Origin of the sequence: Rhodococcus sp. IEGM 1306 (genome assembly GCF_036541985.1) — a bacterium.
GTDB classification, from domain to species: Bacteria; Actinomycetota; Actinomycetes; order Mycobacteriales; family Mycobacteriaceae; genus Rhodococcus_F; species Rhodococcus_F qingshengii.
On the sequence record NZ_JAZHFF010000005.1, the window covers coordinates 1 to 55,407 of the forward strand.

Annotated in this window: 65 protein-coding genes (1 of these 65 only partly in view); 49 read left to right on the forward strand and 16 right to left on the reverse strand. The window is 61.9% G+C overall.

Annotated elements, in window-relative coordinates:
• A partial coding sequence (locus tag V3587_RS15375) for a thioesterase domain-containing protein (RefSeq protein WP_317829754.1) occupies positions 1-1,092 on the forward strand: 1,092 nt, incomplete at its 5' end.
• A gap of 157 nt (positions 1,093-1,249) precedes the next feature.
• Here the strand turns inward: V3587_RS15375 and V3587_RS15380 are convergent.
• The 5 genes from V3587_RS15380 to V3587_RS15400 form a co-directional block, all read right to left on the reverse strand.
• Complete coding sequence (locus tag V3587_RS15380; RefSeq protein ID WP_283377080.1) at positions 1,250-2,113, reverse strand: esterase/lipase family protein; 864 nt, start codon at positions 2,111-2,113, stop codon at positions 1,250-1,252.
• A gap of 129 nt (positions 2,114-2,242) precedes the next feature.
• Positions 2,243-3,256, reverse strand: coding sequence for an alpha/beta hydrolase (locus tag V3587_RS15385; protein WP_007728545.1), 1,014 nt, complete (start codon positions 3,254-3,256; stop codon positions 2,243-2,245).
• A gap of 193 nt (positions 3,257-3,449) precedes the next feature.
• Positions 3,450-4,307, reverse strand: a complete 858-nt coding sequence (locus V3587_RS15390; RefSeq protein WP_283376886.1) for an ABC transporter permease — start codon at positions 4,305-4,307, stop codon at positions 3,450-3,452.
• Positions 4,304-5,167 (reverse strand): ABC transporter permease, encoded by an 864-nt coding sequence (locus V3587_RS15395; protein ID WP_020969035.1) that lies wholly within the window; start codon positions 5,165-5,167, stop codon positions 4,304-4,306. Before V3587_RS15395 ends, V3587_RS15390 begins: the two co-directional genes overlap by 4 nt.
• Positions 5,164-6,135: a daunorubicin resistance protein DrrA family ABC transporter ATP-binding protein gene (locus V3587_RS15400; RefSeq protein WP_020969036.1), complete on the reverse strand. Its 972-nt coding sequence runs from the start codon at positions 6,133-6,135 to the stop codon at positions 5,164-5,166. Before V3587_RS15400 ends, V3587_RS15395 begins: the two co-directional genes overlap by 4 nt.
• Before the next feature lie 404 nt (positions 6,136-6,539).
• Here V3587_RS15400 and V3587_RS15405 point away from each other — a divergent pair, with 404 nt between their 5' ends.
• Positions 6,540-7,397 carry a glycosyltransferase gene (locus V3587_RS15405; RefSeq protein WP_283376887.1) on the forward strand — a complete coding sequence of 286 codons (858 nt, stop codon included), beginning with the start codon at positions 6,540-6,542 and terminating at the stop codon, positions 7,395-7,397.
• A gap of 120 nt (positions 7,398-7,517) precedes the next feature.
• On the opposite strand, the gene V3587_RS15410 is transcribed toward V3587_RS15405, so the two are convergent.
• The 5 genes from V3587_RS15410 to V3587_RS15430 form a co-directional block, all read right to left on the reverse strand.
• A complete protein-coding gene (locus V3587_RS15410; RefSeq protein WP_283376888.1) occupies positions 7,518-8,495 on the reverse strand; it encodes a diiron oxygenase in 978 nt (325 codons plus the stop codon).
• Positions 8,496-8,501: 6 nt separating this feature from the next.
• Positions 8,502-9,401 (reverse strand): prephenate dehydrogenase dimerization domain-containing protein, encoded by a 900-nt coding sequence (locus V3587_RS15415; RefSeq protein ID WP_283376889.1) that lies wholly within the window; start codon positions 9,399-9,401, stop codon positions 8,502-8,504.
• 8 nt (positions 9,402-9,409) lie between these two features.
• Positions 9,410-11,494 carry an aminodeoxychorismate synthase component I gene (gene pabB, locus V3587_RS15420; protein ID WP_283376890.1) on the reverse strand — a complete coding sequence of 695 codons (2,085 nt, stop codon included), beginning with the start codon at positions 11,492-11,494 and terminating at the stop codon, positions 9,410-9,412.
• A complete protein-coding gene (locus V3587_RS15425; protein WP_124566555.1) occupies positions 11,491-12,015 on the reverse strand; it encodes a chorismate mutase family protein in 525 nt (174 codons plus the stop codon). The genes pabB and V3587_RS15425 overlap by 4 nt, the downstream gene beginning before the upstream one ends.
• A gap of 96 nt (positions 12,016-12,111) precedes the next feature.
• A complete protein-coding gene (locus V3587_RS15430) occupies positions 12,112-12,588 on the reverse strand; it encodes a hotdog fold domain-containing protein (RefSeq protein ID WP_124566554.1) in 477 nt (158 codons plus the stop codon).
• A gap of 565 nt (positions 12,589-13,153) precedes the next feature.
• On the opposite strand from V3587_RS15430, the gene rpsJ reads away from it, so the two are divergent.
• From rpsJ to truA, 32 genes are all read left to right on the forward strand, one after another.
• Entirely contained in the window at positions 13,154-13,459 is a 306-nt protein-coding gene (rpsJ, locus tag V3587_RS15435; protein WP_003938093.1) for a 30S ribosomal protein S10, read from the forward strand.
• A gap of 17 nt (positions 13,460-13,476) precedes the next feature.
• Positions 13,477-14,133, forward strand: a complete 657-nt coding sequence (gene rplC / locus V3587_RS15440; RefSeq protein WP_003940826.1) for a 50S ribosomal protein L3 — start codon at positions 13,477-13,479, stop codon at positions 14,131-14,133.
• On the forward strand, positions 14,130-14,804 hold the full coding sequence (rplD, locus tag V3587_RS15445) for a 50S ribosomal protein L4 (protein WP_003940723.1): 675 nt from the start codon (positions 14,130-14,132) through the stop codon (positions 14,802-14,804). Before rplC ends, rplD begins: the two co-directional genes overlap by 4 nt.
• Positions 14,801-15,106 carry a 50S ribosomal protein L23 gene (gene rplW / locus V3587_RS15450; RefSeq protein WP_003940990.1) on the forward strand — a complete coding sequence of 102 codons (306 nt, stop codon included), beginning with the start codon at positions 14,801-14,803 and terminating at the stop codon, positions 15,104-15,106. The genes rplD and rplW overlap by 4 nt, the downstream gene beginning before the upstream one ends.
• A 39-nt stretch (positions 15,107-15,145) precedes the next feature.
• Positions 15,146-15,982, forward strand: a complete 837-nt coding sequence (gene rplB, locus V3587_RS15455) for a 50S ribosomal protein L2 (RefSeq protein ID WP_003940895.1) — start codon at positions 15,146-15,148, stop codon at positions 15,980-15,982.
• 13 nt (positions 15,983-15,995) lie between these two features.
• Positions 15,996-16,277, forward strand: coding sequence for a 30S ribosomal protein S19 (gene rpsS, locus V3587_RS15460; protein WP_003940820.1), 282 nt, complete (start codon positions 15,996-15,998; stop codon positions 16,275-16,277).
• Positions 16,274-16,678, forward strand: coding sequence for a 50S ribosomal protein L22 (rplV, locus tag V3587_RS15465; RefSeq protein ID WP_003940717.1), 405 nt, complete (start codon positions 16,274-16,276; stop codon positions 16,676-16,678). The genes rpsS and rplV overlap by 4 nt, the downstream gene beginning before the upstream one ends.
• Positions 16,678-17,484, forward strand: coding sequence for a 30S ribosomal protein S3 (gene rpsC / locus V3587_RS15470; protein ID WP_003941003.1), 807 nt, complete (start codon positions 16,678-16,680; stop codon positions 17,482-17,484). The genes rplV and rpsC overlap by 1 nt, the downstream gene beginning before the upstream one ends.
• A 3-nt stretch (positions 17,485-17,487) precedes the next feature.
• Entirely contained in the window at positions 17,488-17,904 is a 417-nt protein-coding gene (gene rplP / locus V3587_RS15475; RefSeq protein WP_003940899.1) for a 50S ribosomal protein L16, read from the forward strand.
• Positions 17,904-18,140, forward strand: coding sequence for a 50S ribosomal protein L29 (gene rpmC, locus V3587_RS15480; protein ID WP_003940734.1), 237 nt, complete (start codon positions 17,904-17,906; stop codon positions 18,138-18,140). Before rplP ends, rpmC begins: the two co-directional genes overlap by 1 nt.
• The gene (gene rpsQ, locus V3587_RS15485; RefSeq protein ID WP_003941020.1) at positions 18,137-18,418 is read left to right on the forward strand and encodes a 30S ribosomal protein S17; all 282 of its coding nucleotides are present in this window, start codon (positions 18,137-18,139) and stop codon (positions 18,416-18,418) included. The genes rpmC and rpsQ overlap by 4 nt, the downstream gene beginning before the upstream one ends.
• 357 nt (positions 18,419-18,775) lie before the next feature.
• Complete coding sequence (gene rplN, locus V3587_RS15490) at positions 18,776-19,144, forward strand: 50S ribosomal protein L14 (RefSeq protein ID WP_003940951.1); 369 nt, start codon at positions 18,776-18,778, stop codon at positions 19,142-19,144.
• On the forward strand, positions 19,144-19,461 hold the full coding sequence (gene rplX / locus V3587_RS15495) for a 50S ribosomal protein L24 (protein ID WP_003941019.1): 318 nt from the start codon (positions 19,144-19,146) through the stop codon (positions 19,459-19,461). The genes rplN and rplX overlap by 1 nt, the downstream gene beginning before the upstream one ends.
• 1 nt (position 19,462) lies before the next feature.
• On the forward strand, positions 19,463-20,029 hold the full coding sequence (gene rplE, locus V3587_RS15500) for a 50S ribosomal protein L5 (RefSeq protein WP_003940924.1): 567 nt from the start codon (positions 19,463-19,465) through the stop codon (positions 20,027-20,029).
• A gap of 4 nt (positions 20,030-20,033) precedes the next feature.
• Positions 20,034-20,219 carry a type Z 30S ribosomal protein S14 gene (locus tag V3587_RS15505; protein ID WP_003940698.1) on the forward strand — a complete coding sequence of 62 codons (186 nt, stop codon included), beginning with the start codon at positions 20,034-20,036 and terminating at the stop codon, positions 20,217-20,219.
• Between the two features lie 451 nt (positions 20,220-20,670).
• Positions 20,671-21,069, forward strand: a complete 399-nt coding sequence (gene rpsH, locus V3587_RS15510) for a 30S ribosomal protein S8 (RefSeq protein ID WP_003940873.1) — start codon at positions 20,671-20,673, stop codon at positions 21,067-21,069.
• Positions 21,070-21,083: 14 nt separating this feature from the next.
• On the forward strand, positions 21,084-21,623 hold the full coding sequence (rplF, locus tag V3587_RS15515; protein ID WP_003940970.1) for a 50S ribosomal protein L6: 540 nt from the start codon (positions 21,084-21,086) through the stop codon (positions 21,621-21,623).
• A 1-nt stretch (position 21,624) separates the two neighbouring features.
• Positions 21,625-22,032, forward strand: a complete 408-nt coding sequence (gene rplR / locus V3587_RS15520) for a 50S ribosomal protein L18 (protein ID WP_003940996.1) — start codon at positions 21,625-21,627, stop codon at positions 22,030-22,032.
• Positions 22,033-22,063: 31 nt separating this feature from the next.
• A complete protein-coding gene (gene rpsE, locus V3587_RS15525; protein ID WP_003940718.1) occupies positions 22,064-22,735 on the forward strand; it encodes a 30S ribosomal protein S5 in 672 nt (223 codons plus the stop codon).
• Positions 22,735-22,914: a 50S ribosomal protein L30 gene (gene rpmD, locus V3587_RS15530; RefSeq protein ID WP_003940751.1), complete on the forward strand. Its 180-nt coding sequence runs from the start codon at positions 22,735-22,737 to the stop codon at positions 22,912-22,914. The genes rpsE and rpmD overlap by 1 nt, the downstream gene beginning before the upstream one ends.
• A 2-nt stretch (positions 22,915-22,916) precedes the next feature.
• Complete coding sequence (gene rplO / locus V3587_RS15535; RefSeq protein WP_003940829.1) at positions 22,917-23,360, forward strand: 50S ribosomal protein L15; 444 nt, start codon at positions 22,917-22,919, stop codon at positions 23,358-23,360.
• A 257-nt stretch (positions 23,361-23,617) separates the two neighbouring features.
• Positions 23,618-24,937: a preprotein translocase subunit SecY gene (gene secY / locus V3587_RS15540; protein ID WP_003940773.1), complete on the forward strand. Its 1,320-nt coding sequence runs from the start codon at positions 23,618-23,620 to the stop codon at positions 24,935-24,937.
• Positions 24,934-25,479, forward strand: coding sequence for an adenylate kinase (locus V3587_RS15545; RefSeq protein WP_283376891.1), 546 nt, complete (start codon positions 24,934-24,936; stop codon positions 25,477-25,479). The genes secY and V3587_RS15545 overlap by 4 nt, the downstream gene beginning before the upstream one ends.
• Entirely contained in the window at positions 25,479-26,276 is a 798-nt protein-coding gene (gene map, locus V3587_RS15550) for a type I methionyl aminopeptidase (RefSeq protein WP_003940806.1), read from the forward strand. Before V3587_RS15545 ends, map begins: the two co-directional genes overlap by 1 nt.
• Before the next feature lie 313 nt (positions 26,277-26,589).
• Positions 26,590-26,811, forward strand: a complete 222-nt coding sequence (infA, locus tag V3587_RS15555; protein ID WP_003418601.1) for a translation initiation factor IF-1 — start codon at positions 26,590-26,592, stop codon at positions 26,809-26,811.
• A gap of 90 nt (positions 26,812-26,901) precedes the next feature.
• Positions 26,902-27,015: a 50S ribosomal protein L36 gene (gene rpmJ, locus V3587_RS15560; RefSeq protein WP_003938068.1), complete on the forward strand. Its 114-nt coding sequence runs from the start codon at positions 26,902-26,904 to the stop codon at positions 27,013-27,015.
• 250 nt (positions 27,016-27,265) lie between these two features.
• The gene (gene rpsM / locus V3587_RS15565; RefSeq protein WP_003940834.1) at positions 27,266-27,640 is read left to right on the forward strand and encodes a 30S ribosomal protein S13; all 375 of its coding nucleotides are present in this window, start codon (positions 27,266-27,268) and stop codon (positions 27,638-27,640) included.
• On the forward strand, positions 27,640-28,053 hold the full coding sequence (gene rpsK / locus V3587_RS15570) for a 30S ribosomal protein S11 (protein WP_003940683.1): 414 nt from the start codon (positions 27,640-27,642) through the stop codon (positions 28,051-28,053). Before rpsM ends, rpsK begins: the two co-directional genes overlap by 1 nt.
• 22 nt (positions 28,054-28,075) lie before the next feature.
• Positions 28,076-28,681 (forward strand): 30S ribosomal protein S4, encoded by a 606-nt coding sequence (gene rpsD, locus V3587_RS15575; protein WP_003940769.1) that lies wholly within the window; start codon positions 28,076-28,078, stop codon positions 28,679-28,681.
• Positions 28,682-28,801: 120 nt separating this feature from the next.
• Entirely contained in the window at positions 28,802-29,863 is a 1,062-nt protein-coding gene (locus tag V3587_RS15580; RefSeq protein ID WP_003941016.1) for a DNA-directed RNA polymerase subunit alpha, read from the forward strand.
• 29 nt (positions 29,864-29,892) lie between these two features.
• Positions 29,893-30,450 (forward strand): 50S ribosomal protein L17, encoded by a 558-nt coding sequence (gene rplQ, locus V3587_RS15585; protein ID WP_095968898.1) that lies wholly within the window; start codon positions 29,893-29,895, stop codon positions 30,448-30,450.
• Between the two features lie 6 nt (positions 30,451-30,456).
• Positions 30,457-31,341: a tRNA pseudouridine(38-40) synthase TruA gene (gene truA / locus V3587_RS15590; RefSeq protein WP_095968899.1), complete on the forward strand. Its 885-nt coding sequence runs from the start codon at positions 30,457-30,459 to the stop codon at positions 31,339-31,341.
• A gap of 57 nt (positions 31,342-31,398) precedes the next feature.
• Here the strand turns inward: truA and V3587_RS15595 are convergent, their stop codons facing one another.
• Positions 31,399-32,541: an acyl-CoA dehydrogenase family protein gene (locus V3587_RS15595; protein WP_095968900.1), complete on the reverse strand. Its 1,143-nt coding sequence runs from the start codon at positions 32,539-32,541 to the stop codon at positions 31,399-31,401.
• A 57-nt stretch (positions 32,542-32,598) separates the two neighbouring features.
• Between V3587_RS15595 and V3587_RS15600 the strand changes: the two genes are divergently transcribed.
• Together V3587_RS15600 and V3587_RS15605 are read left to right on the forward strand one after the other, a co-directional pair.
• Positions 32,599-33,177, forward strand: a complete 579-nt coding sequence (locus V3587_RS15600; RefSeq protein ID WP_095968901.1) for a TetR/AcrR family transcriptional regulator — start codon at positions 32,599-32,601, stop codon at positions 33,175-33,177.
• Between the two features lie 22 nt (positions 33,178-33,199).
• The gene (locus V3587_RS15605) at positions 33,200-33,757 is read left to right on the forward strand and encodes an NADPH-dependent FMN reductase (protein ID WP_124566552.1); all 558 of its coding nucleotides are present in this window, start codon (positions 33,200-33,202) and stop codon (positions 33,755-33,757) included.
• Positions 33,758-33,772: 15 nt separating this feature from the next.
• Here V3587_RS15605 and eccE read toward each other — a convergent pair whose 3' ends face one another.
• Positions 33,773-35,413, reverse strand: coding sequence for a type VII secretion protein EccE (eccE, locus tag V3587_RS15610; protein WP_283376892.1), 1,641 nt, complete (start codon positions 35,411-35,413; stop codon positions 33,773-33,775).
• A 97-nt stretch (positions 35,414-35,510) separates the two neighbouring features.
• Here eccE and eccB point away from each other — a divergent pair, with 97 nt between their 5' ends.
• A complete protein-coding gene (gene eccB, locus V3587_RS15615) occupies positions 35,511-36,977 on the forward strand; it encodes a type VII secretion protein EccB (protein ID WP_283376893.1) in 1,467 nt (488 codons plus the stop codon).
• A gap of 14 nt (positions 36,978-36,991) precedes the next feature.
• On the opposite strand, the gene mycP is transcribed toward eccB, so the two are convergent.
• Positions 36,992-38,404 (reverse strand): type VII secretion-associated serine protease mycosin, encoded by a 1,413-nt coding sequence (mycP, locus tag V3587_RS15620; protein ID WP_283376894.1) that lies wholly within the window; start codon positions 38,402-38,404, stop codon positions 36,992-36,994.
• A gap of 14 nt (positions 38,405-38,418) precedes the next feature.
• Positions 38,419-39,885 carry a type VII secretion integral membrane protein EccD gene (eccD, locus tag V3587_RS15625; protein ID WP_283376895.1) on the reverse strand — a complete coding sequence of 489 codons (1,467 nt, stop codon included), beginning with the start codon at positions 39,883-39,885 and terminating at the stop codon, positions 38,419-38,421.
• A 197-nt stretch (positions 39,886-40,082) separates the two neighbouring features.
• Here eccD and eccCa point away from each other — a divergent pair, with 197 nt between their 5' ends.
• From eccCa to V3587_RS15675, 10 genes are all read left to right on the forward strand, one after another.
• Entirely contained in the window at positions 40,083-44,126 is a 4,044-nt protein-coding gene (eccCa, locus tag V3587_RS15630; RefSeq protein ID WP_283376896.1) for a type VII secretion protein EccCa, read from the forward strand.
• Between the two features lie 53 nt (positions 44,127-44,179).
• Positions 44,180-45,622, forward strand: a complete 1,443-nt coding sequence (locus V3587_RS15635; RefSeq protein WP_283376897.1) for a type VII secretion-associated protein — start codon at positions 44,180-44,182, stop codon at positions 45,620-45,622.
• A 183-nt stretch (positions 45,623-45,805) separates the two neighbouring features.
• A complete protein-coding gene (locus V3587_RS15640; protein WP_095968907.1) occupies positions 45,806-46,111 on the forward strand; it encodes a WXG100 family type VII secretion target in 306 nt (101 codons plus the stop codon).
• An 86-nt stretch (positions 46,112-46,197) separates the two neighbouring features.
• The gene (locus V3587_RS15645) at positions 46,198-46,491 is read left to right on the forward strand and encodes a WXG100 family type VII secretion target (protein WP_003940975.1); all 294 of its coding nucleotides are present in this window, start codon (positions 46,198-46,200) and stop codon (positions 46,489-46,491) included.
• Positions 46,492-46,780: 289 nt separating this feature from the next.
• Positions 46,781-47,224, forward strand: coding sequence for a 50S ribosomal protein L13 (gene rplM, locus V3587_RS15650; protein WP_003940842.1), 444 nt, complete (start codon positions 46,781-46,783; stop codon positions 47,222-47,224).
• On the forward strand, positions 47,221-47,733 hold the full coding sequence (gene rpsI, locus V3587_RS15655; RefSeq protein WP_095968908.1) for a 30S ribosomal protein S9: 513 nt from the start codon (positions 47,221-47,223) through the stop codon (positions 47,731-47,733). The genes rplM and rpsI overlap by 4 nt, the downstream gene beginning before the upstream one ends.
• Before the next feature lie 154 nt (positions 47,734-47,887).
• Positions 47,888-49,225 carry a phosphoglucosamine mutase gene (glmM, locus tag V3587_RS15660; RefSeq protein WP_283376898.1) on the forward strand — a complete coding sequence of 446 codons (1,338 nt, stop codon included), beginning with the start codon at positions 47,888-47,890 and terminating at the stop codon, positions 49,223-49,225.
• A gap of 140 nt (positions 49,226-49,365) precedes the next feature.
• Entirely contained in the window at positions 49,366-49,671 is a 306-nt protein-coding gene (locus V3587_RS15665) for a hypothetical protein (protein ID WP_283376899.1), read from the forward strand.
• A complete protein-coding gene (locus V3587_RS15670; RefSeq protein WP_283376900.1) occupies positions 49,668-50,810 on the forward strand; it encodes a hypothetical protein in 1,143 nt (380 codons plus the stop codon). The genes V3587_RS15665 and V3587_RS15670 overlap by 4 nt, the downstream gene beginning before the upstream one ends.
• On the forward strand, positions 50,807-51,115 hold the full coding sequence (locus tag V3587_RS15675) for a hypothetical protein (protein ID WP_124566544.1): 309 nt from the start codon (positions 50,807-50,809) through the stop codon (positions 51,113-51,115). The genes V3587_RS15670 and V3587_RS15675 overlap by 4 nt, the downstream gene beginning before the upstream one ends.
• Here V3587_RS15675 and V3587_RS15680 read toward each other — a convergent pair.
• Positions 51,076-51,915: a poly(ethylene terephthalate) hydrolase family protein gene (locus V3587_RS15680; RefSeq protein ID WP_095968912.1), complete on the reverse strand. Its 840-nt coding sequence runs from the start codon at positions 51,913-51,915 to the stop codon at positions 51,076-51,078. The two genes, V3587_RS15675 and V3587_RS15680, sit on opposite strands and share 40 nt — an antisense overlap.
• Before the next feature lie 112 nt (positions 51,916-52,027).
• On the opposite strand from V3587_RS15680, the gene glmS reads away from it, so the two are divergent.
• The gene (gene glmS, locus V3587_RS15685; RefSeq protein ID WP_003940837.1) at positions 52,028-53,890 is read left to right on the forward strand and encodes a glutamine--fructose-6-phosphate transaminase (isomerizing); all 1,863 of its coding nucleotides are present in this window, start codon (positions 52,028-52,030) and stop codon (positions 53,888-53,890) included.
• A gap of 54 nt (positions 53,891-53,944) precedes the next feature.
• On the opposite strand, the gene V3587_RS15690 is transcribed toward glmS, so the two are convergent.
• Positions 53,945-54,316, reverse strand: coding sequence for a plastocyanin/azurin family copper-binding protein (locus V3587_RS15690; protein ID WP_095968914.1), 372 nt, complete (start codon positions 54,314-54,316; stop codon positions 53,945-53,947).
• 38 nt (positions 54,317-54,354) lie between these two features.
• Here V3587_RS15690 and V3587_RS15695 point away from each other — a divergent pair, with 38 nt between their 5' ends.
• Positions 54,355-55,407, forward strand: partial view of an NAD(P)H-hydrate dehydratase gene (locus tag V3587_RS15695; RefSeq protein ID WP_283376901.1) — the 5' portion only. 381 nt of this gene lie beyond the right edge of the window; the window shows 1,053 of its 1,434 coding nt (coding positions 1-1,053); its start codon is at positions 54,355-54,357; the stop codon falls past the right edge of the window.

A 55,407-nucleotide genomic window follows, 5' to 3' on the forward strand; every position in this document is an offset into this window, starting at 1 on the left:
CTCAATGCGTCGGGGAAGTTGGATCGGAAGTTGTTGCCGGAGCCGGTGTTCGAGGTTGCGGTGTTCCGGGCTCCGGTCACGGAGGTCGAGCGACTTGTTGCTTCTGTGTTCGAAGAATTGCTTGGCATTGATCGGGTCGGTCTCGATGACGATTTCTTCGAATTGGGCGGAAACTCTCTGATCGCCACGCGGTTGGCAGCGAAGTTGGGCCAAGCGATTTCGGCTGAGGTTCCGCTACGCATGCTATTCACCAGCTCGACGGTGTCGGAGATGTCCGACAAGTTGGTTGCCGGTATGCACGTTGGATTTGAACTGGATCTTGATGCGGCACTCGCTGTCACGTTGCCCTTGCGTGCGCGCGGATCTGAGCTTCCACTGTTCTGCGTGCACCCAATGGTCGGGCTGGCCTGGCCGTACGCACCTCTCGCCGCATTCGTCGACAGATCGGTGCCGCTCTACGGGTTGCAGACCCCAGCGTTGACCGAGGAGGACTTTTCCGCGACCGCACTGACCGACTACATAGATCGGTACGTGTCCGAGATCCGATCAGTGCAACAGCAGGGGCCGTACAGACTTCTGGGTTGGTCGTTCGGTGGAGTCGTCGCGCATGGAATCGCAGCAAGGCTCGAAGCCCTCGGCGAGAAGGTGAGTGCCTTGGTGATCTTGGACGGCTCGCCCTTGAGTTTGGATGATGAAGCATTTGCGGCGATGGTCCGACACGAAGTTGCTGGCTTGGGCGTCGTGATTCCGGATGACGAAGACCTCGAGAACCTGTCGATCGACTGTGCCAGTGATGTCCTCACCGCAGTGAACGGCGGAGCTATCGGGCTTAATGCCAGCGATATCAGGCGGTTGTTCTCCAGCATCGCGCGAACCTCGGCGCTGACACGTGAATACGAACCGGACACGTGCACGGGGCCAGTGCTGTTCGTGGGATCCAATGAAACTGAGGCCGATGGGGTCGAACCGTGGCGTTCACTGATCGACGGTGAGATCGATGTTCGTCAGGCCAGCGTGAACCATGTTTCGATGATGACGCCAGAGGGTCTGGAGGAGATCGGCCCGATGATTGCCGCCTCGCTGAATTCCTGACTCGATCTCGGTGGCCGTCAATCCGTGGGCCTGGCTAGGCGTCGTGCCGTCGAGCCAGACCCACGGACGTACATGAAGATACAAAAATAGGCTGGCGGCGCTGGATTTCTCCGCGCCGCCAGCCTACTTCATTCCTGCTGTTGCTTGTTTGACGTTCCTATTCGCAAGGGGGCGACCGGTACTCTGGGTCAAGCGCTGACTTGACGAGATCAAGAGTGTGAGGGTCTCTGACCAACTGTCCGTGGGACGCAGTGTTCCCGGCACAGTTATCTTGAGTCCAGACATTATGGACCACGGCGCCATCACCTGGGCTAAGGAAAGTTGCCTCGGGTGGCGTCGAGATTTCGTCGTGAGCCGAAGCGATGACGGTGTACTCGATTCCGGGTTGCGTCTCGGATTCGGCGTTGAGCGCTGTCAAGAATGGTGTGCCGCTGAGTTGTTGGACGCCAGCAGGCCCCCAAATCGCTTGGACGAGTAGATCGCCAGGGAGGCCCATCGCAGACAGCGATCGTGCATTCGCTTGAAGACCGCCGAATGTAGTTCCGTGGTTGGTCGCGCCGAGACTGATGAGCGAGTGCACTTTGTTGTTCGACGGATCTTCACGAGTTGCTCCGCCGTTGAACTTTAGATACTGGCGAGCAACGACGCCGCCCTGGGAATGACCGACGATGTCCACCTGTGTCGTACCGGTGTGAAATTTCACCGAGTCAACGAACATTGCAAGCTCCTCAGCGGAGCTTGCGATGTCGGTGATTCCCCAATGCACAGCATTGGGATTCAGAATTTCGCGCACACCGCCATAATTCAGCGCAAAGACGCAGTAGCCCAAATCAGCAAGCTGAGGCGCCACAACATCCCAGGTGTCGGTCATGCTCATCCCGGTCCCGTGTACGAGTACCACAGGACGGGGATGTTCGAGACTTGGCTTGCAATCCCAGTCGTTGGCGCCGGCAGGGGAAGGACCCATGCTGGACAATCCGGGCGTGGGTTCCGCCGGGTCTGCTGATGCAGCTGTTGGCATTCCGGCCAGCACCACACAGGCCGCCAATGACGCCAGCGTGACCAGAGTGAATCGCTTCAATTCTTTCCTCGCGTGCTGAACACCTTGTTGCTAGCTTTGCTTCTTGCTCCGAGAATCTGCGTGTCGCGATCAGACCCCGAGGGACTGGGCGATGAACGGCCATGACTTGTGCAGATCGTCTTGCCAGTAACCCCACGAATGCGTACCCACCGGCCGGAAGTCCACAGTTGCCGGGATATTGAGGTCGGCAAGACGTCGAGCGAGGTTTCCGGTGCAGATGCTGGTCGCGAATTCGATTGGTCCTCCTACAACAATCTGGTCGAACATCGCTGCTCGCCCATCCTGAATCCGAGGGTTCTCCGGGGTATCGTTCGGAAAACCGGGCAAGCCACTACCCGTGCTGATGTACAGGGGAGTGCCACGCAACTTTTCGGCGTTGACTACCGGGTCGTGTTCGACCCAGCCCGGACCGTCGAATGGGCCCCACATGTTCTGAATGTCGCCAACTCCGCCGATCCATTCAGTGGTCGCCCGTACGAAGGCCTGCCCCATCGGGTCACTCGTCTGTGCACAACCCGAATAGGATGCAACTGACTTGTAGAACCCGGGATATTCGATCGCAAGGTTCAGAACAGAGGTCGCAGACATCGAGATAGCTGCAATCGACTGGTCACCGTTGCTGCCGAGTTCCTTGTTCAGGAGTGGAGGAAGCTCCTTGCCTAGGAAGGTGCTCCACATGTTCTTTCCGAGTACGGAATCTTCCTTCTCCCAGTCGGTGTAGTACGACATCAGACCTTTGGCCGGAATCGCAACATTGACGTTCTTATCGGCGAAGAAATCGACCACATCAGTTTGGCGGTCCCATGTTGCTGTGCCTTCTCCGCCGTCGGCACCGTTGAGAAGGTACAGAATGGGGCGGGGCTGAGAGTTGTCTGCAGGCAAGATCACCTGAATGGGGACCGACTTGTCCATTGATGCTGCGTAGACATTCACAACGATTTGACGATCGTTGACTCGCTCGACAGATTCGATGTACGAACCGTCCGTATCGTCCTGTGCTGCATCTCCCCCGCCTTGGTGTGCAATGGGTGTGGCACCGGCGATGCCCATGCTGCTGGATACAAGGACGACGCTCGCCGCCATCAGTGCACCTGCGACGGTGCGCCTCCAGGGGGACCGAAATTTTCGAGTCAAGACAACGCCTTTCATTGGTTCAACTGTGCTGCCGGACCTGCTCGGCAATCGTGTTTCGTGAGTCTGAACTACTTGTAATTCGGATGGTCAGCCGTAGACGTTACCGCGCGTACGGATCCACCAGGCAATACCCAGGTGGTTGTCAATCCGAAGCGGCGCGTCGGTATCCGAGTATCGCTGGATACACGAAGACCACGACCATCCCGAACGACCAGGCCAGTGTCTTGAGCAGGGGTTCGGCGACGGGGCCCCCCAAGGAGAGGCCTTTCATCGCATCGATTGCCACGGACATTGGTTGCTCGGCAACAACTGGTTGCAGCCACTTTGGATAAGCCATCACCGGAACAAAGCCGGAGTTGAAGAACATCAACAGCGTGCAGGAGATCGACACGATCTCCACAAGCGGCAGATTGTCAGCCACGGTTGCCAGCGCCGTCACCATCATCGCGAAGCCGATGCCGAAAACGATCGGCAATACCAAGAGTGCCACTGCGGCTAGGGGACCCTGGTTGAACCGGAATCCCAACAGATAGCCGACGCCAAGGATGACGATGGAGGTGACGAGAACTCGCACTGCTTCGGCGATCATGCGTCCGACCAGACCGGAGGCACGATGCGCAGGGAGAGTCCAGAACCGGCTCAAGAGTCCAGAAGCTCGTTCGCCTTTGAGTCCGACTGCGCTGGCAATCGAGCCGAACATGGCGCCAACGAGGATGATCAGCGGGACCGTTCCGAAGATGCTCGATTGGCCCGTCGCTGCTGTAATCGAATTGCCCAAGACGACTCGGAACATCAACAGCATGAACGCTGGATACACAAGAGCTTGAATGGTGGTTGATGGATCGCGCAGCCACGTGAGCAACAAACGTTTGGCCTGAATCCCGCTGTGCACGACCAGAGCCTTGAAAGAGCTTTCAGGGAGCGCTTTGTCCGGGCAGGGAAAGTTAAACCCCTCGGCGGGGCGGACGGCCGCCATGAAACGATCGGTCGGTTCGCTCATGACCGCCTCATACTTGCCCAGAACGCCAGTGGCGCGAAGAAGACGATCAACCCAATCGTCCACGCAACGACGGGAAACAGGACGCCCCAGGTGACTCCGCCCTGCGCAAGATCACGCATGGCGAATGAGAACTGCGATACCGGTTGATTGCGCACGAACGGCCGAATCCATTCGGGAAAGCCAGTCTCGGGCGCGAAACCGCAGGACAACATTCCCAGAATCAATTGGGGGAGTGTCAGCGCCTGACTGGTGGCTTGTGGACTTTTCGATAGCGAACCGATTGCATCACCTGCGAAGGACAGGCAAGTGCTGAACGCGAGGGCGATCGCACAAAACAGAACTGCCTGACCCATGCCTGCTGAGAATCGGAAACCGATCAAGTGGCCGAAGGTCAATGCCGCGGCGAGTGAGACTGTCGACCGGACGAAGCCACTCGATTGACGCGACAACAGCGGTACGGGGCCGACGACTGGCATGGTTTTCATGCGGTTACTGAAACCGGTGATCGACTCGGTCGATGACATCTGAGCGGCGGAGATCGACGTGAAGGCCATAGCTTGCAGCACGATGATCGGCATCAAAAACTGGGCATAGTTGATGCCCTGAAGTTGCATGACGAACTTCAACGGAAGGTAGAAACCGATCGTGAAAATCAGTGGCGCGACGACCGCGATCAGTAGTTCGTAACGCTTCACCATGGATTTGACGGTGCGTGCCGTCAGCACCCACCACTGATTGATCGCCGACGGATGTGGTCGGCGGTGCTTTCCAACGCTCAATGCCTCGGGGACTGCAATCTTGCTGCGAGTGTCCTCGCGGACAGTCACTTGATCGACCCCGAATTTTGTAGTTGTCGTCACGGTGTCTCACTCACGTGCTGTTCACCTGTGAGTGAAAGGAAGACATCGTCGAGTGACGGGCGACGAAGCGCAATGTCTGCAAGCGGAATCCGTGCGTGGTCCAGACGACGCAGTGCTTCAGAGAGCGTTCCTGCTCCGACAGGTGCGGGGATGGCGATCCGCCCACTCTCTTGCGCCAAATCGAATCTGAAGTCGCGGGGGACCAGATTGCCCAGTGCATGGACCGCGTGAGGCAGCTGTTTGAGATCCGCGGGCACGATCTCGCAGAAGCTTGCGCCGGTGCGAGCCTTCAATTGGTCAGCAGTCCCCTCAGCGATCACCGCGCCTTTGTCGATGACGATGATGTTGTCGCTCAGGAGATCCGCTTCCTCGAGATACTGGGTGGTCAGGAGCACCGTGATGCCCTGCTCCTTCAAAGATTGAACCAGTGACCAGACACTCTGACGGCTTCGCGGATCGAGGCCGGTCGTCGGTTCATCGAGGAAAACCACCTCTGGGCGAACGACGAGGCCACAGGCGATGTCGATTCGTCGACGCATACCTCCCGAATAGTTCCGGACAACGCGAGATCCTGCCTCGACGAGGTCGAACTGCGAGAGTAAATCGGCGGCGCGTACCTTGGCCGACATCCTGTCGAGTCCCATCAGACGGCCGAACAGTTCGATGTTCTCGCGGCCGGTGAGAGAATCGTCCAGGGCGGCGAACTGTCCGGTCATCATGATGGAGCGTCGAACCTCTGGAGCGTTGCGCACGACGTCGTAGCCGGCCACCATCGCGCGTCCACTGGTAGGGCGAATGAGTGTGGAGAGGACCTTCACCGTCGTTGTCTTGCCTGCACCGTTGGGCCCCAAGATGCCGAGCACTGTCCCACGTGGGGCGGTGAAGTTGATCCCTCGCAGCGCGTGCACGTTCTTGAAGGACTTGTGTACGTCCTCCACTAGTACCGCTGCGTCCGTGGAAAAGGGCATCAACACTCCGCTGTCTGCATTGTCGGAACGGGCACGCGCTCCCGACGGGCGCACAGATGCCTTCTGTCTTCTATCCGTGATCTCCGCTCAGATGTTACCGGAGGGTCAAACCGACACCCCGACAATCGGACGCGCGGGAGGGGGCATGTGGCTTCTGCCAGCAACTCTCACCCTCGATTTCACCTTGTGGCAAGAATCACAAATCTTCTTTGTAACGTAAAGATCTTCTCTAATTGAACGAATGACCAAATAGTTTTGGAGTGCATCTGCGCAGGTGGGTATTCAGTTGCGTCGCGTGAAGGTCTTTGATTTGACCGGTGACGAAAGTCCTCCGATTCCTTCCGGTTGGTTCCCTGGGCCCGCTGCTCAATGTCTTGTGGAGAGATTCGCGATACCGTTGGGAAATGGCGAACGCGACGTTGTCGGTGGTTGTTCCGGCTTTTAATGAATCTGAATACATCGAAACGTGCATCGAAGCGCTCATTGCTCAAGGTGAATATGTCGACGAAATCATCGTTGTTGACAATAATTCCTCGGACAATACTTCTGAGTTGATCAAGAAGTATCAAATTAGTTGTCCCAAGCTTCGGCTTCTCTGTGAATCCCGCCCCGGGGTGGTGCATGCGAGAAACAAGGGGTTTGACGCGGCTAGTGGAGAACTTATCGGACGTATCGACGCCGATACGATCGTGGGGGAAGGCTGGGCAGTTGCGGTTCACGAATTCTTCGAGCGTCGCGACGATTTCTCGGGCGTAACCGGCCTGACTTACCTTTATGAATCTCCGATCGCCGGCCTTCAGCGCCGATGGACGAATTGGCGACTTGGCCGCGCGGCCCAGAGTGCAGTTCGGCCTGTTGTTGCAGTTCCAGGCAGTAACATGGCGATGCGTCGGTCGGCTTGGTTGGCCGTTAGGGATGCGGTCAGCGATCGAACCGACATTCACGAGGATATCGACCTATCCCTCTGCATGGCGCGTGTTCGTTGCACTGTGGGGCAGATCTCGAGCATGGCCGCAAAGGTTTCGGGTAGGCGTGGAGTTAGTTCGCCGCGAGTGTATGCGCGATATAATCGAGCATCAAAGAAAACTCTCGAGCATCATGGTGTGTCGCATTGGAAGTTAACGTTCTTGATTGCAGCGGACAGTGTCCTGCATGCAATCTTGTGGCCTCTTTATCGAATGTATGACAAGAATTCCGGGCGAATCTCTTCCCGGTTTCTGGGCCGGAGGCAGCGTGCGCGGGATCTCCCCGTCTTTTCTTGAGTATTTCGTCCGGTATTTATTTGCTCAAGCTCTTGTCTAGCTGAATAATCGGGAGTGCCCGATAATTGCGGAATATTACTGGACCGGGTTTGTTGGAGAATCAGCACTTATTGCTCAGGATTAACTGGGGAGGTATTCTTCTCCTGCGATTGATACTTCTGTCGTAACTTGCAACTTATGGAGCAAGGACGATATTCCGCTGTAATCCTGTACGAACAGTTCGTTGCTCGGTTCCAACGCGACATCATCGAGCATCTTCTGTCCGCCGGGTATGGCTTCGATCTCCATGATTGCTCGCCACGCGCCGAAGTCGGTTCCGCTGAAAGCGCGCATGGCGCCCTCGAAGCCTTCCAGTAGATAGCTGCGATCTCCACGATTCAAGGAATCCCAGACCAGTACCGCCAGTTCCCCGGCAATCGAGGCATGGCAGTACTCGTCGCGAGCGTGCAACCGAATGGTCGCGCGGTTGATCGACTGCACGCCCGGGTCGTCCGAGATCAGGTCGAGGTATGCGGTGATCGACACCTCGGCGACGGTCATGAACGCCAACTGTGTCAGCGCGATCTTGCGCGGATCACCGGCTGCGTCGAGGGCTTGCGCCCGCGTGCGGACCGTCAGGACGTCGGGCAGTGCCTTCGACGGAAGCGCCCAACCCCTCCCTCGGCGGGTCGCTGAGCTGGCATTGAAGTGCATGAGCGTGTGATATTGCTCGTCGACCATCGCCTGATTGACGGCCACTGCAGCCCAATCTCCGAGCCCGACGCCGAGTCGGTCTTCGGCGAGAACGTCGAATCCGGGATTGACGACGTACTTCTCGATGTCCATGACGTTCTTGTTGAACGCAATCCATGCCCAGGCCTGCAGGCGTTGCTTCTGCTCGGGACTCAATGCCAGGTAGGTCGGATGCTCTGCGAACGGGAGTAATGCTTCGGGGTAGTCGGACAGCGACGAATCGAAGAGATCGTCCAGTTCCGGCTCCGCTTTCTTCACGGTTGCCCGGCGTGCCCAGTTGCTCGCAAGCCGACTGACGATTGCACTCTCGACCGGATCGGACGCGTCGAATTCCGGCAGGCTGGGCGGACTCACTCCAGGTCTCATCGTGCCCTACTCTCTGCGCCCTTCGGCAATCTCTCTGCGCCCGTCGGCAATGCGATCGAACAAGCTCTGGCACTCCGCGTTCAGTTGGCCTGAGCGGTCGCCGAGCGCTGCCTCGGCGGTTTTCATCAGCGTCGTGAATTCCGCGAGGGTCTCGGCCGCCGTGTCCACCTGTGAGGTGGCATCGAACAGTGCTTTTCGTGTCGCACCTGCATACGGATTGCCCGCTTGTACGTCCCAGTACACCTCCGGTTCGCCGCCGGCTACACGCGCCAGGAGCGCGAGCAAGGTCCGATGCGGGGGAGGGGCGACCGCGAGGAGATCGTCCGCGGAAACTCCGAGTTCGGCCAGGGCAACGCCGAATGCCAGAACCGACGCGTGGGTCAGAACTTGGGAAGCAGCGGCCAGTCGGTCGTGACGATCTGCATCCATCACCGAGACCGAGGCTCCCCACGAGCGCACGACGTCGAGAAAGCTCTGAGACTGCGGACCGTCGACGTACGGCACCGCGATGACGGCCCGACCGCGCGGGCCGAGCGACGGACGGAACATGGGGTTGAGTCCGAGGAACTCGCCTTCTCGGCCGGCGTCGACGATTGCTGCGTCCATCCGCGATTTGACCGAGAGAGTGTCCACAACGAGAGCGCCGGATGTTCGAAGCGTCGGTAGTGCGGCCAGAGCGACCTGTTCGGGAACCGCGAGCACGATGATGCTCGAGGACTCCACGTGCGCGAGGACCCGGTCACTGGGTTTCGTGATGTCTCCGACGACTACGTCTCCGTCAGGATCGCTGCCTGCTGGGTCGACGACGGTGACCGTCCACCCCTCGGCACGAAGCAGTTCGACGAACATGGATCCGACGGCACCCAGCCCGCCGACAACCGTCGCTGTGCCCGATACCGCCGTCATGGCTGGATCTACCCGCCGTACTCGAGGACCCGCGAGGACACTGCATCGAGCGCACGGAGCAGCGTGGACGCCTTGACCGTGGTCTCGTCGAATTCTTCTTCCGGATCGGACAACGCTGTGATGGCACCGCCGATTCCGAAGGTCACGCCGCTCTCGGTGCAGACGAGCGATCGAATCACGATCGAGAGGTCCGCGGCGCCACCGAGGGCGAAGTACCCGATCGATCCCGAGTAGACCCCGCGTGGGCCGGATTCGAGGCGGTCGATGATCTCCATCGTCCGTACTTTCGGGGCGCCGGTCATCGATCCGCCGGGGAACGCGGCACGGACACAGTCCACTGCCGACGATCCTGGACTCAGATGTCCACGCACAGTCGACACCATTTGGTGGACGGACGAGTACGACTCGATCGCGAACAGCCTTGGAACGTGGACACTTCCCGGAACGCAGACCTTGGTGAGGTCGTTGCGAGTGAGGTCCACGATCATCAGGTTCTCGGCGCGGTCCTTCTCGCTGTCGAGCAGGTCCTGCCTCAGGGCAGCATCGCGCGCTCGGGTGACGCCGCGCGGGCGGGTCCCTTTGATCGGCTTGGACTCGACGTTGCCGTCCGAGTCGACACGAAGGAACCGCTCGGGCGAGGCCGAGACCACCGAGATACCGGTGAAGTCGAGAAGTGCGCTGTACGGCGTCGGATTGATCGAGCGTAGATACTCGAACGCCCGCCGTGCATCGATCGTCTCGTCGACGCTCGCCATGTTGGTCAGACATACCTCGTAGGACTCACCTGCCCGGATCTCCGAGAGGGCAGTTCCGATCAACGAGAGGTACTGATCGCGATCATGCCGCAGGCGTGCCTGCGTCCAGACGGTGTCACTGATCAATGGAACCGGGGTGCGTTCCGGAAGGTCCGCGCCGAGTCGCGCCAGGGCGTCGACGGTCGATTCGAGCCAATCGTCGTGGCCGGCGTCGCGGACTTTCTCGCGCAACCTCAGAACGTGAGTGCGGCCGGCGGTGTGATCGATGACGACGGCGCGATCGGCAAACACCAGGGCGGCATCAGGAGTGGGTGCCGGATGGACTGCCCTTCCTCCGGTCTGCGCCTTCAGTTCGTAGCCGAGGTAGCCCACGTATCCGAGGTTGAAATCGAGTTCCGGATGCGCGGGAACGAAGCGTGTCGCGAGTTGCCCGTCCAGGTAATCGAAGAACGGAACTCGAATGTTCTCGTCGGACAGGCCTTTTCGGCTGACAGTGAGTACCTCGGCCTGCACGTCGTACGTGATGAACTCGGCCAGCGGCCCCGACGAATCGCCGAGAATCGAAAAGCGTGCACTCGGTTCTGCAGTTGCCGCGCGGTCCAGCCAGAACGCGTTCGGGCCGTCTGCGAAGAGTGCTGCAAAGGCCGCCGACGGATCCACCGCAAAATCGAGAGTCACGTCGTCGACGTCGTAGTTGATCGCCGGTCGCAGGTCGGGTGTTTGCGGAGCCGGTTCGGGTCGGATCACCGAATCCAGAGTTCGTCCGACAGACAGATCACGGAAGTTCTCGAGCAAATCGATGCCGAACTCCGTACTGATCGACTCCGGATGGAACTGCACGCCCCACATCGGCTTGGTCCGGTGCCGGACACCCATGAGCAGACCGTCGGACGTCCACGCGGTACGAACGAAGGCATTCGGCAGATTCTCGACGGTCAACGAGTGGTAGCGAACAGCTCGGAACGGTGACGGAAGTCCGGCAAAGATGCCCGAACCGTCGTGATCGATCAGCGAAATCCGGCCGTGCATCGGTACGGGCGCAACCACGACATCCGCGCCGAACAACTCGCACAGGCCCTGGTGGCCGAGACAGACACCGAGAAGTGGGAGAGGCGCTTCCTCGATGAAACGGCGGCTGATTCCGAAATCACGGTCGCGATCCGGCCGGCCGGGACCGGGGGAGATGACCACGTTGTCGTACGACGCCAGATCGAGGGAATCCCAATCCGCGTCGTTGCGGACCACGGTGGGCACAACCCCGTTGACCTCGGTCAACAGGGTGAACAGGTTGTAGGTGAACGAGTCGTAATTGTCCACCAGAAGGGTGCGGGAACTCATGTCGATGATCCTGATCTCGGTCCGACGGATTCCCGAACAGTGTCCTCCTCCTCAACAGGTGCGTTGATCACCAGGTCTTCGAGTCGACAGGTCTCGGCGATCATCAGCTCGTACAGGGCGTTGAAGAAGTCAGGGGAGAGGTCGTGGCTACGAGCGAATTCACGCGCCCGTTCCTGCACGAGGCGGACTCGGCCGGGTTGCATCATCGGAACCTCACGGGAGCGCTTCCACTCGCCGATGCGCAGGCAGAGTTCCAGCCGCTGCCGCACCGTCTCGAGAAGTAGCGCGTCGATGGCGTCGAGGTCGCGCCGGAAGCTGTCCAATCCCTCGGCCTTGTCCGGATACGACGAGGTCTGCGTGCCTGCTTCGGAACTCGTTGTGGTCAAGAACTCTTCCACGAGGCCTCCCGGTGCTCGGCGTGACGCGAGGTCGACAATGTGGTGCCCGGAACGCAACTCACCTCCGGACACCGGCACCCCGACCGACCATCGCCGTTCGGGGAGGTGTTCCACGATCGTCATTTGCCGAAACCTGCGGTGGTGCCCAATTCTGCGAAACCTGTCGGCGGACGAATCAGCTTGCGATGCAGGCGGGTTCGTGAGCGCCTACGGGGGTGCCTATTTGGGGGAGACCCAGGTGGTGATTTCGGCGTGGACTACTTCCTTGCCGCCTCGGTCGAAGATCGAGATGGGAACGACCAGTTCGGTACCGCGCTCGATCGCCGCGAAGTCCGGCACAGTCTCGAGTCGGGCGACTGCCCGCAGGCCGGTCTCGGCCTTGGCGAGGTAGTCGACCTTCATGGACTTGGGGATCCAGCGGTGCGAGTTCGGAACCGTCGCTTCGCTCAGCATGCCCATTGCGACCTCCGCGAGATTGCATGCTGCGATCGCGTGAAACGTGCCGAGATGGTTGTGGACGCCCCACCATTTGGGGGAGCGGACCTCGCACAGTCCCGGTTCCAGCTTGGTCACCCGGGGGAGGACGGAGGCAAAGTAGGGCACACGAATGGACATCGCCGCCGAGAAAACTGCATGTCCGAGGGCGTTGTCCGGCAATTTCTGCCATCCGCGATAGGTGGGGCTGGAAGTAGTCATTTGCCTATCTTACTTCTGAGTAAGGTTGTTGTCGCGCAGCTCACTCGGAAAGGCTGGTTCGGGGGAGTTGAGGAATTGGGCCAGGTACGGCATACTGGTCGGGTTGCCTTGTCCGGGACGCGGTCGTTTGCGGCCGTGATCGGGTAAGGGTAAGACGTCACAGACGATCGATCGCAGATCCCGTCAGGGCAATCGGGTCAACGACTGTGACCATGCAAGACGAGAAGTAATGCAGGACGGAAGCAGTACCTACTTTGTGTTCGACATCGAACACGTCCGGTACGCATCACACGCCAGATGATCGAAAGATTGTCCGGCGCAGGATGAGTGAGAAGGCGACACGCCCGACCGCGTGTACCGGAGAACAATGACAAACGAACAGCGGCAGCAGATCCTGATCTCGATCCGATGCTCGGTTTACCGCCAACACGGTCTCCCGAACTTCGACTTGGTCCCGATCGCTTCAGTGTTCGTCGTGTCATCGTCCAGGCAAGGACTGTGCAGACGAGGTAGCTCGAGCCTGACCAGGCGGGCTACGAAACGCGGCAAGAAAAGGACACTAAGCGTGGCGGGACAAAAGATCCGCATCAGGCTCAAGGCCTACGACCACGAGGCGATCGACGCGTCAGCGCGCAAGATCGTCGAGACGGTAACCCGTACGGGTGCCCGCGTCGTTGGACCTGTGCCGTTGCCGACCGAGAAGAACGTATATTGCGTCATCCGCTCGCCGCACAAGTACAAGGACTCGCGCGAGCACTTCGAGATGCGTACTCACAAGCGGCTGATCGACATTCTCGACCCGACGCCGAAGACGGTTGACGCGCTCATGCGCATCGACCTTCCGGCCAGTGTCGACGTGAACATTCAGTGACGGCGGAGACAAAAACAATGACTGATACCAAGATCAAGGGAATCCTGGGCACCAAGCTCGGCATGACCCAGGTCTTCGACGAGAACAACCGGGTTGTCCCGGTCACCGTCGTGAAGGCTGGGCCGAACGTCGTAACCCAGATCCGTACCGAAGAGCGTGACGGCTACAGCGCCGTTCAGCTCGCGTTCGGCGCCATCGACCCGCGCAAGGTGAACAAGCCGACTTCCGGCCAGTTCACCAAGGCTGGTGTGACCCCGCGTCGCCACGTAGTGGAGCTCCGCGTTGCGGACACCTCCGACTACGAGGTCGGCCAGGAGCTCACCGCCGAGGTCTTCGAGGACGGCGCATACGTCGACGTCACCGGAACCAGCAAGGGCAAGGGCTTCGCCGGAACCATGAAGCGTCACGGCTTCAAGGGACAGGGCGCGTCGCACGGTACCCAGGCTGTTCACCGCCGCCCGGGCTCCATCGGTGGCTGTGCAACTCCCGGCCGCGTGTTCAAGGGCATGCGCATGTCCGGACGCATGGGTAGCGACCGCATCACGACGCAGAACCTCTCGGTCCACAAGGTGGATGCCGAGAACGGCCTGCTGCTGATCAAGGGTGCGATCCCCGGCCGCAAGGGCGGCCTCGTGATCGTCAAGAGTGCAGTGAAGGGTGGTGCACGGGCATGACCAGCACCGAGACCAAGTTGACCCTGGACGTCAAGGTCGCCGGCGGCAAGACCAACGGCACCGTCGATCTCCCCGCTGAGATCTTCGACGCTCCGGCCAACATCGCGCTTCTCCATCAGGTTGTCGTCGCGCAGCTCGCAGCTGCTCGTCAGGGAACCCACTCCACCAAGACCCGCGGCGACGTCCGCGGCGGTGGCAAGAAGCCGTACCGCCAGAAGGGCACCGGCCGCGCACGCCAGGGCTCGACTCGCGCACCGCAGTTCGTCGGCGGCGGAACCGTTCACGGCCCGCAGCCGCGTGACTACAGCCAGCGCACCCCCAAGAAGATGAAGGCAGCCGCTCTTCGCGGTGCCCTCTCTGACCGCGCACGCAACGAGCGCATCCACGTCATCACCGAATTGGTTGCAGGGCAGACGCCTTCGACCAAGGGCGCAATCGCGTTCCTCGGCGAGATCTCGGATCGCAAGAAGCTGCTGCTCGTCGTGGGTCGCCAGGATGTAGCCGCTTGGAAGAGCGTGCAGAACCTGGAAGGCGTGCATCCCATTGCACCCGACCAGCTCAACACCTACGACGTGCTCAATGCAGACGATGTCGTGTTCAGCGTCGAGGCACTCAACGCGTTCATCCACGGGCCCGCAGAGAGCGCTCAGAACAAGGAGGACGCCAAGTGAGCACCATCGCTGACCCCCGCGACATCCTGCTCGCTCCGGTCATCTCCGAGAAGTCCTACGGACTGATCGAGGAAGGCACCTACACCTTCCTGGTGCACCCGGACTCGAACAAGACGCAGATCAAGATTGCCGTCGAGAAGGTCTTCGGCGTCAAGGTGACGAGCGTCAACACCGCCAACCGTCAGGGCAAGCGTAAGCGGACCCGATTCGGTTACGGCAAGCGCAAGGACACCAAGCGCGCGCTCGTGACCCTGTCCGCTGACAGCAAGCCCATCGAGATCTTCGGAGGACCGGTCGCGTAAGCGCCGGGACTTGACGAGACATAGAGGACGAGAAGACTCATGGCAATCCGTAAGTACAAGCCGACAACACCGGGCCGTCGTGGCTCGAGCGTCTCGGACTTCGCCGAGATCACTCGGTCGACCCCCGAGAAGTCGCTGGTTCGCCCGCTGCACGGTCGCGGTGGACGTAACGCACACGGTCGTATCACCACCCGTCACAAGGGTGGCGGACACAAGCGTGCATACCGACTGATCGATTTCCGTCGCAACGACAAGGACGGCATCCCGGCAAAGGTCGCTCACATCGAGTACGACCCCAACCGCACAGCAAACATCGCACTCCTGCATTACGCAGACGGTGAGAAGCGCTACATCATCGCCCCCAAGGGCCTGGTGCAGGGTTCACCGGTCGAGTCCGGTGCAGGCGCCGACATCAAGCCGGGCAACAACCTGCCGCTGCGCAACATCCCGACTGGTACCACGATCCACGGTGTGGAACTGCGTCCCGGCGGCGGAGCCAAGATGGCTCGTTCCGCAGGCGCCAGCATCCAGCTCCTCGGTAAGGAAGGCAGCTACGCCACGCTGCGTATGCCTTCCGGTGAAATCCGTCGCGTCGACGTGCGCTGCCGCGCATCCGTCGGCGAGGTCGGCAACGCCGAGCAGTCGAACATCAACTGGGGCAAGGCCGGCCGTATGCGTTGGAAGGGCAAGCGCCCGACCGTTCGTGGTGTCGTGATGAACCCGGTCGACCACCCGCACGGTGGCGGCGAGGGCAAGACCTCAGGTGGACGCCACCCGGTCAGCCCGTGGGGTAAGCCTGAAGGCCGTACCCGCAAGAACAAGGCAAGCGACAAGATGATCGTCCGTCGCCGCCGCACCGGCAAGAACAAGCGCTAGGAGGGAGTGAAGGATGCCACGCAGCCTTAAGAAGGGCCCGTTCGTCGATGACCACCTCCTCGCGAAGGTGGATGTACAGAACGAAAAGGGAACCAAGCAGGTCATCAAGACCTGGTCCCGTCGTTCGACAATAATCCCGGACTTCATCGGCCACACGTTTGCAGTTCACGACGGCCGCAAGCACGTCCCCGTGTTCGTTTCCGACTCCATGGTCGGACACAAGCTCGGAGAGTTTGCACCGACCCGCACGTTCAAGGGTCACATCAAGGATGATCGGAAGGCGAAGAGGCGATGAGCAACACCGAAACCGCCAACCCGACTGCCAAGGCCGTAGCGAAGCACGTTCGCGTTACGCCGATGAAGGCACGTCGAGTTGTGGACCTGGTCCGCGGGCGCTCGGTTGAAGACGCCCTGAACATCCTGAAGTTCGCGCCGCAGGCAGCGAGCGAGCCGGTCGCCAAGGTGATCGCCTCCGCAGCAGCCAACGCCGAGAACAACCTCGACCTCGACCCCAGCACGCTTGTCGTTGCTACGGCGTTCGTGGACGAGGGCGCGACCCTCAAGCGGTTCCAGCCGCGTGCACAGGGACGTGCGTTCCGTATTCGCAAGCGCACCAGTCACATCACCGTGATCGTGGAGAGCCTGCCGAAGACCGGAACATCGACCCGTAATCGCCGGAAGGGAAGTGCTCAGTAGTGGGCCAGAAAATCAACCCGCACGGCTTCCGTCTCGGCATCACCACCGACTGGAAGTCTCGCTGGTACGCAGACAAGCAGTACGCGGAGTACGTCAAGGAAGACGTCGCGATCCGTAAGCTCCTCGCCACCGGCATGGAGCGTGCAGGAATCGCGAAGGTCGAAATCGAGCGCACCCGTGACCGTGTTCGCGTGGACATCCACACTGCACGTCCGGGCATCGTCATCGGCCGCCGCGGCGCCGAAGCCGATCGCATCCGCTCCGAGCTCGAGAAGCTGACCGGCAAGCAGGTCCAGCTGAACATCCTCGAGGTCAAGAACGCAGAAGCTGAAGCACAGCTCGTCGCACAGGGTGTGGCCGAGCAGCTCTCGAACCGCGTTGCCTTCCGTCGTGCAATGCGCAAGGCCATCCAGTCGGCCATGCGTCAGCCCAACGTCAAGGGAATCCGCGTTCAGTGCTCCGGTCGTCTCGGCGGCGCCGAGATGTCCCGGTCGGAGTTCTACCGCGAAGGCCGTGTGCCGCTGCACACGCTTCGTGCGGACATCGACTACGGCCTCTACGAGGCCAAGACCACCTTCGGTCGCATCGGCGTCAAGGTCTGGATCTACAAGGGCGACATCGTCGGTGGCAAGCGTGAGCTCGCCGCCAACACGGCCGCACCGGCCGGGGATCGCCCGCGTCGTGAGCGTCCGAGCCGTCCGCGTCGTTCCGGTGCCACCGGTACCACTGCGACCAGCACCGAGGCCGGCCGCGCAGCGACCGCAACCGCCGATGCTCCCGCAACTGAACAGAATCAGGAGGGCTGACGCATGTTGATCCCACGGCGGGTCAAGCACCGCAAGCAGCACCACCCGAGCCGTTCGGGTGCCGCCAAGGGCGGTACCCAGGTGACCTTCGGTGACTACGGCATCCAGGCTCTCGAGCCTGCCTACATCACCAACCGGCAGATCGAGTCCGCTCGTATCGCCATGACTCGGCACATCAAGCGTGGCGGCAAGATCTGGATCAACATCTTCCCGGATCGCCCCCTCACGAAGAAGCCGGCCGAAACCCGAATGGGTTCCGGTAAGGGTTCGCCCGAGTGGTGGATTGCCAACGTCAAGCCCGGACGCGTTCTGTTCGAGATGACATACCCCAACGAGGAGATTGCTCGTGAGGCCCTGCGCCGCGCGATGCACAAGCTCCCGTGCAAGTGCCGGATCGTGACCAGAGAGGAGCAGTTCTGATGGCTACTGGAACCCCAGCAGCAGAGCTCCGCGAGCTCAGTGAAGACGAGCTGGTCACCCGGCTCCGTGAGTCGAAGGAAGAGCTTTTCAACCTTCGTTTCCAGATGGCTACCGGCCAGATGGACAACAACCGACGACTGCGCACCGTTCGTCACGAGATCGCGCGCATCTACACCGTCCTGCGTGAGCGTGAGCTCGGACTCGCTGTGGGTCCGGATGCAGGTGACGCGGCATGAGTGAGGAAAAAGCAGTGAGCACAGAAGAGCGCGCGAGCCGTAAGGTCCGTGTCGGATACGTCGTGTCCGACAAGATGGAAAAGACGATCGTGGTCGAGCTCGAAGACCGCGTCAAGCACAAGCTCTACGGCAAGATCATCCGCCGTACGACCAAGGTGAAGGCGCACGACGAGAACGGCGTTGCCGGCGTCGGCGACCGCGTTCAGCTGATGGAAACCCGTCCGCTGTCCGCGACGAAGCACTGGCGTCTGGTCGAGGTCCTCGAAAAGGCCAAGTAAGCCTGATCGAATCCTCGAGCTGATCGAGTATCACCGAATGGCCCGCTTCCCCTTGGGGGAGTGGGCCATTCGGCTTTCCGGGACTTTCGCAGGCTTTCCGGGGCTTTGCCGGGCTAAGGGTTCGAGTTGCGTCGAGTACGGCTGATTTGGTAATCGGTGAACCCTTCCCTACAATAGAACGGTTGCCTGTGGCAGAGGTGTGTCTTCACGTGCGCAGCTCGAACGGTGCTTGCAGTGATCGTCTCCCGACGTCAGTCGGTGGGACTGCAGCTCGGACACGACGCAGGTGGCAACAATGACCGCGCGCACCGGGTCGGTAATCCGTTGCGCACGAAATTCCAGGTCTAGGGAGATCAAGTGATTCAGCAGGAGTCGCGAGTTCGCGTCGCTGATAACACGGGTGCCAAGGAAATCCTTTGCATCCGCGTTCTCGGCGGTTCGTCACGTCGCTACGCCGGGATCGGTGACGTCATCGTCGCCACCGTCAAGGACGCCATCCCCGGTGGAAACATCAAGAAGGGTGAGGTCGTCAAGGCCGTCATCGTTCGCACGACCAAGGAGCGCCGTCGTCCGGACGGTTCCTACATCAAGTTCGACGAGAACGCTGCAGTGCTCATCAAGGCTGACAGTGATCCCCGTGGAACCCGCATCTTCGGACCCGTCGGCCGTGAGCTGCGCGAGAAGAAGTTCATGAAGATCGTTTCGCTTGCCCCGGAGGTGCTGTGATGAAGGTGCACAAGGGTGACACCGTTCTGGTCATCGCCGGCAAGGACAAGGGCGCGAAGGGCAAGGTCATTCAGGCCTACCCCGCGACCGACAAGGTCCTCGTCGAAGGCGTGAACCGAATCAAGAAGCACACCGCGGTTTCCGCGAACGAGCGCGGAGCATCCTCCGGCGGCATCGTCACGCAGGAAGCCCCGATCCACGTTTCCAACGTTGCAGTCGTCGACTCGGACGGAAACCCCACCCGCGTGGGCTACCGCACTGACGAAGAGTCCGGCAAGCGCGTTCGGATTTCCCGGAAGAACGGGAAGGACATCTGACATGACCTCCACCGAAAACAAGGTCCAGCCGCGCCTCAAGGCACGCTACCGCGCTGAGATCAAGGACGCGCTCAACAGCGAGTTCGACTACTCGAACGTCATGCAGATCCCCGGCGTCGTCAAGGTTGTCGTCAACATGGGCGTCGGCGACGCTGCCCGTGACGCCAAGCTGATCAACGGCGCTGTCCATGACCTGTCGCTGATCACGGGCCAGAAGCCCGAGATCCGCAAGGCACGTAAGTCCATCGCGCAGTTCAAGCTCCGCGAAGGTATGCCCATCGGCGCGCGCGTCACCCTCCGTGGCGACCGCATGTGGGAGTTCCTGGACCGCCTCGTGTCTGTCGCTCTGCCCCGTATCCGCGACTTCCGCGGTCTCTCGGGCAACCAGTTCGACGGCAACGGCAACTACACGTTCGGCCTCAACGAGCAGTCGATGTTCCACGAGATCGACGTGGACAAGATCGATCGCCCCCGCGGTATGGACATCACCGTCGTGACCACCGCAACCAACAACGAAGAAGGCCGTGCACTGCTCAAGCACCTCGGCTTCCCGTTCAAGGAGAACTGAGCGCATGGCTAAGAAGGCATTGGTCAACAAGGCCAACAAGAAGCCCAAGTTCGCGGTTCGCGCCTACACCCGCTGCCAGCGGTGCGGTCGCCCGCACTCGGTGTTCCGCAAGTTCGGCTTGTGCCGTATCTGCGTTCGCGAGATGGCTCACGCAGGCGAGCTTCCCGGAGTTCGCAAGAGCTCTTGGTGATCTGAGGCCCTCGGGCTTCGTCACACCACGCATGTGAATGGGTGTGGGTTCCTTTGGAACCCACACCCATTCGTGGTTTCCGTCGAGATGTATGTCGTGCCGATCCTGAAAAGGACTGTCTCGCTGCGACTCTGGTTGAAAGCGATCATCATTCGTCGACGTCGCACTTCGGTCTCGAACGAGCAGTTCGGATTTCGGGGCGCGTCGACACCTGCCCGATCCGCGGCCGCGAGCCGCAGTGGGGGAGGCGACGCGGTATCCCGGTGGACACCTGCGCCAAAGTTCCTTACACTAGAGCGGTTGCCGTGGCTGACGCATGCGTTCAGCTCGGTGCGGTAACTTACGCCGTCTGACACAAGTCGGACGGCCCAGCCGAATTGCTGGAGGCCCACGATCGGATTCGTCCGGTGTTGCATGGGAACCACAGCGAGAAAGGTGTCGAGGTCGACCTATGACCATGACTGACCCCATCGCAGACTTCTTGACGCGTCTGCGCAACGCCAACACGGCGTACCACGATGAGGTGAAGCTTCCCCACTCGAAGATCAAGGCGAACATCGCCGAGATCCTCAAGCGCGAGGGCTACATCTCCGATTTCCGTACCGAAGACGCAGAGGTCGGCAAGACCCTCATCGTCGATCTGAAGTACGGTCCCAGCCGCGAGCGTAGCCTCGCCGGCGTGCGTCGCGTTTCCAAGCCCGGTCTCCGGGTTTACGCGAAGTCCACCAACCTGCCCAAGGTCCTCGGAGGCCTCGGCGTGGCCATCATCTCCACGTCGTCCGGTCTGCTCACCGATCGCCAGGCGGCCAATCAAGGAGTAGGCGGGGAAGTCCTCGCCTACGTCTGGTAAGGGAGGCCACCACAATGTCGCGTATTGGAAAGATTCCGGTCACCGTCCCCGCGGGCGTTGACGTCACGATCAGCGGCCAGGATGTCACCGTCAAGGGTCCCAAGGGCACCCTCGCGCTGACCATCTCCGAGCCCATCGCAATCGAAAAGGCAGAGGACGGCTCGCTGAGCGTCACGCGCCCCGACGACGAGCGTCGTAGCCGCGCGCTGCACGGTCTGTCGCGGACCCTGGTTGCGAACATCATCACCGGTGTCACCGAGGGTTACACGAAGAAGATGGAGATCCACGGTGTTGGTTACCGTGTGGCGCTGAAGGGCAAGGACCTCGAGTTCGCGCTCGGCTTCAGCCACCCGGTGCCGATCGAGGCTCCTGAAGGCATCACCTTCGTCGTCGAGTCGCCCACCCGGTTCTCGGTGTCCGGCATCGACAAGCAGAAGGTCGGGCAGATCTCGGCCAACATCCGTCGTCTCCGTCGTCCGGACCCGTACAAGGGTAAGGGCGTGCGTTACGAGGGTGAGCAGATCCGCCGCAAGGTCGGAAAGACGGGTAAGTGATATGAGCCAGACTGCAAACCAGAAAGCCAAGCGGATTCCGCTGGGCAAGGATGCGTCCACCAAGCGTCGTCTCTCGAAGACGCGTCGTCACTTCCGTCTCCGCAAGAAGGTCTCCGGCACGCCCGAGCGTCCCCGCTTGGTCGTCAACCGGTCCTCGCGCCACATCCACGTCCAGCTCGTGGACGACCTGGCCGGCCACACCCTGGCCTCCGCGTCGACCATCGAAGCAGACGTGCGCGTGGCAGAAGGCGACAAGAAGGCTGCGAGCGCGAAGGTCGGTCAGCTGATCGCCGAGCGCGCCAAGGCTGCCGGCGTGGAAGCAGTTGTCTTCGACCACGGCGGACACGGCTACCACGGTCGCATCGCGGCCCTGGCAGACGCGGCTCGCGAAGGCGGGTTGAAGTTCTGATGACCAACATTTTCAACGGAAGGACAGCCTGATGCCGGGACGTCAAAGGCGTGACGGCGGAAGCGGACCCGCCGGACAGAATGGCCCCAACAGCGGTGACAACAGCAACGCTCGTGGGGACAACCGTGGTGGCGGCCGTGACCGTCGCGACGGTGGCCGTGGCGGAAACGCTGCGGAGAAGTCACAGTTCATCGAGCGCGTTGTCACGATCAACCGCGTTTCCAAGGTCGTCAAGGGTGGTCGTCGCTTCAGCTTCACCGCTCTGGTGATCGTCGGAGACGGCAACGGACTGGTCGGCGTCGGCTACGGAAAGGCCAAGGAAGTTCCCGCGGCCATCCAGAAGGGTGTCGAGGAGGCTCGCAAGAGCTTCTTCCGCGTCCCGATGATCGCCAACACCATCACTCACCCCGTTCAGGGTGAGGCTGCTGCCGGCATCGTCATGCTTCGCCCGGCAAGCCCCGGTACCGGTGTTATCGCCGGTGGCGCTGTGCGCGCCGTGCTGGAGTGCGCTGGTATCGCGGACATCCTGTCGAAGTCGCTCGGTAGCGACAACGCCATCAACGTCGTGCATGCGACCGTTGCTGCGCTCAAGGGTCTGCAGCGTCCCGAGGAAGTTGCGGCTCGCCGCGGCCTCACCCTCGAAGAGGTTGCACCCGCCGGCATGCTTCGCGCTCGCGCACAGGCTGCTGGGAGTGTGAAGTAATGGCAGATCTCAAGGTCACTCAGATCAAGAGCATCATCGGGACCAAGCAGAACCAGAAGGATTCTCTGCGCACGCTCGGTCTCAAGGGCATCCGTCAGACCGTTGTTCGTGAGGACAACGCACAGAACCGCGGTCTGATCAACGTGGTGCGCCACCTCGTAACAGTTGAGGAGGTCTAACCATGACCATCAAACTGCACCACCTGCGCCCCGCTCCCGGATCCAAGTCCAACAAGATTCGTGTTGGACGCGGTGAGGGCGGCAAGCGTGGTAAGACCGCAGGTCGCGGTACCAAGGGCACCAAGGCACGTAACACCGTGCGCGTGGGCTTCGAGGGTGGACAGATGCCGCTTCACATGCGTCTGCCCAAGCTCAAGGGCTTCACGAACCCGTTCCGCGTCGAGTACCAGGTCGTCAATGTCGGCGACATCGCCCGTCTGTTCCCCGAAGGTGGAGCAATCACGGTCGAGGATCTCGTCGCCAAGGGCGCAGTCCGCAAGAACCAGCTCGTCAAGGTTCTGGGCGACGGCGAACTGACAGTTGCCGTTCAGGTGACCGTCGACAAGTTCACCGGTTCCGCCAAGGAAAAGATTGCTGCTGCCGGTGGTTCCGCCACCGAGCTGTGAGTGATCACGCGTAGCTAGTCCGATGGCCGCAGCGCAGCGTTTGCTGCGCTGCGGCCATCGGCGTCTACCAGGTCTTGTCACAGATTGGTCGTGCATGCTCGGACGGGCCAGTATTCTGGTCACCGAGTGGCAAATGTATCTTCGGCTTACCCGGTTTTCGTGGTCTGCCCGCCTAGTTCCCAAATGCTCACTGTTAGAGTTCAAAAGTTCGACAGGTCAAAACGATCTGTCTCCCTACCGTCGTGCCAGGAGGATCTTTGCTTTCCGCCTTCGTCTCGGCCCTCAGGACCCCAGACCTGAGGCGGAAGATCCTCTTCACCCTCGGCTTGGTGGCTCTGTATCGGGTCGGCGCTCTCATTCCGTCCCCAGGTGTCGACTACGGCCGTGTGCGTCAGTGCATCGATATCGCCAACTCCGGTGATTCAGCAGGGATCTACTCGCTGATCAACCTGTTCTCCGGCGGCGCTCTGCTGCAGATGTCGATCTTTGCGATCGGCATCATGCCGTACATCACGGCAAGCATCATCGTGCAGCTGCTGACCGTGGTGATCCCGAAGTTCGAGGAACTTCGAAAAGAAGGCCAGTCCGGCCAGGCCAAGATGACGCAGTACACGCGTTACCTGTCCATCGCTCTGGCAATCCTGCAGTCGACCGGCATCGTCGCTCTCGCGGCACGCGGACAGTTGCTCCAGGGCTGTGACGACATCATCGCCGACAAGTCGATCTTCGGCCTTGTCATCATCGTGCTGGTCATGACTGCCGGTGCTGCCATGGTCATGTGGTTCGGCGAGGTCATCACCGAACGCGGCGTCGGCAACGGTATGTCGCTCCTCATCTTCGCCGGAATCGCATCGCGTATCCCGAGCGAGGGCAAGGCGATCCTCGACAGCCGTGGTCCGCTGGTCTTCGCCTTCGTCTGCCTCGCAGCGCTGTTGATCATCGCCGGCGTCGTCTTCGTCGAGCAGGGTCAGCGCCGCATCCCGGTCCAGTACGCAAAGCGGATGGTCGGACGCAAGATGTACGGCGGATCCTCGACGTACCTGCCTCTGAAGGTGAACCAGGCCGGCGTCATCCCGGTGATCTTCGCGTCTTCGCTGCTGTACCTCCCGAACTTGATCGCACAGCTGACTTCGGCCAGCACAGCGGTCGACCCCAGTTGGTGGCAGCGCCTCATCAACACCTACCTGGTGAACCCGGCCAACCCGGTGTACATCGCGATCTACTTCGGCCTGATCGTCTTCTTCACGTACTTCTACGTCGCCATCACCTTCAATCCCGAAGAGCGCGCCGACGAGATGAAGAAGTTCGGCGGCTTCATCCCCGGTATCCGACCCGGTCAGCCGACCGCGGACTACCTCAACTACGTGCTGAGTCGCATCACCCTTCCGGGTGCGATTTACCTCGGCACCATTGCTGTTCTGCCCAACCTGTTCCTCGACATCGGGAATGGCGGCGGCGCGCAGAACCTGCCGTTCGGTGGCACCGCGGTGCTGATCATGGTCAGCGTCGGCCTGGACACCGTGAAGCAGATCGAGAGTCAGCTAATGCAGCGTAACTATGAAGGGTTCCTCAAGTGAGACTTGTCCTCCTTGGTCCTCCCGGTGCCGGCAAGGGCACCCAGGCCGCTATCTTGTCCGAGAAGTTCGGCGTTCCCCATATCTCCACGGGTGATCTCTTCCGCGCGAACATCGGTCAGGCCACCGCTCTCGGTGTGGAAGCAAAGAAGTACATCGACGCCGGCGAACTCGTACCGAGCTCGATCACCAACGACATGGTGAAGGCTCGCGTCGCAGAACCGGATGCCGCAAACGGTTTCCTCCTTGACGGATTTCCGCGCTCGGTCGAACAGGCTCAGGCTCTCGAGGGCATCTTGAAGGACCTCGACACCAAGCTCGATGGTGTTCTCTCCTTCGTTGTCGACGAGGACATCGTGGTCGAGCGCATGCTCGCTCGCGGCCGTGCAGACGACACCGAGGACGTCATCCGCAACCGACTCCGGGTCTACCGCGACGAGACGTCACCGCTGTTCGACTATTACAAGGACAGCGTCGTCTCCGTCGACGCGATCGGCGAGGTCGAAGAGGTCAACGCTCGCGCACTGGCAGCGTTGGGTAAGTAATGGTCTTCGGGCGTAAACGCAAGGTCGTTCCGTTCCGCTCTGCGGGCGAACTCGACGCGATGGCTGCTGCCGGCGCGATCGTGGGTTCGGCTCTGGTGGCGGTTCGCGCTGCGGCGAAGCCCGGTGTCAGCACTTTGGAATTGAACGCGGTCGCAGAATCCGTCATTCGTGACGCCGGCGCCGTGCCCTCGTTCCTCGGGTACCACGGCTTCACCGGTTCGATCTGCTCTTCGGTCAACGACCGCGTGGTTCACGGGATCCCTTCAGCTCAGGACATCCTGGCTGAAGGCGATCTCGTTTCCATCGACTGCGGTGCGATCCTCGACGGTTGGCACGGTGACTCTGCCTGGACGTTCGGTGTGGGTGAGATCAGCGTCGCCGATCAGGAGCTCAGCGAAGCCACTCGGCTTTCGATGGAAGCCGGGATCGCGGCGATGATCGCCGGCAACCGTCTGACGGATGTTTCGCACGCGATCGAGGTCGGTACTCATGCCGCCGAGAAGTTGCACGGTCGTTCCTACGGCATCGTCGACGGATACGGTGGACATGGAATCGGTCGGGAAATGCACATGGATCCGTTCCTCGCCAATGAAGGTGCCCCGGGTAAGGGTCCTGAACTGGTAGTTGGATCGTGCCTGGCGATCGAGCCGATGCTCACGCTCGGTACCACCGACACGGTGATTCTCGACGACGACTGGACCGTAGTGACGACCGACGGGTCCCGTGCGGCGCACTGGGAACACACTGTCGCTGTGACCGAGGACGGTCCGCGGATTCTGACTCTCCGCCCGGAGTAGTCGACCCCGTCGCTGACAAGTGTTGGCAGCGAGCATGATTCACGTTCGAGAAGTCCCAGCCTCATGTCGAGGCTGGGACTTTTTCGTTGGGGGAGCGGTGTGCGTCGTCGCCCTGACCGGAGGCGCATTTGGCCTGGTCGTTTACATCGCGTAACATGGCTAGGCGGTGCGCTATGCGCGTCGATAGTTCGTGTGCCTACGCCCGGATCGCTCCGGGATCGGGTCCGCGAAGTGCCGACGATCTTTCCATTGCGTGCCAATGTAACGGAAGCCGATGCACGAAGCATGCCAAACCAAACGGATCGCGGAGGATATGGCTAAGAAAGACGGGGCCATCGAGGTCGAAGGACGAGTAGTCGAGCCGCTGCCCAATGCGATGTTCCGCATTGAGCTCGAGAATGGCCACAAGGTCCTCGCCCACATCAGCGGAAAGATGCGTCAGCACTACATTCGCATCCTCCCGGAAGATCGCGTTGTCGTAGAGCTCTCGCCCTACGATTTGTCGCGCGGACGCATCGTTTACCGCTACAAGTAACGAACTTCCCGGACCTGACCTGGGTCAGGGAGAAGTATGTCTGCTGCGGTTCATCGCGGCGGGCTGCGACAAAACAGGAGATCAGAAGACGTGAAGGTTCAGCCGAGCGTCAAGAAGATCTGCGAGAAGTGCAAAGTGATTCGCCGTAACGGTCGAGTCATGGTGATCTGCGAGAACCTGCGTCACAAGCAGCGTCAGGGCTAGATCTAGCTTTTCGAAGATCTGCTTGGCAACAAGCAAAGAAGACCTCCCAGTACCAGCCATTGTTGACGAGACCCCACGCGATCGTTCACCGATCGCCAAGGTCGGACAATGGTTCACCCCCGGCACGGAGGCCGGGGCCCCACTGAGTTAGTTGATGAGATCATCTGCGCCTTACGGCGCCGGTACTCGGCAAGAGGCACAGGGGAAGGGCTGGGAGCAGACCTCCGCACACCGATAAGGAAATGCCACCATGGCACGTCTCTCTGGTGTTGATCTTCCTCGCGAAAAGCGCATGGAGATCGCACTGACATACATCTACGGCATCGGCCGTACCCGCTCCAAGGAAATCCTTGACGCCACCGGCGTCAGCCCGGATCTCCGGAGCAAGGACCTCTCGGACGAGGACCTGGCAAAGCTCCGCGAGTACATCGAGGAGTCGCTCAAGGTCGAGGGTGACCTTCGCCGCGAGGTTCAGGCCGACATCCGTCGCAAGATCGAGATCGGCTGCTACCAGGGCCTGCGCCACCGTCGTGGTCTGCCCGTGCGTGGTCAGCGCACCAAGACCAACGCCCGTACCCGTAAGGGTCCGAAGCGCACCATTGCCGGCAAGAAGAAGGCGAAGTAATGCCCCCGAAGTCACGTAGCACCGGTCCGAAGAAGACCCAGAAGACGCGTCGCAGGGATAAGAAGAACATCCCGCACGGCGCCGCTCACATCAAGAGCACCTTCAACAACACCATCGTGTCCATCACGGACCCCGCCGGAAATGTCATTTCCTGGGCGTCTTCGGGACACGTCGGCTTCAAGGGTTCGCGTAAGTCGACTCCCTTCGCCGCTCAGCTTGCTGCTGAGAGCGCTGCCCGTAAGGCGCAGGAGCACGGTGTCAAGAAGGTTGACGTCTTCGTCAAGGGACCGGGATCCGGTCGCGAGACCGCAATCCGTTCCCTCCAGGCTGCTGGCCTCGAGGTCGGCACCATTTCCGATGTAACCCCCCAGCCGCACAACGGCTGCCGTCCGCCCAAGCGGCGTCGGGTATAGCGGGAAGGATAGGTAGAAGAAAATGGCACGTTATACCGGACCCATCACCCGCAAGTCGCGTCGTCTGCGCGTCGACCTCGTTGGAGGCGACCAGGCATTCGAGCGTCGCCCGTACCCGCCCGGACAGCACGGCCGCGCGCGTATCAAGGAGAGCGAGTACCTGCTCCAGCTGCAGGAGAAGCAGAAGGCTCGCTTCACCTACGGCGTCATGGAGAAGCAGTTCCGCCTGTACTACAAGGAGGCGAACAACCGCCCCGGCAAGACCGGCGAGAACCTGCTTCGCATCCTCGAGTCGCGTCTCGACAACGTCGTGTACCGCGCAGGCCTCGCTCGCACGCGCCGTCAGGCACGTCAGCTGGTCACGCACGGTCACCTTCTCGTGAACAACAAGAAGGTCGACATCCCGAGCTACCGCGTCTCGCAGTACGACATCATCGATGTCAAGGAGAAGTCGCTCTCCACGCTTCCGTTCCAGGTTGCGCGTGAGACCGTCGGCGATCGCCCGGTTCCCGGGTGGCTGCAGGTTGTCGGCTCGCGTCTGCGGATCCTGGTTCACCAGCTTCCCGAGCGCGCGCAGATCGACATCGCTCTGCAGGAACAGCTCATCGTCGAGTACTACTCGAAGTAAGGCGCTTCGCACCCCGTGAGTGGTTGAGGAGTCTCCGGACTCCTCAACCACTCACAGGGCCGCAGGCCCTTTCCCATCGTGGGCGTCAAATAGTGGACGTCCGTACAGGAGGAAATACCAATGCTCATTTCTCAGCGACCCACGCTGACCGAAGAGGTCATCGCTGATAACCGCTCGAAGTTCGTCATCGAGCCCCTGGAGCCAGGTTTCGGGTACACGCTCGGCAATTCGCTGCGCCGCACGCTGCTCTCGTCGATCCCCGGCGCTGCTGTCACCAGCATCCGTATCGACGGCGTTCTCCACGAGTTCACCACCGTCCCGGGAGTGAAGGAAGATGTCACCGACATCATTCTGAACCTCAAGGGCCTCGTCGTGAACTCCGAAGAGGACGAGCCGGTCACCATGTACGTCCGCAAGCAGGGCCCCGGCGCTGTTACTGCAGGCGACATCGTGCCCCCGGCAGGCGTCACCGTGAACAACCCTGATCTGCACATCGCCACCCTGAACGACAAGGGAAAGCTGGAGATCGAGCTCGTTGTCGAGCGCGGTCGCGGCTATGTCCCCGCCGTCCAGAACAAGGCGTCCGGCGCAGAGATCGGCCGTATCCCGGTCGACTCGATCTACTCGCCGGTGCTCAAGGTCACCTACAAGGTGGAGGCCACTCGCGTCGAACAGCGCACCGACTTCGATCGGCTCGTTCTCGACGTGGAAACGAAGAACTCCATCACCGCACGGGACGCGCTCGCTTCGGCGGGCAAGACCCTGGTTGAGCTCTTCGGCCTGGCCCGTGAGCTGAACGTCGAAGCAGAAGGAATCGAGATCGGACCCTCGCCCGCCGAGGCCGATCACATCGCTTCCTTCGGACTCCCCATCGAGGATCTGGACCTCACGGTCCGCTCCTACAACTGCCTCAAGCGCGAAGGTGTTCACACCGTCGGTGAGCTTGTCGGCCGTACCGAGTCCGATCTGCTCGACATCCGCAACTTCGGACAGAAGTCCATCGACGAGGTCAAGGTCAAGCTGCATTCGCTCGGCCTGTCCCTCAAGGACAGCCCCGCATCCTTCGATCCCACCACCGTTGCCGGCTACGACGCCGCCACCGGAACGTGGAGTGACACTGATGCCGGTTCCTTCGGCGATGCCGAGGGTACCGAGGACTACGCCGAGACCGAACAGCTGTAGCAGCTCAGGTCCTTTACTAGGAGATCATCATGCCCAAGCCCAAGAAGGGTGCCCGCTTCGGCGGGTCGGCTTCCCACCAGAAGGCGATTTTCGCCAATCTGGCTACCGCGCTCTTCGAGCACGGTCGCATCACCACCACCGAGTCCAAGGCCAAGGCACTGCGCCCCTACGCCGAGAAGCTCGTCACGCACGCGAAGGCCGGCACGCTGGCTCACCGTCGTGAGGTGCTGAAGGTCATCCGTAACAAGGATGTCGTTCACACCCTCTTCGCCGAGATCGGCCCGTTCTACGCGGACCGTAACGGTGGATACACCCGCATCATCAAGACGATCCCCCGCAAGGGCGACAACGCTCCGATGGCAATCATCGAGCTCGTCAAGGAAAAGACCGTCACCTCCGAGGCTGACCGCGCACGTCGCGTCAAGGCTTCGCAGGACGCTCCCGCCGCAGAGAACGTCGTCGAGGCCGTAGAGGCCGACGCGACCGACGCTGAGGTCGAGAACGCTGACGCAGTCGTCGAGGCCATCGAGGACGAGACCGCAACTGCGGCCGACGCTCCCGAGGCCGAAGAGGCCAAGAAGGACTAGCCTCCCTTGGTTTCGGCACACGCTGAATCGAACGAGCCCGCCGCCCCCATCGGGGACGGCGGGCTCGTTCGATTGCGGCTCGACATCTCGTACGACGGCACCGACTTCTCGGGTTGGGCCCGCCAGACCGACCTGCGCACTGTGTGCGGCGAGATCGAAGACAAGCTGGGAACGGTACTACGGCAACCGGTTCAGCTGACTGTTGCCGGTCGGACCGACGCCGGTGTCCACGCCACGGGTCAGGTAGCGCACGTCGACGTCCCGGGCGAGTTGCTCCCGGACGACCCGTCGCGACTCGTGCGCAGGCTTGCACGTTTCCTGCCCAAGGACGTTCGGGTCAAAGAGATCTCGGTGGTTCCCGGTGAGTTCGACGCGCGCTTCTCGGCGATGCGACGCTACTACGAGTACCGGGTGACCAACGCGGCATTCGGAGTGGAGCCCCTGCGCGCACGCGATACGGTGTCGTACCCCAAACCACTCGATCTCGGAGCGATGCAGGAAGCGTCGACTCGGCTTCTCGGCCTCCACAACTTCGCGGCATTCTGCAAGCGTCGTGAAGGTGCGACCACGGTGCGGGAGTTGCAACGTTTCGACTGGGCGCAGGAGGGCACGGTGTTCACGGCGTACGTGAACGCCGATGCGTTCTGCTGGTCGATGGTCCGGAGTCTTGTAGGGGCAGTCCTCTCGGTCGGTGAGGGGCGGCGCACCGCCGACTGGGTGGCAGGGTTGCTCGACGAAACTTCGCGATCAAGTTCCATCCTCGTTGCGCCGGCGCACGGACTTTCGTTGGTTCGCGTGGACTACCCCGACTACTCGGAACTGGCCGCCCGAAACGCGATTACTCGTGAAACCCGCGAGATTCCGTCTTCGGGTGGATGCTGCGGCGACTGACGACCACTATGCAAAATGCCCTCCCACTTTGTGTGGGAGGGCATTTCACGTGAGCGCCTAGCCGGCCAGTTGGCGCGCGATGACCAGCCGCTGAATCTGGTTGGTGCCCTCGAAGATCTGCGTGATCTTGGCCTCGCGCATGTAGCGCTCGACGGGGAAGTCCTGGGTGTAGCCGTACCCACCGAATACCTGCACGGCGTCGGTGGTGACCTTCATGGCCGCGTCGGTGGCAACGAGCTTGGCGACGCTGGCGTTGCGCGAATACGGAACTCCGGCGTCGCGGCGGCGGGCTGCGTCGAGGTAGGTGGCCCGAGCGGAGTCGACTGCGGCAGCCATGTCCGCGAGCACGAATCCGAGTCCCTGGTGATCGATGATCCGCTTGCCGAAAGCCTTGCGCTCCTTCGCGTAGGCGACCGCGTCGTCGAGTGCGCCCTGAGCGATTCCGACGGCAACGGCAGCGATTCCGAGTCGGCCGGAGTCGAGAGCGCTGAAGGCGATCGGCAGCCCCTGGCCGCGCTGACCGATCAGCCGCTCGTCAGGGATGAAGGCGTCGTCGTAATTCGCGGATGCGGTGGGGACCGCGCGTAGTCCCATCTTCTCTTCGGGCTTACCGAAGCTGAGGCCCTCGGTGTCCTTGTCCACCAGGAGGCAGGAGATGCCACGTGAGCCGTCGTCACTGGTGCGGGCGAAGAGGTTGTAGAAGTCTGCCTTGCCGCCGTTGGTGATCCACGCCTTCGAGCCGTTGACGCGGTAGCCGCCGTCGGTGGGCGTCGCCTTGCACGACAATGCGGCGGCGTCGGACCCGGCCTGCGCTTCGGAGAGGCTGTACGCGCCGATGGTGTTGCCGCCCAGCATGTCCGGGAGCCAGCGGTTCTTCTGTTCGTCGGTGCCGAAGGTGAACAGCGGGAAGCACGACAGACTGTGGACACTGACCGCCACTGCAACCGCTGCCCAGCGCGAGGCGATTTCTTCGAGGACTTGGAGGTAGACCTCGTAAGGCTGATCGCCGCCGCCGAACTCCTCGGGATACGGAAGGCTCAGTAGTCCTGCCTGTCCGAGTGCGGGGAACACGCCGTCTGGGTACTTCTCGGCTTTTTCGTATTCGTTGACCTTGGGCGCGAGTACCTTGTCCGCGACATCACGCGTCAGTTCGATGAGATCGCGAGCTTCTTGGCTGGGCATGAGGCGTTCGACGGGCACGGTCGGCTCCTAGCTAGACGGTAGTACTGTGAACGATACTGCAGTACTGTTTTCAGTATGGCAAGGGTGGCTCACAAGACGACTGCGCGCAGGGCTGAACTGTTCGACCAAATGGTCGAGCTGTTCTTGAGTGAGGGTTTCGCCCACTTCACGCTCGACGAGATCGCAGCCCGATTGCATTGCTCCAAGAGCACCTTGTACACCGTGGCAGCGGGAAAAGAGGATCTGGTGCGGGCCGTCACGGTTCACTTCTTCCGTGCGGCGACCGATGCGGTGGAGAGTGCCGTGACCGCAGAAGCGACACCCACTCGTCGAGTGGCGGTCTATCTCGAAGCAGTCGGCGATCGCTTGTCCGCGGCGTCCAGCCAATTCATGGAAGACCTGGCCGAATCGGCGTCGGCGAGCCAGGTTTACGAGAAGAACACTTCAATTGCTGCTGATCGTGTGCGAGCGCTCATCGTCGAGGGCGTGGATTCGGGCGCATTCCGGCAGGTACACGCATCATTTGTGGCCGATGCCGCCGCGGCGACGATGGTTCGGATCCAGCAACGAGCGGTCTACCGGGCAACAGGACTGGACGATGCCAGCGCCTATAGGGAATTGGCCGCACTCATCACGGATGGGATCACTGCGTGACCAGTCGCTAGCATCGACGTTCATGGCACCTTTGAACGTCGAAGTCATCGTAGGTTCGGTCCGTGAGGGGCGAATAGGACGCGCAGTGGCGGATTGGTTTGTCGAGGAAGCAACCGCGAATCCGTCGTGGAACGTGTCGGTGATCGATCTCGAGGAGTTGTCGTTGCCCCAGGACTTCTCGGACTCACTTGTTACGGAGGATTTTCGCAAGCGAATCGGGCGCGCCGACGCGGTTGTTGCCGTGACCTCGGAATACAACCACGGGTATCCGGCCGCTCTGAAGACCGCATTCGACTCCGTGAAACACGAGTGGCGGGCCAAGCCGATCGGTTTCGTGTCCTACGGCGGGATTTCAGGTGGTGTTCGGGCGGTCGAACAGCTGAGGCAAGTGGTGGCGGAGCTGCACATGGTCTCGGTGCGTCAGTGCGTGACCATTCATCGGGTACGTAAGCAATTCGGACACCAGCCGTTCGACGTCGATTCGATCGCGATCGATGCACGCGAGAAGATGATTCGTGAATTGCATTGGTGGGGGAGCGGATTGCGGACGTTGCGTGCGAGTGACCCCTACCCCGGTTGATCGGAACCGGCACGATCACGCCATCTGGTGAGCGTCGCCGGCTCGTGGACGGCCGATGAACGAGGTCTCGGAAGCAATGGTCACCAGAGTCAGTTCAACGCGCGTGCGGCCGGTTTCGACCGTGATCTTGTCACCGAGTGCGAATGGCTGAACTATCGAGATTTCAGGGTCGATCCGAGGCCATTGGCGGGGATGTCCGTATACGTAGATCGCGGTCACGCCCGCACGCGGAGGTAGGCCCTCGACGCCGTCGAACAGGACGGTGTCGAAGGCTCCCTCAGACCCTCCACCCTGCCCGGACACACGGAGTCGGTCAGGCACTCCCATGGAGTCGGTGAGCGGGGTCCAGGCGTCCGGTCGATCGGTGTGGACGAGTACTCGTGCGCCGGTCGCAATGGCTCGAAAGATCAATTGTTGAGCCAGATAGAGTTCGCCCGCGACGAAAACGGTGTTGACGCCGGGTCCCGAGATTCTTGCCGTGACGCCGTGCCCGTTTCGGTCCGAGCCGATGAGCTGGCCGCAGCCACCCAGGGGCAGAGCGAGTGAGTCGAGTGTTCCGCCATCCATGCGGATGTGCGGCGTGATCGGATCCAGCGCGGTCAGTGCGGTCGGCAAGTTGGTCAGCAATCCGTCGCGCTGGCGCCCACGTAGCGAGACCAAACCGGCCAGCGGTGCGTTCTCAGGTGGATTGCGTGTGGTGAAGCGACAGGTCGCACTGACCTTCGCCGTTCCGCGTTCGCCGGTCGGGCGCAACCGAATTGTCACGGACGTCCCGACCGTTGCCACTGCCCATACCTGAGTCAGAGTCGCGGCTGTGATGAAGCGGGGTTCGATCCCGTATCCGATGTTGGACACGCCAGGCAAGGGGGTACTTCGCCACGTTTCGGTGACCTCGTGGCTGGCGACTCCTCTTGTCACCTGGGCTGTGGACGATGCGATCTCCGGTGCGGTCAGGATCCGCGCCTTGCATCCCGTTGAATCTAGCACCCGGATGACACGATTTGCGGCAACAGCGATCGCGCGACCCGCGCCCTGTTCGCCCCCGCCTCGGCGTTCGACTGCTGCACCACCCTCCAAAGCGTCGAAACGTAGAGCAAGCCAGACACTTCTGGTGGCGGTGGCCGGTAGTGGTCCGATGAGACGTTCGTAGACTTCGGTGGCCGGCGTTCCCGATGCGGCGCGGTATCCGTGACTGACAATGTCGATGCCGGTGAGTGAAATATCGTGCTGATAAAGACAATTGGCGAGGGCTGCCGTGGGAAGAAGGTGGGAAGCGTCGAACGAATGACGCCCGATTCTGGTCAGGTAGTCGCGTGGGGGAGCGATCTCGACGACAGCGACGAGTGAAGATCCCTCCACTCGGAGCCCGATCGACTGCTCGGAGGGGGAGTGAAAACTGACGATCGTGCCGCCGCCGACGTCCTTGCGGCGCAGATAGCGAAAGTACTTGACAATCCAGGACATTACCGACCAACCGCCCACATGAAGCAGCATTGATCCGGCGACCATACAACCGATTGCCAGCGCCCAGAGCCAATCCAGCCCACTGGCCATCGCGATTCCGCCCGCACCGATTCCGAGAATCTGTGCCGACACGAATTCGTGCGTCGAAATCCTGTGCGACGACGGCCAATGCCTCAACCGCGATCGGTCCACGGTTCCTCCCCGATACCTGACCTGCGAACTACCCGAAAATTTCCGCCCCGGCGAAACTGTACTGTGTCTTCGCAAGGGGATGTAAGGCACGGGGGGAATGATGGCTGCGACACCTACCACTCGCTGGCAGGTCAACGGGTACCGATTCTTGGTCAGGCGGATGGAACACGCGCTGGTCAGACGAGACGTTCGGATGCTTCACGATCCGATGCGGTCACAGTCGCGCGCCTTCACCGTCGGAATAGTCCTCGCTGCACTGGGATTGGCGGGTTGCGCGGTACTCGCTCTGTTTCGGCCACAGGACAAGATCGGCGATGCAGATATCGTCGTTGCAAAGGAATCGGGCGCGATGTTCGTCGCCATGGAGGGTACTTTTCGCCCTGTGCTGAACTTGGCCTCGGCACGACTGATTCTGGGTTCGCCAGGAAAACCGGCAATAGTCAAGGCATCCGAGGTCGAGGCGGAACCACGGGGCGCGCTCGTCGGCATTCCCGGCGCACCGTCCGCGCTGCCGGAATCGGCCGACCCGACCAACGCATTGTGGACGGTGTGCGATTCCGTCGGATCCGACGGGAGAAAATCGTTGACGACTTCGGTCCTGGTCGGCTCGTCCAATGTCGGTGAAAACACGACATATCTGACGAATGACCGTGCATTCCTGGTGAAGTCGGGTTCCGATCACTTTCTCGTGTACGACGGAAAGCGAGCGGAAATCGATGTGGACAATCCGGCGATCATGCGGGCTTTGGGGCTGGAAGGGGCACAGGCGCGACCGATCAGCATCGGATTCCTCAATTCGATTCCCGAAGTTCCGCGCGTCGACGCTCCGCGAATTCCCGAACTGGGCTCAGCACCCCGGTTTCCTCTGCAGAACAAAACTGTCGGCTCCGTCGTCCAGGTTTCGGCGGGTGCGGACCCGCAGTACTACGTGGTACTCGAGAACGGTATCCAGAAGGTCGGCGCGGCAGTCGCTCAACTGATCTACTTCTCGGATTCACAGGGCGCCACCGGGATCACGAACGTCACCCCTGATGCCATCAGTCGTATTCCCTCGGTGAGTGAGTTGGCCGTCGACTCGTTGCCGCAGGCGGTTCCGGAGATCGTCGACGATCGCGGCGCACCTGTCGGCTGTCTGCAATGGGCGCCCTCGCCTGCAGTCGAGGGCGGCGAAAGTAGTTCTGCAACGCTGAAACTCGTCGCTGGATTGCAGGTTCCGATCCCGGAGGGGGGCAAGTTGGTGTCCTTGGCGCAGGCGGACGGATCGGGTGACAATCTCGACAGCGTCCATGTCGAACAGGGATTCGGCGGATTTGTTCAAGCGACCGGAATCGAGACGAACAGCACCAGGCGCGACGGAGTGTTCTACCTATCCGATACCGGTGTGAAATACGGAGTTCCAGACGAAACCTCGGCTCGCGCACTCGGATTGACGCGGACTCCTGATCGCGCGCCGTGGCAGATGCTCGACCTACTTGCATCAGGTCCTGCGCTCGAGAAGGAAAACGCACTGATAGCTCACGACGGAGTCGCCCCCGATACAGCGCCGGCCGCTCCGGTGAACTGAACAGCGCTGACGGTTCAGAGATCGACGTTCCGGTGTTCGGGAAGATGCCGACGAATGACTCGACGAAGGGGCATCGATGCCAACAGCGTCAGTAGGGCGAGGGTGCCGACCGTTCCGGCTCCGACGAGTGCCGCGTCGCGAGATCGGTTGTCGGGGGTCGGCGGCGTGGGTAGGGGATCGATCGATACCGACTGATGATGGACCTGGACGGGTTCCCCCGGTGCCAATTCGCCAGTTACCGCAGCGAGTGGATCGATGACGCCGTGACCGACGTAGGGATTCCAACCCTGCGCCGGAGCGTGGGCCGTGGCTTCGATACGTCGCATGACCTCGAGCGCAGTCAGTTCCGGGTGAACCGACCGGACCAGTGCGGCGGTTGCCGCGACATAGGGCGCAGCGAAACTGGTCCCGTTGAACGACTGTACGGCGCCGTCAGGGCCGTAAACCCCGTTGGTCAGACCGGGCGATGTCGGGTGAAGTGAGGTGATTCCGGTGCCGGGAGCCGCCACGTCGACCCATGGACCGCCGAGGCTGAATGAGCTGGCGGCGCCCGTGGGGTCTACCGACCCGACGGTGAGGACATAGTCGTCGTACCAAGCCGGACTGGCAATCGTCACAACCGAGTCCCATGGATCGGCTAGGGGAGCGAGGGGATCCGGTGGTGGATTCTGGTTCTTGCACCCTCCTGATCCGACGTTACCTGCAGCAGCGACGACTACGACGTTCTTCGCAATCGTGGCGTATTCGATTGCAGCGCCGAGCCGTTGGTCGTTGATCCCGTTCCCGGCAGGCTTACAGGCGACTTCGGAGATGTTGATGACGCTTGCACCCATGTCCGCAGCGTGACGGACCGCCGATGCCATGGTGTCGACGTTTCCGTAGCCAGACGAGTTCTCGGCTACAGCAGGGTCTTCGCGTTGGCCGGCCACCGAGAAAGCGGCACTGGACTGCCTGATCGAGATGATCTGTGCGTCCGGCGCAGCTCCGGTGAATCCGGAACCCTCGACCTGCTGGGCGGCGATGAGACCCGCCACGACTGTTCCATGTGAGTCACAATCATCGGCGCCGTCGGAGGTCCCGACATAGTCACCGCCGCCTTCGAGTGCAGGTAGCCGGGGATGTCTGCTGACGCCGGTGTCGATGACAGCAATTCGCTGCCCTGCCCCTCGGGTGATCGGCCACACCGAATCGAATCCCAGATCCTGTTGAGAACGTGGAATATCCGCACCGTCACCACCCGCTACGGCGGGGACGCACAGGGTTCGCTGTTCGGTGGGGTGGGGAGGTGCGGGCGGACCGTCCTCGGGCAGCATTGCAGGATCGATGGGGGAAGGAACCGCACTCGATGCGCCACCCGCCCCGGCGAGAACTGTGAAGGCAACGATCACGAATGCGGCACAGGTGTTTGTCGCGCGTCGAATCACCATCGAGATCCGATCGCTCAGAGACCGCGCATGAGCGCGAAGAGCCCGCTGACCCAGCAGATCAGCGGAACGATTGCTGCAATAGCAGCGAGGTCCAACAGTTCGGCCGCGCGCCGCATCACGGGGCTGAATGTGTTCTGGGGGGCGAGGATTCCCAGAATCAGTGACAGGAGGAGAACAGTCATAGTGATGGCGAAGACGACCAATGCATGGTCGCGATGGGTCCACGCCATGTCGCCCAGGAGAACGAGAATCACCGAGATGCCTGCCGCGATGAGAGGGACCGCCTGCTGTGCGCCCGCATAGGTGCGCCCGCGAAACATCAGCACGACGGCCGTCGCCAATGCGAGAGCAAGGTTCGGCCAGACGATTCCCTGACCGGTCCAGGACCATGCGAGTGCGACTGCGGCAGTGAGCGCGACCACCGACGTGGCCACGATCAGTCCGGTCAGATAGCTACGAGCCCGCCCCGCCCTGTCGGTCAACTCGGTCAGCCCGGGTAGCTCGGGCTCGGGCACTCCGTCGCGATCGTCGTCGAGGGGATTACTCGGCGTCGGAACAGGGGGAAGCGGTAATCGCGCGAACAGCATCGACAGTCGAGCAGTGAACGTGAGAACGATCAATGCCGCGGCAATCACCGCGCTGCTGACCGTCGCGGTGCGCGCCTCGGGAAGCGTCGTCGTGACGGCGAAGGTGCTCACCGCAGCAAGGAGGACGACGAGAAGTGTGGTGAAGACGGCTAATCCGGCACCGCACAAGCGGAGGCAGATCAGAGTTATCGCGGCTGCGAATGCCGAACCGAGAAGGAGATGAGCAGAAAGGACAGTGCCGGGTACACAAAGTGCGCCGGAGACGAAAGCCAGTGGCACCGCCGTGCATCCGAGTGTGATGGAGCTTGCAGTGTCTCCGTACACGCGCGCTGCCACGACGGCGGTGACGGTGAGCACCAAGGACGTGACTCCGCCGCAGACAGCGCCGATCAGACCCGTATCGCCGAGGACCAGGGCGAGGGCCGCGATGAGCGCTGCGACGAGGGCGGCGGACGAGCCGACGACGCGCGCGGTGATCGGAGTCCAGCGCCGGTAGATGTCTGCATCCGTGGCCGCGACGGTGTACATGATGTCGTCGAAGAGTGGGGGCGGGGCAGCCGTGTCCGCGGCCTCGAGTACGAGCAATTCCCCATCGCGTATTCCGTGCTCGTGCAGCGACAGCATCGGTGCCAGCGGCGCCCTGCCGACTTTCGACAGAGTCCAGTCGACGGGCTCGAATTGTTCGGTGCTGTGGTCGAACTCGTTGAGATTGCTGTGGTTGACAATTGTGTCCACAATGCCCGGAATGACCGCCGTGAGTGGAACACGAAGCGGCACCGCAAGATCCACCTGCGAATGGGCTGAAAGTACCGTCAACCTGCACAGTTCGGCAGAATGGGTCGCGCGTGGTCCGTGCCCGGTGCGTGCAGCGCTGGTTGTAGTGGTGCTGGTCAAGATCTGTCCCCTCCCATGACGCGATTCCCCTGTCGCGTCACCCCAGTTCACCCGAACGATACGACATGAACTGCGCGCCCGTGTCGGAGACAGCGCCGACAACAGGTGGCACCGACCCGAGTGTCGGTGTTGTGATCTACTCTCTTGCAATTGCGCGAGTACGCCTTGGGGGGCCGGCGGTAGCCGGGACGAGGCGCATGTCGGCAACAGTTGCAGCACCGATGGGGGTGGGTGAATTGAGCACTGTCAGATTTGCGCGTCGAGCGCGCCGTGAATCGCCGCGCACACCGGGCGGCGAGGTGACGCTTCAGGCCCCACCGGAGATTCCTCGCGTCACGCCGGGAAACCTACTGACCAAACTACTTCCGGTGATCATGGTGGTTGCCATGATCGGCATGGTGGCGCTGATGTTCTCTTCCGGCATGGCGCGCAATCCGATGTCTCTCCTGTTTCCGGTCATGATGATGGTGTCGATGCTCGGGATGCTCGCCGGGGGCGGTCGTAGCGGTGGAGCACGGGCGTCCGAAGCGAACGAGGACCGCAAGGACTACCTGCGGTACCTGGATCAGATGCGCAGCGATGTTGCTGCGACGTCTGGTGCGCAGCGTGCTGCACTGCAATGGAGCAACCCCGAGCCGTCGTTGCTCTGGACGTTGGTCGGAACTGTGCGGATGTGGGAACGTCAGATCACCGACTCGGACTACTGCCACGTTCGGGTCGGTCTGGGTACACAGCGATTGGCCACCAGACTCGTATCTCCGGAGACCGGGCCGGTCGAGGATCTCGAACCCGTCGCCGCCGTCTCGCTTCGGCGATTCGTTCGTGCGCATTCGGTTGTCAAGGATCTGCCGACAGCCGTCTCGCTTCGCGGATTTGCTGCGATGTCCATCGAGGGGCAGAGAGATTCCGCTCGTGCGCTTGTCCGCTCGATGTTGATGCAGCTGTGCTCTTTCCACGGTCCGGACACGGTCCAAGTTGCGGTGGTGTGCGGTCCCGATACCGAATCCGAGTGGGAGTGGGTCAAGTGGCTCCCACACGTGCAACATCCGGAGTCTCAGGACGGCGCCGGCACTTCACGTATGGTGTTCGGTTCGTACCTCGAGTTCGAGAGTTCCCTCGGTGAATCGCTTTCGATGCGTGCTCGGTTCGCCCGCAACACTCCAGCGAGTGCGGGCGTTCCGCATCTCGTGTTGGTCGTGGACGGTGGCTTGCTCGAAGGTGACACCGGCCTGTTATCCGAATCCGGGCTCGACTCGGTGACCGTCCTCGACCTGTGCGGGTTCTGCCCGCGCTTGGCGGCGGCGCGTGGTCTGCGACTGGTCGTCGGTAGCGAGCAGATCGGCGCGGTGAGCAGCGCAGGAGTCGAGAACTTTGCGACGCCTGACGCTGCGACGACGAGCCTGGCCCAGTCGTTCGGACGTCGCATCGCACCGTTCCGCGCGGCATCGCAGAACGCCGTGGACGCAGTCGACGACGACCGGCCCCTTCGGACTTGGAGCCAGATGTTGGGGATAGGAAATGTTGCGAGGTTCAATCCCGAGCACGGCTGGCTGCCACGTCAGGGGCGCGACCGACTCCGCGTGCCGATCGGTGTCGGACAAGACGGAAACCCCGTCGAACTGGATCTGAAGGAATCGGCCGAGAACGGTATGGGTCCGCACGGGCTGTGTATCGGAGCCACCGGTTCTGGCAAGTCGGAGTTCCTGCGAACCTTGGTGCTCGGCCTGATCGCGACCCATTCACCCAACGCACTGAACCTCGTACTGATCGACTTCAAAGGTGGTGCAACCTTTCTCGGCCTCGAAGAGGCGCCGCACGTTGCTGCGATCATCACCAACCTTGCCGAGGAATTGGCGATGGTCGATCGTATGAAGGACGCGCTCGCCGGCGAAATGAATCGTCGACAAGAACTGCTGCGTGCGGCGGGAAACTTCGCAAACGGGTCCGATTACGAGAAGGCGAGGCTGGCCGGCGCTGCACTCGATCCGTTGCCTGCACTCTTCGTGGTTGTCGACGAGTTTTCCGAACTGCTCAGTCAACAGCCGGAATTTGCCGAATTGTTCGTGGCCATCGGGCGATTGGGGAGATCACTTCACATCCACTTGTTGTTGGCCAGTCAGCGGCTCGACGAAGGAAAGCTTCGGGGGCTCGACAGCCATCTTTCGTATCGGGTCGGTTTGAAAACTTTCTCGGCGAACGAGTCTCGTTCCGTTCTCGGTGTTCCCGATGCTTATCACCTACCAGGCACGCCCGGTGCGGGATATCTGAAGTCCGATTCTGCTGAGATCGTTCGCTTCCAAGGTGCATACGTGTCAGGCCCGTACGAGGGCGAGCGGATAGTGCCCACTCGATTCTCGGTCGATTCCCCCGTCGAACTCGCGCCGCTGCCCTTTACCGCGACGCCCGTGATCGGGCCGGAGGCTGTTGTCGGTCCCATCGAGCCCGATGTCGTCGACATGGGTGAAATTGGTGACGATGCACGTACTCTCATGGGAGTCCTCGTCGACCGCATGCGTGGTCACGGTCCGCGCGCACACGAGGTGTGGCTCCCGCCACTCGAGGCATCTCCGACGCTTGACCAGTTGCTGCCGCGGTGGGCGGCCGGTGATCAACCTCGCGGAAATCTGAGCGCACCCTTCGGCATAGTCGACAGGCCGTTCGATCAGCGCCGCGATCTTCTAGTCGCCGATCTCAACGGATCGACGGGCAACCTTGCGATCGTCGGCGGCCCGCAGTCGGGAAAATCGACGGCGTTGCGCACATTGATCCTGTCTCTGAGCATGACGCACACGTCGGAACAGATTCAGTTCTACTGCCTCGACTTCGGCGGTGGAACGCTCCTCGGGTTGAAGGATCTGCCGCACGTCGGATCGGTGGCAAACCGCTTGGATTCCGACCGCGTCCGGCGCACGGTTGCCGAGGTACTCGGTGTGGTCGCGAAACGAGAGCGGCTGTTTCGTGACCTCGGCATCGACTCGATGGCCGATTTCCGAAGACTGCGAACAGTTGATCCCACCGGGGAAGGTGTGGCGGCGGGACTCCGAGATGACCCGTACGGTGACGTCTTCCTCGTCGTCGATGGTTGGCCCAGTGTTCGTTCGGATTTCGAATCGCTCGAGCCTCAGATCAACATGCTCGCCGGTCAAGGATTGTCCTTCGGTGTGCACGTGATCGTCACGACGTCGAGGTGGGCCGAGATCCGGCCGGCACTCAAGGACCAACTGGGTACTCGTATCGAACTTCGGTTGGGCGATCCGGGAGATTCGGATGCGGGTCGCCAGAAAGCCGGCCTGGTGCCGGAAGGTCGACCGGGTCGAGGCATCACACGCGACGGACTTCACCTTCTTACCGGACTACCTCGAATCGACGGTTTGCCAGGTAGTGAGAACTTCAGCGGGAGTGCGACGGCGACGGTCGAACGTATTGCGGCCATGTCGAATTCGCGTCCGGCACCGACCGTGCGGATGCTTCCGGATTCGTACTCGCGGGCAGAACTTCTCGAAACTGTCGGGACCCGGTGGCCCTCACCGAGTGCGGCCGACGGTCGGTGCCTCACCGTGCCGATCGGCCTCGGTGAGACCGACCTCGCGCCGGTGTACATGGACTTCCGGGAACACCCGCACTTCTTGATATTCGGCGACACCGCGTGTGGCAAGACATCTCTTCTGCGCGCAATAGCGGAAGGGATCATCGCGTCGAACACACCGGCCCAGGCCAAGCTGATTATCGGTGACTATCGGCATTCCCTGCTGGGAGTGGTCGAAGGGAATCACCTCGGCGGGTACTCGGCGTCGTCGACGACCTTCGGAGAGTTGATGGTCGACTTGGCTCGGATAGTCGCCGCGAGGATGCCGAACGCCGAAACAACGCAGCAGCAATTGCGGGAACGATCGTGGTGGAGTGGGCCGGAGATTTATGTACTGATCGACGACTACGACCTTGTGGCTACACCGAGTGGAAATCCGGTGGCGCCGTTGCTCGAATACATTCCGCATTCCAAGGACATCGGTTTGCACCTGGTGATTGCCCGCCGTTCCGGTGGTGCGGCCAGAGCATTGTACGAGCCGGTGATCGCGAGAATTCGCGACATGGCACCGGCCGGATTGATCATGAGCGGGAGTCGTGACGAGGGAAATCTCGTCGGCACCGTCCGCGCGTCGACATTGCCGGAAGGTCGTGGGGTCTACGTTTCTCGCTCGCAAACCCAACTTGTCCAAGTTCCGTGGATGCCACCGCTGTGACCGTTCCGTCCTTGGTGTCAGTCTCGTTACATTGGGGTCCATCCAATATCTGGGTGGTATCGGGTCAACGCGAATTCTGTTGCAGTGCAGACCTCAGACGGGAAACGGCGTCGGGTCCCGGTACCGGTGAAAATGCGATCGATTTCGTCGACGACGACTATGTCGACGTAGATGGTCGGATTGTCCCGACGGTTTTGGAGCTGGCCAGGCTGATTTCCAGGGCGATGGACGGGTGCGGAATCGTCGATGTAGACATTCTCTATCTCAGTCATCCCTCGGATTGGGGTGCCCCACGCAGGCGGCGATTGCTCGATGCCGCACGGCGAGTGGCGCACGACGTCGTCCTCGTTCCGACGTCGGTCGCGGCGGCGAGGTCGGCTCACACAGCCTGGCGATCGCGGTGCGTCGTCCTCGAACTGCGTGGCGGAACGGTGGTCGCTTCTGTTGTCGGTGAGGTCGACGGCGAACTCCGAATCGACGGGGCACAAAGTTCGGCGATCGCAGACGTTGTGGGGTTGTTTTCCGCAATAGGGGACTTGTCGGTTCGGGACGCCGTGGTGCTGGTCGGGCCGCGCTCCCATGCCGTTGCGGCTTCGCTCGAACGTGGCTCGACGAATGTCCACGGCCACGCGAGCATTCGAATTCTGGACGAGAGTCGGGTGGCGTCGTCTCTGGTGGATCCTCAGACGCTCGTTCGCCAGACAACCGCGCGGGACAGTTCCGGTCGAATCGTCGACAATTCGGCTTTTGGCGCCGGGTGGGTAGGCGATTCGGATGGCGCGATGTCGATTACTTCCATGGACTCGACTGCCTCCTCACCGCGTCGAGTCGGCGGGAGGAACGGAGGCCGTCGATGGTTCGCTGCGGCGCTTGCGATGGTCGCCGTCGTCGCTGTGGTCGCGGCAACGGTTGTGGTGTTCACTCGCGATCGAAGCGATTCTCGGTCGGCAGGGTCGGTCGCAGCTACGGCGGAAGACGAAGTTGAGATCGCGGAGGCGTCGAAAGATCAGGGGAAGCCCGCACCGAAGACTTCGATTCCGTCGATCGAGCCCGATGCCACGCCGGAACTCAGGCGTGTGGACCTGGGAAGCGTTGCAGCAGAGTTGCCTTCCGATTGGAAGCTTCTGTCACCAGGGACTTCGAGTGGTCGTACCGATTTGATACCCAGCTCCGGCGAGGATCGCAAGATCGTGGTCATCGAGAAACGTCTTGAGGAAGGTGCGGGATTCGATTCCGTCGAAGCTGCTTTGCGTCAGCAGTTTTCGGCGTTCGAGGACCCGTTGCGGTTCGGCGAGTTTTCTGTGATCGACGATGCCGCAGGAAAACAGGCAGTGGTGTACGTCGAGTTTCCGGACGATTTCTCCGAGGTGCGTTGGCACGTGTACGTCGGCAACGGTCGGCAAGTGAGTATCGGCTGCCAGTATCTGGTCGGTGAGTGGGACAGTCTCGAAGCGGACTGTCTGCGGATGTGGCAGTCACTCGAATTCAAACCCTGATCGGATCGGTCGGTTCTGAAAATATTCTTCGGTCGGGCCGGAACCGTTGGCACGGAGATCGCGTCAAAGTATGTGTAGCGCACATCAGGGAGTTCCGCTCGGACCCCGGTGCACATTCGACGGGCAAGCCGTCGTGTGTGATCGCCGATACCGAACGGTACTCACCGAATCCAGGGGGACGACATGGGCTTTACCGCAACTACCGCTGAACTGATCGATTCGGCGGGGACCATCGACGGACATCTCGGTGACATCAGGGGACTGGTCAACGCTGTTCGGTCGGAGGCCGACGCTTCGCACAATTCGTGGAACGGCGCCGCACAGGTCGAATACGCAGGAATCATGGAGCGATACAACAGCGCGGCGCTGAAGTTGGACACTGCTCTGACCGACATCTGCGAGCAGATCAAACAGGCTGCTGGAACCTTCGACTCGACCGAAGACGACAACGTCAGCGCGCTTCGCGGCGCGACGGTGAACATGTCCTGACCGTGAGCGCTTCACCGTTCGATCAAGCAGTCCTCAGCCAGTAGTTCTCACAATTTCTCTCCAGTCACACCGAACCGGGAGCAGTTATGTCCGACAGGATCAAGTACGACTTCGGCGGCCTCGCAATGCTGTCCGACCAGATGAAACAGCAGGCCAAAGCGATCAACGACAAGCAGGGCGACATCAAGGTTGTCGTAGACAAGCTGCAAGCAGGCTGGGAAGGGGCAGGCTCCGAAGCGTGGAACGACGCACAGCGCCGCTGGGCCCAGGCTTCCGAAGAACTGAACATGGTTCTCGCGCAGATCGCCGGAGCGACGGCGAGCGGCTCGGAGAAGATGCAGGAAGCTGATCGGATCGCCGCAAACGGGTTCGGTCGCTGACAGCATTCATGTCGTGATGACACCCCGCCTGCCCCGGTACCGTCAGGTTGCCGGGGCAGGCGCATGTCGATCGCTTACCCCCTGGTTTCGGACGAGGGCGTTGTCGACGGCGATGGCTGTGCTTTGACCTGGCAGCGGGTAGACCGGTATCGTCTATCGGTGGCGTGCCGTAGGGCTCCGGCAGAAATGCGTGGAGACCGGCGGTTCTCGGGTCTCAACTGGCCGCCGAGGATCGTTTACGCGATACGCACATGGTCAGCAGTGGAATGAATTAAGACGAGGAAGATCTGTGTCTACGTACACCCCGAAGGCCGGAGATGTGACCCACACGTGGCACGTCATCGACGCCACTGACGTGGTGCTCGGCCGTCTTGCCGTTCAGGCAGCGAACTTGCTGCGTGGCAAGCACAAGCCCACCTACGCGCCGCACATCGACGGTGGTGACTTCGTTGTCATCATCAACGCAGAGAAGGTTGCCATCAGCGGCAACAAGCTCCAGGGCAAGAACGTTTACCACCACTCCGGATTCCCGGGTGGCCTGAAGTCCCGCACTGTCGGTGAGGTCCTCGACAGGACTCCCGATCGTCTCGTCGAGAAGGCCATTGTCGGCATGCTCCCCAAGACGAAGCTCGGCCGCGCAATGAGCAGCAAGCTCAAGGTCTACGCGGGCCCGAATCACCCCCACACCGCGCAGCAGCCGGTGCCGTTCGAGATCAAGCAGGTCGCACAGTGACATCGCCGGAAGAGCAGAACGTGTCCGAAGAGAACATCGAAGCAGTGGAAGAGCTTGTCGCCGCTGACGCAGTCGAGGTCGTCGAAGAGGTTGCTGCAGCTACGCTCGCACCGATCGTCCTCGATCGCCCGGTCCAGACCGTCGGTCGCCGCAAGGAGGCTGTCGTTCGCGTCCGGATGGCTCCCGGCACCGGTCAGTTCAAGCTCAACGGCCGTACGTTGGAGGATTACTTCCCCAACAAGGTTCACCAGCAGCTGATCAAGGCTCCGCTGGTGCTCGTCGAGCGTCCCGAGTCTTTCGACATCATTGCACTGCTGCACGGTGGCGGCCCGTCCGGTCAGGCAGGCGCACTGCGTCTGGCTATCGCGCGCGCACTCATCGAGGTAACCCCTGATGATCGTCCGGCCCTCAAGCGTGCAGGCTTCCTGACGCGTGACGCCCGCGCGGTCGAGCGTAAGAAGTACGGCCTGAAGAAGGCCCGTAAGGCATCGCAGTACTCCAAGCGCTGATGCTTTGCCGAGGTTGACCCAACGGGTCTGCTTCGGCACCTGTTCACCACGAGAGCGGGCGTCCATCGTTACCGGACGCTCGCTCTTGTGTTTCTCGGAGAAATTCCATTCTCGAGTTCCATTCTCGAGGTTCACAGGATTCAGGAGTCGTTCTATGGGTCGGTTGTTCGGTACTGACGGTGTTCGTGGACTTGCCAATTCGGATCTGACTGCAGATCTTGCATTGAGATTGGCAGTGGCCACGGCGAGCGTACTGACAGCCGACACCTCGGATGCACGTCCGACCGCCGTGATCGGCCGCGATCCTCGCGCCAGCGGTGAGATGCTTCAGGCTGCGGTGACGGCCGGGTTGAGTTCCGCAGGCGTTGACGTGCTCGACGTGGGTATTCTTCCGACTCCGGCAGTTGCCTACTTGACGGCAAAGCTCGACGCCAGTCTCGGTGTCATGATTTCGGCATCGCATAATCCCATGCCGGACAACGGAATCAAGATCTTCGCGGCCGGTGGACACAAGCTGGACGACGCCGTCGAGGTGGCGATCGAGGATGCGCTCGACGGCGCTGCAGCGCCTGTACTTCCGACCGGTGCCGGGATCGGCCGAGTCCGTACCGTCGACGACGCCTCTCAGTTGTACCTGGCACATCTGGCGAGCGCGGCGAGCGAGCCGCTTGCCGGGCTCACCGTTGTCGTCGACTGCGCCAACGGCGCCGCTTCCGCGCTCGCACCGGCTGCCTACGCCGCAGCGGGCGCTCGCGTCATCGCGATCAGCGCCGATCCCGACGGCCTCAACATCAACGATGGTTGCGGATCGACGCACCTGGAGAATCTTCAGAAAGCCGTGGTCGATCACGGGGCGGATCTAGGGCTCGCACACGACGGCGACGCGGACCGCTGCCTGGCAGTCGACGAGACCGGAGCGGTGGTCGACGGCGACGCGATCATGGCTGTTCTGGCGATCGCGATGAATGACGCCGGCGAATTGGTCGAGAACACTCTCGTCGCGACCGTCATGAGCAATCTCGGGTTGCACATCGCGATGCGGGAGGCCGGAATCAACGTCGTGACGGCGGCCGTAGGTGACCGCTATGTCTTGGAAGAACTGCGTGCGGGCGGGTACAGCCTCGGTGGAGAACAGTCAGGCCATGTCGTGTTGCCGGCGTTCGGTACCACAGGCGATGGAATTCTCACCGGTCTCCGTTTGCTCGGACGCATGGCTCGTACGCGCAAGTCGGCATCCGCATTGGCCGCAACGATGACCACCCTCCCGCAGGTGCTGATCAACGTCAAGGTCGGCGACAAGGCGACGGTGGCAGCGTCGCCGTCGGTACTTGCGGCAGTCGCGGACGCCGAGCGCGTTCTCGGTGACGGTGGTCGAGTGCTCCTGCGTCCGTCGGGGACAGAGCAACTGGTCCGCGTCATGGTTGAAGCAACCGAACTCCCGCTCGCGCAGAAGTTGGCCGACCAGTTGGCCGAGATCGTCGGTTCGGTGTAGCCCCACATCGCGAGTTCGCGTTGCCGAGAAAACGTAGACGCGTTCGCGTTTTCGAGGGAACGTAAATGCGCCCCGCTGCGTCCAAGGAGTCATAGGCCGCTCGACGTGCGAGTGGTTCCGCTCAAACTTGGGGGTCGCTCGTGGACGTCGACCGTGCTGGAACAAATGAATTGGCACGCCATGCGGTGTCGGCGGCTCAGGATCTGCGAGCTTCTGCGGAACCGATCAGGCATTTGCGATTCGGCGGTGCTGTTTCGGGCCGTGACTATGCCGAGCACGGAGTCGCGTTGGCTTCGGCATTGGCGGTCGTGAATTCTCGCTTGGTCGGGCGTGCCGATTTTCTCGAGATGCTGGGGCGCAGGCTTTCCTCCTCGACCGAGGCGGTCGTCGACGTGGACCGTGCGGGCGCGCAGCGGTTGCGCGGCTCCGGCGGGTCGACTTCGTGACCCCCAACAGCGTGACGCCTCACGCCGTGACGAACGGCTTTGGATTCGTCGAAGATATTCTTGCACTGCGTGATTCGCTCGTGCATCCCGACGAGATCCTGGATGCTGGCGCGAGAGGACTGCAGTTCTTCGGTCGATTTCACGACCTGGCCACTCAGTTGGGTTTCGAAGAACGACTGCTCACGTCCTACGAGGATTCGTATCGCGCTGAAGTGGGCATCGATTTGGAGGCACTGACGCGAGATGTGTCGGACTTGGCTGGGGCCGTGGATGGTTCGGTCGCGGAGATCACGATGCTGACGGTCCTGGCGGAGAACCTTCCAGCGGTGTGGAATGTTTCCGGAGTGGATGTGGTCGTAGATCAGGTCTTCGGGGCGAGGCGAGAAGCTCGGTCCGATGCAGATTCGGCGCCACTGTTGATCGCACTGGCTGACGAATTCGCGCGGACTGTTCGAACGGCGCTGACCGACAAGGCTTTCAAGGTGGCCAGTCTCGACCGGGCGACGATCGGCGGTCTGGGCGTGGGGGAGATCGAGCAGTTGACCCGCGCCGCTTCCAGCGGTTGTGGTGCGGAGCAATGGCTGGAGACAGTTTTTCGTTCGGTGTATCTGGACGCTCGCGACGAATTCGACAGGGCGTGTACGCAGTGCGCGAGTGCAGTAGGTGATGCTTTCGACGTTGCGACGCAGTGGCTGACAGATGCGTTCCCGTCAAGCTTGCCGGTCGCGGAGCCGAGCGCTTCCGGTGCCGCGGCTTCGCCGTTCTCGTTTTCGATCGGCGGCAGCGTGTGGGGCTTCTCGATTACTCCCGACGGTCGCGGGGTGAGTCTCGAGGTCACCGGCGCTGACGGGAGCGCTGCGTCGGTCAGCGTGGAGTTGGACGAAAATGGTTGGCCGCGAATAGTGTTCGACGCCGATCAGGAAACGCTGCAGGAACCGCCCCAGTCGGAGGTACTTCAGCCCGAGCTGCCGGTTGAAACCACCACCGAGGTATCCACCACTGAGGTTTCCGCCGCAGAGGTATTGCCGGGTCCGGAGATGGAGCCAGACGCGGAGCCGACTGTTGCAGTTCCCGAGGAGTCGTCTGCCGTCCCCGCCGACGAGACGGGTGCCGAGTTGGCCGGCGCTGGTCCGCTGTGAAGTCCGTACACGCGCCGTTCGAAGCGATCCGGCGAACCCTCGATGCTCAACTCGACGACTTCCGTGAGCGCAGAGCAGTCGCGGCGACCGAGGAAGCGCGTCGGAGCCCACCGTCGCTGCGATTCGATACCGAAGTTGCCGCGAACGACACCGCTGACAGCGATCCTGACAGCTCCGTCGGAGTCGGCCCGTACCTGCGGTCCGCGTCCGAGCCGACGCCGACTGAGCCGAGCCCGCCGCCGAAGACGGGGGCGAGCCCGGACCCCTACTTACGCAACAGCTGGCTGGCCCGCGCGTCGGAGTGAGGTTCGACAGGGAGCAACGGTGACGTGTGAGGAATCTCGACGTCGGGATCAGCGAAGTCCTTGTACTTCTTGTCTCCGGTCAGATGGAACAACAGGAAGCCCGTGAGCAGGCACCGTGTGGCGGCCTGTGTCTTACGCTCGGACCCACCGAGACCCAGAGCGCCGAGGAGTCGTCGGCCCTCGATAAGTCCGGCGTCCTGACCGTCGTTCACGGTACGTGCCACGACGGGTCCGCCCCACTCCACGCTCAGGGGGCGGGCATTGCTGGTCATGGAATCGACGTCGTCTTCGCCGGCGAGGATCAATCCGGGCGCTGTGATCTTCGACGCGTAGTTCTCCGCCTTGGGTGCCGTCGGGGCTGGGAACAGCGCGGCCACCGCACCGACATCCCCACGTTGAGCTGCCGCCAGCACTGCCGCGCCCGCGCCCATGCCGTGACCGGCAAAGGCGACCCGATCGGGTTGGACGCTGATCTGGCCGGGGCCGAGGCGTACGCCGACGCAGATGTCGAGAGTGGCCCGAAGATCTGCCGCCAATCCGAGATGTGACGGGACCGGACCGCGTTCGCTGTCGGGCGCCGCTGCGACGATTCCCCAGGAAGCGAGGTGCTGGAGTGTCTGCTCGTACTTGTGGGACCCGACCATCCACCCGTGCGCGAACGCAACGGCGGGGAGATTGAAACCGGTTTCCGGCGTGTACACGACACCCGGCTGTCCGGCCAGGGCGAGGTTGCCGCGGAGAACTCGATGCGGGCCGCGCTTGGACAGCTCACGGGTCAGTGTCTTCAGTTTCGGTGCCACGGTTGAAGACGTTATCCGATGAGCCGCCTCGTGTATGCGGAGCGGACACTGCAACCAGGTGCGGGAACCGCAAAATGCGCCCACTGCCGATGTCCAAGTACCCTGAGTCACCATGTGCGGAATCGTGGGATACGTCGGCCACCGCCCAGCTCTGGGCGTTGTGGTGGAGGCTTTACGGCGAATGGAGTATCGCGGCTACGACTCGTCGGGAATCGCGATTCTCGACGGAACCGGTGGGGTCGAGATCGAGCGTAAGGCCGGTAAGTTGGCCAACCTCGAGGCGGAGCTCGGCGAGTACGGCGCGGATCACTTCGTCGGTACGTCCGGTATGGGCCATACCCGGTGGGCGACGCACGGGCGTCCGACGGATCGCAATGCACACCCGCATCGTGATGCGTCGGGCAAGCTGGCTGTCGTTCACAACGGAATCATCGAGAACTTCGCCCCGCTGCGAGCGGAGCTCGAGGCTGCAGGCGTCGAGCTCCAGAGCGACACGGATTCCGAGGTGGCAGTCCACCTGGTAGCCCGGGCGTACGCGCAGGGGCCGACGGCAGGCGACTTCATCGAGAGTGCCCTGTCGGTGGTTCGCCGGTTGGAAGGTGCGTTCACACTCGTCTTCACGCACGCCGACCACGCGGACACGATCGTCGCCGCCCGTCGCTCGACGCCGCTCGTCGTCGGTGTCGGTGAGGGCGAGATGTTCCTCGGCTCCGACGTCGCCGCGTTCATCGAGCACACGCGCGATGCGGTCGAACTCGGACAGGATCAGGCAGTGGTGATCACTGCCGACAGCTACCGGATCTCGGACTTCGCGGGCAACGAGGCAGAAGGACGCCCGTTCCGCATCGACTGGGATCTCGCGGCCGCCGAAAAGGGTGGTCACGACTACTTCATGCTCAAGGAGATCGAAGAGCAGCCGACTGCGGTTGCCGACACTCTCCTCGGACACTTCGAGAACGGGAAGATCGTCCTCGACGAGCAGCGGTTGTCGGACCAGGAGCTGCGCGACGTCGACAAGGTGTTCGTCGTCGCCTGCGGTAGTGCTTACCATTCCGGCCTGTTGGCGAAGTACGCGATCGAGCATTGGACGCGTCTACCTGTCGAGGTCGAACTCGCCAGCGAATTCCGTTACCGCGACCCGGTTCTCGATCGTTCGACGCTCGTCGTAGCGATCTCGCAGTCGGGGGAGACGGCCGACACACTCGAAGCTGTCAAGCATGCCAAGGATCAGAAGGCGCGGGTCCTCGCGATCTGCAACACCAACGGTGCGCAGATCCCTCGCGAGGCCGACGCCGTCCTCTACACCCGGGCAGGACCGGAAATCGCGGTCGCGTCCACCAAGGCGTTCCTTGCGCAGGTGACCGCGAACTACCTCGTCGGTTTGGCTTTGGCGCAGGCGCGCGGCACCAAATATCCGGACGAGGTTGCCCGCGAGTATGCCGACCTCGAAGCGATGCCCGCTTTGGTCAGCAAGGTACTCGAGACCGCAGAACCGGTGCGCGCGTTGGCACGCCAGTTCGCGCACGCGTCGACCGTGCTGTTTCTGGGTCGCCACGTCGGCTACCCGGTGGCGCTCGAGGGTGCGCTCAAGCTCAAGGAGCTTGCGTACATGCACGCCGAGGGCTTTGCCGCCGGTGAGCTCAAGCACGGCCCGATCGCCTTGATCGAGGAGGACCTTCCGGTCATCATCGTCATGCCGTCGCCGCAGGGCCGCGCTGTCCTGCACTCGAAGTTGGTGTCCAACATTCAGGAGATCAAAGCGCGCGGTGCGACGACGATCGTCATCGCGGAGGAAGGCGACACCGTCGCCGCGGCGCACGCGGATCACCTGATCGAGATTCCGGCGTCCCCGACCCTGCTGCAGCCGTTGCTGTCCACGGTTCCGTTGCAGATCTTTGCGGCCGAGGTTGCAGCCGCACGCGGCTACGACGTCGACAAGCCGCGTAACCTGGCGAAATCGGTTACGGTCGAATAGCTTTCGCAAGACAACTCGGGCCCCGCAGTCTAAAGACTGCGGGGCCCGAGTGCGTTACGGCGCTTGAACGACGACGGTTCCGCGCATCTCGGGATGCGGTGTGCAGGTGTAGTCGTAAGTTCCGGGTTCGGTGAACGTGTAGGTGTAGGTTCCCGATTTCTTGAGCGGACTGCGGAGTTTGCCCTTCGCGTCGCCGAGGCCGTTGACGTCGTGGGCCATTCCGTTGTCGTCGAATACCCAGGTGACGGTGTCGCCGACGTTCACGGTGAGGGAAGCGGGTGAGTACGCCATCCCGGAGATGGTCACCACGGGTCCGCTCGCCGTCGTTTCGGCCGCAGATGGTGTGGTGTCTGTGCTGGAACTGCACCCGACCAGACCGAGGGCGAGGACGAGTCCCGCGATTGCCGGGCGAAGACGTGATTTCATGGTTCCGAGGGTAGCGACGGCAACTGAAGGGTTCCGACATGCGTGGGTACTACACAGCCGATCAGGTGCGAGCAGCGGAGGCGTCGCTGCTCGACAAGCTGCCCGACGGGGTGCTGATGCGTCGAGCGGCCTACGGCCTTGCGCGAGTCGTCGCGGACGAATTACGTTCCCGTACAGGATCGGTCGCGCATCGGTCGGTGACGCTTCTGGTCGGTACCGGCGACAACGGCGGTGATGCCCTGTGGGCGGGTGCGTTGCTCCGCAAACGAGGTGTGAGCGTGCGGGCCGTGTTGCTCGATCCGGCGCGCGCTCATCGGGCGGGCACCGACGCTCTCTTGAAGGCCGGTGGCCGAATCGCTGCCGACGTCGGGTCCCCGGATCTGGTGATCGACGGCATCGTCGGGATTTCCGGACACGGCGGTCTGCGACCTGACGCGGCTGAACTCGTCGGCCAACTGGATGCACCGATCGTGGCGGTCGATCTTCCGAGCGGCGTCGACGCGAACACCGGCTCGGTGGACGGCCCGTCGGTGACCGCTGACGTGACGGTCACATTCGGCGCGCTCAAGCCCGTACACGTACTCGCGGCTCCGCTGTGTGGTCGTGTCGAACTCGTGGACATCGGATTGAACGTCGACGAACCGGCGTTCGGTTCACTCGATCCGGCGGAGGTCGGTGCGCTGTGGCCGGTGCCCGGTCCGGGGGACGACAAGTATTCGCAGGGTGTGGTGGGCATCGTTGCGGGAAGTGAGCAGTATCCCGGCGCGGGCGTGCTCTGTACCGGCGCCGCGGTGACCGCCACTTCCGGCCTGGTCCGCTACGCCGGGCACGGCTCCGCCGAGGTGCTCGCCCGGTTCCCGGAAGTGATTGCCAGTGAGACGTTCCACGCCGCGGGGCGGGTTCAGGCCTGGGTGGTCGGCCCCGGCATGGGTACCGACGACGACGCCGCGCGGCTTCTGGCGTCGGTGCTGGCTACTGATGTACCCGTTGTCGTCGATGCGGACGGACTCACCCTCCTCGCTCAGCGTCCCGAACTTGTCGCAGCCCGCACCGCGCCGACATTGTTGACGCCCCACGCCGGCGAGTTCGCA

What these genes read in the sequence shown, in the direction of transcription:
- V3587_RS15380 (WP_283377080.1), bottom strand. Translation starts at nt 2,113, where the DNA reads ATGCCAACAGCTGCATCAGCAGACCCGGCGGAACCCACGCCCGGATTG.
- V3587_RS15385 (WP_007728545.1), bottom strand. Translation starts at nt 3,256, where the DNA reads ATGGCGGCGAGCGTCGTCCTTGTATCCAGCAGCATGGGCATCGCCGGT.
- V3587_RS15390 (WP_283376886.1), bottom strand. Translation starts at nt 4,307, where the DNA reads ATGAGCGAACCGACCGATCGTTTCATGGCGGCCGTCCGCCCCGCCGAG.
- V3587_RS15400 (WP_020969036.1), bottom strand. Translation starts at nt 6,135, where the DNA reads ATGCCCTTTTCCACGGACGCAGCGGTACTAGTGGAGGACGTACACAAG.
- V3587_RS15405 (WP_283376887.1), top strand. Translation starts at nt 6,540, where the DNA reads ATGGCGAACGCGACGTTGTCGGTGGTTGTTCCGGCTTTTAATGAATCT.
- V3587_RS15410 (WP_283376888.1), bottom strand. Translation starts at nt 8,495, where the DNA reads ATGAGACCTGGAGTGAGTCCGCCCAGCCTGCCGGAATTCGACGCGTCC.
- V3587_RS15415 (WP_283376889.1), bottom strand. Translation starts at nt 9,401, where the DNA reads ATGACGGCGGTATCGGGCACAGCGACGGTTGTCGGCGGGCTGGGTGCC.
- pabB (WP_283376890.1), bottom strand. Translation starts at nt 11,494, where the DNA reads ATGAGTTCCCGCACCCTTCTGGTGGACAATTACGACTCGTTCACCTAC.
- V3587_RS15425 (WP_124566555.1), bottom strand. Translation starts at nt 12,015, where the DNA reads ATGACGATCGTGGAACACCTCCCCGAACGGCGATGGTCGGTCGGGGTG.
- V3587_RS15430 (WP_124566554.1), bottom strand. Translation starts at nt 12,588, where the DNA reads ATGACTACTTCCAGCCCCACCTATCGCGGATGGCAGAAATTGCCGGAC.
- rplC (WP_003940826.1), top strand. Translation starts at nt 13,477, where the DNA reads ATGACTGATACCAAGATCAAGGGAATCCTGGGCACCAAGCTCGGCATG.
- rplD (WP_003940723.1), top strand. Translation starts at nt 14,130, where the DNA reads ATGACCAGCACCGAGACCAAGTTGACCCTGGACGTCAAGGTCGCCGGC.
- rplB (WP_003940895.1), top strand. Translation starts at nt 15,146, where the DNA reads ATGGCAATCCGTAAGTACAAGCCGACAACACCGGGCCGTCGTGGCTCG.
- rpsS (WP_003940820.1), top strand. Translation starts at nt 15,996, where the DNA reads ATGCCACGCAGCCTTAAGAAGGGCCCGTTCGTCGATGACCACCTCCTC.
- rplV (WP_003940717.1), top strand. Translation starts at nt 16,274, where the DNA reads ATGAGCAACACCGAAACCGCCAACCCGACTGCCAAGGCCGTAGCGAAG.
- rplP (WP_003940899.1), top strand. Translation starts at nt 17,488, where the DNA reads ATGTTGATCCCACGGCGGGTCAAGCACCGCAAGCAGCACCACCCGAGC.
- rpmC (WP_003940734.1), top strand. Translation starts at nt 17,904, where the DNA reads ATGGCTACTGGAACCCCAGCAGCAGAGCTCCGCGAGCTCAGTGAAGAC.
- rpsQ (WP_003941020.1), top strand. Translation starts at nt 18,137, where the DNA reads ATGAGTGAGGAAAAAGCAGTGAGCACAGAAGAGCGCGCGAGCCGTAAG.
- rplX (WP_003941019.1), top strand. Translation starts at nt 19,144, where the DNA reads ATGAAGGTGCACAAGGGTGACACCGTTCTGGTCATCGCCGGCAAGGAC.
- rplE (WP_003940924.1), top strand. Translation starts at nt 19,463, where the DNA reads ATGACCTCCACCGAAAACAAGGTCCAGCCGCGCCTCAAGGCACGCTAC.
- V3587_RS15505 (WP_003940698.1), top strand. Translation starts at nt 20,034, where the DNA reads ATGGCTAAGAAGGCATTGGTCAACAAGGCCAACAAGAAGCCCAAGTTC.
- rpsH (WP_003940873.1), top strand. Translation starts at nt 20,671, where the DNA reads ATGACCATGACTGACCCCATCGCAGACTTCTTGACGCGTCTGCGCAAC.
- rplF (WP_003940970.1), top strand. Translation starts at nt 21,084, where the DNA reads ATGTCGCGTATTGGAAAGATTCCGGTCACCGTCCCCGCGGGCGTTGAC.
- rplR (WP_003940996.1), top strand. Translation starts at nt 21,625, where the DNA reads ATGAGCCAGACTGCAAACCAGAAAGCCAAGCGGATTCCGCTGGGCAAG.
- rpsE (WP_003940718.1), top strand. Translation starts at nt 22,064, where the DNA reads ATGCCGGGACGTCAAAGGCGTGACGGCGGAAGCGGACCCGCCGGACAG.
- rpmD (WP_003940751.1), top strand. Translation starts at nt 22,735, where the DNA reads ATGGCAGATCTCAAGGTCACTCAGATCAAGAGCATCATCGGGACCAAG.
- rplO (WP_003940829.1), top strand. Translation starts at nt 22,917, where the DNA reads ATGACCATCAAACTGCACCACCTGCGCCCCGCTCCCGGATCCAAGTCC.
- map (WP_003940806.1), top strand. Translation starts at nt 25,479, where the DNA reads ATGGTCTTCGGGCGTAAACGCAAGGTCGTTCCGTTCCGCTCTGCGGGC.
- infA (WP_003418601.1), top strand. Translation starts at nt 26,590, where the DNA reads ATGGCTAAGAAAGACGGGGCCATCGAGGTCGAAGGACGAGTAGTCGAG.
- rpsM (WP_003940834.1), top strand. Translation starts at nt 27,266, where the DNA reads ATGGCACGTCTCTCTGGTGTTGATCTTCCTCGCGAAAAGCGCATGGAG.
- rpsK (WP_003940683.1), top strand. Translation starts at nt 27,640, where the DNA reads ATGCCCCCGAAGTCACGTAGCACCGGTCCGAAGAAGACCCAGAAGACG.
- rpsD (WP_003940769.1), top strand. Translation starts at nt 28,076, where the DNA reads ATGGCACGTTATACCGGACCCATCACCCGCAAGTCGCGTCGTCTGCGC.
- V3587_RS15580 (WP_003941016.1), top strand. Translation starts at nt 28,802, where the DNA reads ATGCTCATTTCTCAGCGACCCACGCTGACCGAAGAGGTCATCGCTGAT.
- rplQ (WP_095968898.1), top strand. Translation starts at nt 29,893, where the DNA reads ATGCCCAAGCCCAAGAAGGGTGCCCGCTTCGGCGGGTCGGCTTCCCAC.
- V3587_RS15600 (WP_095968901.1), top strand. Translation starts at nt 32,599, where the DNA reads ATGGCAAGGGTGGCTCACAAGACGACTGCGCGCAGGGCTGAACTGTTC.
- V3587_RS15605 (WP_124566552.1), top strand. Translation starts at nt 33,200, where the DNA reads ATGGCACCTTTGAACGTCGAAGTCATCGTAGGTTCGGTCCGTGAGGGG.
- eccB (WP_283376893.1), top strand. Translation starts at nt 35,511, where the DNA reads ATGATGGCTGCGACACCTACCACTCGCTGGCAGGTCAACGGGTACCGA.
- mycP (WP_283376894.1), bottom strand. Translation starts at nt 38,404, where the DNA reads ATGGTGATTCGACGCGCGACAAACACCTGTGCCGCATTCGTGATCGTT.
- eccCa (WP_283376896.1), top strand. Translation starts at nt 40,083, where the DNA reads ATGTCGGCAACAGTTGCAGCACCGATGGGGGTGGGTGAATTGAGCACT.
- V3587_RS15640 (WP_095968907.1), top strand. Translation starts at nt 45,806, where the DNA reads ATGGGCTTTACCGCAACTACCGCTGAACTGATCGATTCGGCGGGGACC.
- V3587_RS15645 (WP_003940975.1), top strand. Translation starts at nt 46,198, where the DNA reads ATGTCCGACAGGATCAAGTACGACTTCGGCGGCCTCGCAATGCTGTCC.
- glmM (WP_283376898.1), top strand. Translation starts at nt 47,888, where the DNA reads ATGGGTCGGTTGTTCGGTACTGACGGTGTTCGTGGACTTGCCAATTCG.
- glmS (WP_003940837.1), top strand. Translation starts at nt 52,028, where the DNA reads ATGTGCGGAATCGTGGGATACGTCGGCCACCGCCCAGCTCTGGGCGTT.
- V3587_RS15690 (WP_095968914.1), bottom strand. Translation starts at nt 54,316, where the DNA reads ATGAAATCACGTCTTCGCCCGGCAATCGCGGGACTCGTCCTCGCCCTC.